The sequence below is a fragment of the Chryseobacterium takakiae genome, assembly GCF_900129385.1.
GTDB classification, from domain to species: Bacteria; Bacteroidota; Bacteroidia; order Flavobacteriales; family Weeksellaceae; genus Chryseobacterium; species Chryseobacterium takakiae.
The window spans coordinates 115344-173014 of the sequence record NZ_FQVO01000009.1 but is presented as its reverse complement, the minus strand read 5'-3'; the positions used below and the strand labels follow the sequence as shown (position 1 = coordinate 173014).

Genomic DNA, 57671 nt, shown 5'->3' with positions numbered 1-57671 from the left:
ATTCCATGATAAAACCTTCTTCTGAAGACGGGCTGAAATTTTACCGCGATATGGGAACTCTGAAAGATGGGTATGAAAAATACTACAAGGATAATTTCTTCATGACCGAAATTATGAACCATACCAATTACGATGAATTCTGGCAGAAAAGAAGTCTTCTTCCTCATCTTAAAAACGTAAACCATGCGGTGATGACTGTTGGCGGATGGTTTGATGCGGAAGATCTTTCCGGTCCGTTAAATATTTACAAAACCATTGAAAAGACAAGTCCTAAAGCCAAAAACACCATTGTAATGGGACCATTTTCCCACGGAGCATGGGCTTATGAACAGGGAAAACATTTTCATAATGACATCTACTTCGGAGACAGCATTGCGACGTATTATCAGAAAAATGCAGAAACAAGATTTTTCAAGCATTATCTGAAAGGAAATACAAAACAGGATGCCGGCTTACCGGAAGCACTGATGTTTGATACCGGAGCCAAACAATGGCGAGAATTTGCAACATATCCTCCGAAAGAAGCGCAGAAAGTAAACTTTTATTTATCAGGTGGCACATTGAAGAACGCGGCCGGACAAGGTTTCTCGGAATATTACAGCGATCCTGACAATCCTGTTTTAAGTTCTGATAAGCTCAAAGATTTTAATGGTTTTACCCCGAAAAATTATATGTCGGAAGATCAGCGTTTTGCTGAGGGCAGGCCGGATGTACTGAATTTCACAACAGATGTATTGACAGAAGACATCACTTTTGCCGGAGAAATCATGGCTAAATTAAATATTGCCTCTACATCTACTGATGCAGATTTTGCCGTAAAACTGATTGATATTTATCCTGAAGATTTCAAACCAGCCGAAAAAAAGGAAGGCGTGATTTATGGAAATTACCATCAGATGGTACGCAGCGAAATCATGCCTGCAAGATTCAGGAATTCGAGAGAAAAAGCAGAAGCACTGGTTCCGAACCAAAAAACTTCGGTGAATTTCAGACTACAGGATGTTGTTCACACCTTTAAAAAGGGACATAAAATTCAGATCCAGATTTCTTCTACCTGGTTCCCGCTTTTTGCAGTCAATCCGCAGAAATTTTTAGACAATCCGAATTTTGCAACAAAAGAAGATTATACCAAAGCATTCATCAAAGTTTTTGATGACAGTGCGATTGAAGTTGAGGTGTTGAAATAAAAATGGAACTGTGGCTTCTAAAGCCTCAGCCATCGATAGTGAGATTGTTATATCTTAAAATGTAAACCTAAAAATGGTGGTTTCGAGAACCTCAACCACCATTTTTTATTCCTCAATCGTCCTGAACGTAAGATTTACCCTTGGGGTTTTCACTTTCGTGGTGGGTGGAAGCCTGTGCAGCCAATGATCCTGCGTTGTTCCTTTCATCACGAGTAAACTTCCGTTTTCCAGGAATATTTCTACTTTTTCTTTGGTTGCTTTATGTTTAAACAAGAACTTTCTTTCCACTCCGAAAGTCAGAGAAGCGATGGCACCATGTTTTTTCAGATCCTTTTCGGCATCACTGTGATAAGCCATACCTTCACTGCCATCGTGATATAAATTTAAAAGGCATGAATTATAGGTTTCCCCCGTAATCTGCTCACATTTGTTTTTTAATTCCAGCAGTTCAGACGTCCATGGTTTTGCATATTTTGTCCTTTTAGAATAGGTGTATTCAAATGGTTTCTCTCCAAACCATGCTACTTTTCTTCTGGTTAAAATTAACTTTCCGAAAATCATGGCTTCATCATTTTCCCATGGAATTTCTTTCAATAAATAATCATAGTAAAATTCTGATTTTTCTCCGGAGAAAATTTTTCCGTAATAGTGAGCGATTCCGTCACCAGGAAGAAGGTTTAACGGATAATCTGATATATCTTCGAAAAGGCTGAGCATGGCAGTTCTGAGTTTAATGTTTTGTGTTTAGGGGTTAATATGGATCATTCCTAGTCATAGAAATCACGATGACAAAATGGTGTTAATTTCAAATAAATTCGGCTAAAGCCAATTGGAAAATTTATTAATATAAAGGTTTAAAGCCCATTCCTATTGATTGTATTATTGACTTTTTAAAGTAGCAAAAGAAATCAATCTGTTTTTATTTGTGAAAAAATGGCGCCATTCGCGTTTAAATATCCTGATAAACTTTACAGCTTTCCCAGCCGATGATCAGTTGCTTTCTTTCGCTTCCCCACATATATCCCCCGATATTTCCGGTAGATTGAATCACACGGTGACAGGGAATTAAAAAGGCTACAGGATTACTTCCGATTGCCGTTCCAACTGCTCTTGAGGCCTTTGGATTTCCTATTTTTCCTGCTAAACTTCCGTAGGTAGAAAGCTTTCCCATAGGAATGGTAAGAAGGCTCTCCCAGACTTTCAGCTGAAAATCTGTGCCTTTTAAATGTAGTTTTACCGTATTAAGCTGAGTCCAGTCTTTATTGAATATGGACAGGGCATTTTTCTGAAATTCGTCATGCCTTTCAAAAAAAGAAGCACTGGGAAATTTATGCTTTAAATCTCCCAATGCTTTATTAATATCATTTTCAAAAGCCATATAGCAGACTCCTTTTTCCGTAGAAGCGGCAATTACTTTTCCAAAAGGGCTTTCTGAAAAACTGTAATTGATGTTCAGGTTTTTCCCTCCATTTTTATATTCTGCAGGAGACATTCCTTCGATTTTCACAAAAAGATCGTGGAGCCTGCTCGTACTGGAGAAACCTGTTTCAAAAGCCGCATCAAATAAACTGGCCTTTTCTTCTTTCAATAAAGATTTGGCATGTTCCAGGCTGATGAACTGTAAAAATTTCTTCGGGCTTGTTCCTGCCCAGTCCGAGAACATTCTCTGGAAATGGGATGGGCTCAAATGGATATTTTCTGCCACTTCATCCAAACTTGGCTGAAGCTTAAAATTGCTGCGGATATATTCTATCGCTTTGGCAATTCTTTCGTAATCTAACTGATTTTGTGTGGACATATCATTTAATTTTACCTCACAAATTTCCGAAGAAGATCCGGCAGAAAAAATCCGATTCCTGCGGAATTTTAGTTGTTTTTATAAAGGTGATAATATGCAAGCATTTTGTAATAGAGCTTTGCAGCAAGGAATGCACTTGGTTTTGCCATCGGAGAATCCATTAATTCTACAATATCAAATGCTACGACATTGCATTTTTCAAATACTTTTCTTAACAGCTCCAAAGTCGGGTACCATTGTAAACCTCCCGGCTCCGGTGTTCCTGTTGATGGTGCGATGGAAGGATCAAAGGCATCAAGATCGATAGTGATATATACATTCCCTGAAACTTTTTCCAAAACATCATTTACCCAGTTTTCGTTATTGGCAATTTCGTGAGCGAAAAACACTCTTCCTTCCGGAAGATATTGCGCTTCCTCAATATCCATGGAGCGGATTCCCACCTGTACCAGGTTGTGTTTCTGGTTGGCTTCAAAAACTGCACATGCATGATTGGAAGTGGAACCATGGAATTCCGGACGTAAATCTGTGTGAGCATCCAGCTGAAGAACCGTTAAATTTTCAAACTTCTCTCCCACGGCGCGGATCGAACCGATAGAAACGGAATGTTCGCCTCCAAAAAGGGTAAACAGCTTATCATCATGACTTAAAAGTTCTTTTGTTTTCTGGTAAACTGCTTCTGTCATTGCTTCCGGAGTAGCATTTTCTGAAACTTCACCGGCTAAATATACTCCTTCGAGATACGGTTCGGTCTGCGTTTCAATATCGTAAAGTTCCATATTTTCTGAAGCGTTCAGGAACAATTCCGGGCCTTTGTCGGCGCCTTTTCCCCAGGTTGACGTTCCATCGTAAGGAACCGTTACCAACACGACTTTCGAGTTTTCCAATGATGCATTTTCTTCAGGAATTCCTGCGTATGTTCTCATGTTTTATCTGAAATTAAATGATTTCGGCAAAGATACAAAGAAGTTTGGAGAAGTGGAGGGAAGCTGGAAGATAGGTGCTGGAAGTTTTACAAAATGAAGAATAATTAACGGGAAATTTTTAAATCCAAATTATCTTAATTCAAATAATAACCTAGTAAAATTTCGCCCTCAATTGTAAACTTCCATCCTCCAACTTCCCCGCTTCCCACCAAAATCCCTACCTTTGCCAAAACAAACTTGTATGTCATTAAAAGCTGTGCTGTTCGATATGGATGGCGTGATTGTGGATACAGAACCCTTGCACAGAAAAGCCTATTTTAAAACATTTAAAGAACTGGGAATTGATGTTTCCGAGGAATTGTACGCTTCATTTACGGGAGCTTCTACAAAAAGAGTCTGTGATACGTTGATTAAAAATTTCAACCTAAAACAAACCTTTGAAGAAATTGCAAAAATCAAAAGGGATTATTTTAAGGATTATTTTTATAATGATGAGGAATTCGACCTGATTTCCGGGGTAAAAGAACTGATTGAGCATTATTACGAAAACGGCATCACCCTGATTCTGGCATCGTCTGCAACAATGACCACCATTGACATGGTTTTTGAGAAATTCGAGCTGGGAAAATATTTCAGCGGCAAAATAAGCGGCGCTGATTTGAAAGAATCCAAACCTCATCCCGAGGTTTTTCTACTGGCTGCGGAAATGGCAGGACAACCCGTTGGAAACTGCATGGTGATTGAAGATTCTACCAACGGAATTCTAGCGGCACACCGGGCGAAAATTTTCTGCGCGGCATACAGAAGTCCGCATTCCAAAAATCAGGATTATACGCTGGCGGATACGGTAGTTTCAGATTATGAAGATCTTCAGATTGATAGAATCTCACAATATTTTTAAACAGAAAAGCTCTCAGTCTAGTTCTGAGAGCTTTTTATTATATTCATTGGTATCATCCTGAATAACGTAGTGGGATAAAGAATCTCTCTATTTTTGAGATTGCTTCGTCGCTTCGCTCCTCGCAATGACAATTAATTATTTATACCCAAGAATTTTCAGAACATCTTCCGGCTCCTGCTTTTCACGGAAAATCTCATACTGCAGTTCCCCGTTTTCGTCTTTCTGGATGAGGACATGTCTTGGCTGCGGCATCAGACAGTGGTGAATTCCACCAAAACCACTGATGGTTTCCTGGTACGCTCCGGTATGGAAAAAACCGATGTATAAGGGTTTTGTATCACTGAAAACCGGCAGGTAAATCGCATTGGTATGCTGTTCAGAATTATAATAATCATCCGAATCACAGGTCAGTCCGCCAAGAAAAACCCTTTCATAGGTATCTTCCCAACGATTCAGCGGAAGCATAATGAAGTGTCTTGAAATGGCCCAGGTATCAGGAAGTGTTGTCATAAAAGAAGAATCGATCATATTCCACTTTTCCCTGTCATTCTGGCGTTTCTGGGAGATGATTTTATAAATGTTCGCTCCGCTTTCTCCTACGGTAAAGCTTCCGAATTCTGTATAAATATTAGGCTCTTCCACCCCTTCCTCTTCACAGAATTTCTTGATCTGGGAAACAATTTCCTCTACCATATACTGATAATCGTAATCGAAATTCAGAGAAGTTTTAATTGGGAAACCACCACCGATATTTAAGGAATCAACTTCCGGTGCTATTTTTTTCAAACGGGCATAAACACGCAGACATTTATAGAGTTCATTCCAGTAATACGCAGTGTCTTTGATCCCGGTATTAATAAAGAAGTGAAGCATTTTGAGCCTTGCATTCGGGTGTTCGGCGATCTTCTGGCTGTAATAAGGAATAATATCTTTATATCCTATTCCCAATCTTGAGGTATAAAATTCGAACTTCGGCTCTTCTTCGGAAGCAATCCTGATCCCGATGTCAAAAGTGGTATCGATGCTTTCCGTAAGTTTATCAAGTTCACGGTAGTTATCAAGAATCGGGGTGATGTTTTCAAAACCGTTATTGATCATATCCGAAATCTTCGCCAGATAATCATCTGTTTTGAAACCGTTGCAGATTACTTCAATATTTTTATCCACTTTCCCGTTCTCGTAGAGAGATTTTACGATGTCCATATCGTAAGCGGAAGAAGTTTCTATGGAAATATCATTTTTAAGCGCTTCTTCCAGTACAAATTTAAAATGACTTGATTTTGTACAGTAGCAATAGGTATAACTTTTTTTATATTCGGTTTTCTCAAAAGCTTCCTTAAACCAGCTTTTCGCCTTCTGGATATTCTGAGAAATTCTTGGCAGGTAGCTAATCTTTAGCGGAGTGCCAAATTTTTCAACAACATCCATCAACGGAATGTCGTGAAACAACAAATTGTTCTCAGATACATTGAATTCTTCTGTTGGAAAATACAATGTCTGATCAATTAGTTCCGAGTATTTTATTTTCATTTCTAAACAAGTGAATTAAGAAATGCAAAATTGCTAAAAAAGTTTGGTTTTTTAGCGTTAAAGTTATTATAAATTTTTATCGTTTCCGGTACTGAAATTTGTCTGAATTATCAATACATAAACTTCCGGATGTATTCGTCCCGCTTATTTTCATTTATTTTTAAAACCTGTTGAACATAAGCATCTGTAGAGCCGTATTTCTTATTAATTCCGTTAAATAAGAATCCAGATTGAGCTTTTTTCAAAACGCTTATATCCGTTTTTGGATTGAGAAATAATGGCAATTAGCTTTGTTTTTTATTTCCCACTGATTTCACGGATTTGCGCAGATTTTTTTATTTCTTTAAATGTACAATGATTAATTGGTGAAAATCTCGCATTATGTTTTGATTAAAAACAAGTTTCTTAAAACATTTGATTTTATGAAACTTTTAAGTAAACGTTGATTTTTTTATTTCCACGGATTTCGCGGATTTGCACAAATTTTTTATAAAGTGAAATGCATTAAACTACAAATAATTTTTTCCAATGAAGATGAGTAAATCTCCCTTTTCATATTCAATGGAAACTTCATCTTCAACGGCAAAATTCCGGGTTCCTATATTGGAAGTAATACTTAAATTTCCATTCGTTAAAGGCCAGTTCAATCCTTTAGTGGTAATATTTTCCACAGATGGAAAGGGATATAATGAAATCATTTTACCCTTTACATTTTTTATGGTATGCTTTTTCGGAATAAAATAATATTCAGAAAATTCATCATAAAACTTTATGCTTTGCTGATCCTTACAACCGAATGCAACCGTGAGATTTCCTAAAAAATGGTCCTGCTCTCCTCCGCTTCCTCCGAAAACATCAATACTGGCAATCCCTTTTTCCGCGATGATTTCCAGCGCTTTCTGAAAATCGGTTTTGTTCTGATCCGGGGTATAAATGAATTTATTCTGGTAAATGTTTTCATCCGAACCCGAATGAGAATCAAAATCCCCGGAAATAAAATCCAGCTTTTCAAGAGGAAAACCCATGTTTTTAAGATAATGAAAAGCACCGTCTGTACAGGCAATGAGATTATATTCATCTGGATTGGGAAGGGCTTTGGGTGCATCGCCGTTGATGAAAAGTAGGGCTTTATCTTTCATTCGGGTTCCAGTATTCTTCCGGTTCGTTGTTGATTTTTGAAATGTATCTTGCCAGAACGAACAGGTAATCTGAAAGCCTATTCAGGTATTTTATAAGCTCCGGTCTTACTTCTTCCGATTCATTCAGGAAAACTAAAGAACGTTCTGCTCTTCGGCAAATTGTTCTTGCGGCGTGTAAAAACGTAGCTGCTTTTCCACCACCGGGAAGGATGAAGTATTGTAACGGTTCTAATTTTTCATCGAAGGCATCCATCCAGTTTTCCAGTTCTTCAATCTCGATATCAGAAATAACCAGTGGCAGTCGGGATTTCCCGTTGGCCAACATGAGCTTGTCAACCGGAGTTGCCGCTTCTGAACCTACCGTAAATAAATCAAACTGAATTTTCTTCAGTTGTTTTAAAACTTCTTCATCCCCGATATGGCTTTTGGCAATTCCGATGAATGAATTCAGCTCGTCTATATTTCCGTAGCTGTCGACTCTCGCACTGGCTTTTGAAACTCTTGTTCCGCCGTACAATGCGGTCTGACCTTTGTCTCCTGTTTTCGTGTAAATTTTCATAGTACTAAATTACTTTTTTATCAAATGGCTCACAACTGTTTTGTCTTGGCCTTTTATATATTTGTTAAATATATTATATTTGTTTTACAGCAAGTATCTAGACTGATGGATAAACCTTTTCAACTCTTTTTATTTTTAATCGCTTTCGCTTTTGTGATGTGTATAAGCTTCTATCCTCTGTTAAGAACAAGAAAAAAATTAGGAAGCAGAAAATTAAGTGATAAAAAGCAAGGCATCAAAGAAGTTAAAAAAATTGCAGATGAACATACGGTGGATTCCGTTGTGAATATCGGCTTTTCCGTTTTTAAGAATTGGTTTTAAATAAACTGACCTTAATTCTAAATCCCAACTCTATTTAAAAATTACATTAAAATGATCGGCCTTAAAAGACCGACCACGCTCAAATTATTATTTACCTAACATTGCATAATACCTAATTGTAACGCAAAACACCTGCAGAATATTTTATGTAATTAAAAAAATTCTATACTGAAATCCCTACTGACAAACTGTTGTCATTAACCGGTTTTATCTTTGTACCAACAATAACAAACAAATTAAAATTATGACAACTACAGCAATTAACACGAAACAATTCATGACTTCTGAACAGCTACTTGAACACTGGCAGGGACACAGAAATCTTACAAGAAGAGTAATCGAATCTTTCCCGGAAAAAGAGCTTTTTGAATTTTCCGTAGGAGGAATGAGACCTTTTGCAAAACTGGTGGTTGAACTCATCAGTATTGGTGGTCCAGCTTTGAAAGGAATCGTAGAGAAAAACATGGAAGGCTACAATGAAGAAGGTTTTAATCCTACCACAAAAGCAGAATTGCTGAATAAGTGGGACGAGGAAACAGAAGTGATCAACCGTTATTTTGGACAAATCTCGGAAGAACGTTTCCAGGAGACTTTCAATTTATTCGGACAGTATGAATTTCCCGTTTACCAGAATATTTTGTACTTCGTAGATAATGAAATCCATCACCGCGGACAAGGCTATGTTTATCTGAGAGCATTAGGAATGGAACCGCCTTTTTTTTGGGAGAGATTTTAAGCTTTCTGATGCCGCTCTACCGATTACGGGTATTGATTAACAATACACATAGAACATCATTTGTTTAAAATCTTATAATTCTATTTAATTAAATTTTTGCATTAACCTCAGCATCACAAATCTGCTGAGGTTTTTTGATGTTTTGCCGAAATATTTTCTATGAGTTCAGCCAGTCTTATTTTAAGAATTTCAGGTTCCAGAATGGTTGCATAATCTGCAAAAGTAATAAGCCACCGCGGAAATCCGTCTGTGATCCATTCGGTTTCAAAGGTAAGTTCCATGCCCTCATCAGTTTCTTTTTCATCAATGAGTCCGTAATATTTTTTGGAGTTGGAAAGATGATTGATGATCTTTTTTTCAACCAGAAGTTTTACGATGGTTTTATTTCCGTTTCCGCTTTGGCGGTAGTCATTGATCTGGCCGTATTCCTGGAGAAAAGGATTCTGGGTTTTAAAAATCTGTAAAATCCTGTCGACCCTGAATTGTCTGAAATCATTCCGCAGCGTACAGAAAGCCATAATATACCAATAGTTAAATTCAAAGAAAACACCCACGGCTTCAATGGTCCTCATGGAAACACTGCCTTCGTTGGTTTTATACTCCATAGTGAGCTGCCTTTTTTCGGCGATACTTTCCAGGATTATCGGAAGAATGTCTTTGATGTGATCTTCTGTTTCGGGATGATAATTAAAGATATCAATCTGTTTTTCAATGTTCTGAATGAGATTTTTATCTGAATATTTTAAAACCGAACGTAGTTTTTCCATTGCTGTCCTGTAATGACTTCCCAGACTCTGATGGGAGAATTTCTGCATGAGTTTTTCAGCCGTGATAAAGCTCAATACTTCTTCTTTGGTAAACATCACGGGCGGAAGCTTGTAGCCGTCCATTAAAGAATAACCGCTTCCGGCTTCTCCAATGATAGGAATCCCGGCATTTTCCAATGTTTTGATATCACGGTAAATCGTTCGCACGCTTACATCGAATTTTTGGGCTAGATCCTGAGCACGGACGAGCGGTTTCGACTGCAATTGGGTGAGGATTGCAGTAACACGGTCAAGCTTTTTGAGATAATGGTCGTTCATTGGTTATTTGAGGTTAAAGGTGAGAGGTGAAAAGTGAAAAGTAAGAAGTAAGAAGTGAGAAGTGAGAGGTGAGAGGTGAAAGGTGAAAGGTGAGAAATGAGAAATGAGAAATGAGAAGCTAATAAAAATACTTTTTACTTCTTACTTCTTACTTCTTACTTCTTACTTATAACTTCTTACTTATAACTTCTTACTTATAACTTCTTACCCATATATTATCTAGTTATCCTTAAAACTATTAACCAGTTTATCCAGATTTAAACTTCTTGCGGAAGCATCGAAAATTTCGCGGTAGGTTCCGTTGATCTGTACAAGCTCATCATGCGTTCCGCTTTCCACTACTTTTCCTTTTTTCATAACATATATTTTATCCGAATCTAAAATCTGTGATAAAGAATGCGAAATGATAATCACCGTTCTGCCTTCTTTTATAGCATCCAGAGAATTTTTAATTTGTTCTGTTGCGATAGCATCCAGACTTGCCGTGGGTTCATCAAGGAAAATAATCGGCGGATCTTTTAAGAATAACCTGGCAATGGCAATTCTTTGCTGCTGCCCTCCGGAAAGCTGGGTGGCATCGTGATTATAACCATTGGGTAAATCCAGGATCTGCTCATGGAGATATGCTTTTTGAGCAGCTTTTTCAATTTCCTGAAATGTTGCATCCATATTTCCGTAACGGATATTATCTTCAATGCTTCCCTGGAAAATATGATTTTTCTGAAGTACCAAACCAAGATCGTTTCTGAGAAAAGTATTATCAAAATTATTTAGATCAACTCCATCCAAAAGAACCTCACCCGAATCCGGAAGATAAAATTTGCATAAAAGGTTGATAATAGTAGATTTTCCGGCTCCGCTGAGGCCCACCAATGCTGTTGTTTTTCCGTTTTCGATCTTCATGGAAACATCATGTAATGCCTGTGTTCCGTTTGGGTAAGTAAAATTGATATTCTTCAGTTCAAAATTTCCTTTGATGTCTTTTTGAACAAAATTTCCATTGGGTTCTTTTTCGTTATCTGCATTTAATATATCGAAATACCCTTCGGCATAAATCATCGCATCATTCATATCGTCATAAATTCTGTGAAGCTGGCGAATGGGTGCCGAAACATTATTAAAAAGCATGATATGCAGCATAATTGCTCCAATGGTCATCTGCTGATCCAGCACTAAGTAAACGGTTAAAAGGATGATCAGAACTACACCAAACTGTTCGATAAAAGTTTTTAACCCATCATAAATAAAATTTGTTTTCCGGGTAAACATCTGGCTTTCCATGAGCTGCATCTGAAGATCATACTGCTTTTTGCCCTCAAATTTTTCCCTTACAAAACTCTTGATTACCATAATGGAATTGATGAGATTCAACAATCCTGAGGTTTTCTGCTCGCGCTGATTCCTTAAGGTTCGTCTGACACCGCTCAGTTTTTTCGCCTGAAGAGAACTGACATAAAAATAAATAGGAACAATAACCGTGGAAACAATTCCAACATACATATTCTGCAAATACATAATGATTAAAGCGATTATTGCGTTTGAAAAAAGAGGCAGCATATCAATGAAAAAATTTTGAACCAGCCTGGTCAAACTTTCAATTCCCCTGTCTATTCTGATCTGCAGCTTTCCCGATTCATGATTTTCATCATTAAAGTAAGCAACACGATAGGTAAGAATCTTGTCTATGGCCGATTGAGCCAACACCGAGCTTACATTAATCCTTATTTTTTCACCATAAAATTTCTGCCCGAAATTGATAAAAATATTCACAAGCTCCTTCCCTAATAAAATTACCGAGATTACTACGAGTATATGAATGCCTTCTGACATCGGATGCGGAAGACGGGTAAGCTTTGTGACTTCATCTACGGTATATTTCAGTACCAAAGGATTTACCTGGGCAGCAAGAGCTCCCAAAAACGTAAGAAACAAGGTCCCGTAAATCATCAGGCGGTATGGTTTTATGAATGGAACCAGCTGCTTATAAATCCCGAATAAGGTCACCGTTCTGTTGAATGGTTTTGCCATACAAATTCTTTTAAATGAAAAACGTACCGTTTTACAGAGAAAAAGGTACGTTTTATTCTATTTTTCAGCAAATATTGCTGTGATTAAATTTAATCTTTCAATACTCCCTCATCATTAATGTACGTAAAGATGTAATCTTTATTAATGATTTTGCCCCCCATTTCTATAAATGGTCCCCAACATGAGAACCAGTCTTCATAATCATTTTCTTTTGGAGTATCCCAATGAATGATTGTTGATGGTCCGTCTATCTGAACAATAACTCCGTATTCTCCATCTAAAAATACTTTAGTTCCTTGTTTAAATTCATCAAAAACATTATTATCCTTCGAAAACATACGTTGTAAGATAGTGCAATTCCTCTCTGCTTGCGGCATTAGATTCTGCTTCTGCCTGTTCCAATGAGTATTGTGAATTGATTTCTTTTTTCTGAAACACAAAAGCATTATTGGCCGTTTTATCCACCACATCATTAAAAATATGCTGAATTTCAGAATTTCCTAATGATGCGAAACTGATATCTTCAAAGCCATACATTAACCTCAGATCATCAAATTGTGCAAAATTCTGATTCACAAATTCCTGTAGTTGCGTTTTAGAATCGAAGTTTCCGGCCCAGATATTATAGGCATAACTTTTCTTTTTGGGCTTATCCAAAATACTTTGGTACACGAAGTTTTCTCCCAGATAGGCTTCCCTTACCTGCGGATCATTGGCAAGATCTTCCGGAAGACCTTCTTTCAGGATTCTTCCTTCAAACATGATGTACGTTTTATTGGTAATGGCAAGCGTCTGCTGTACGTTGTGGTCGGTGATAAGAATTCCGATATTTTTATCTACCAGGCTTCTTACGATCTTCTGAATGTCTTCAACAGCAATTGGATCTACTCCGGCAAATGGTTCATCCAAAAGAATGAAGCTTGGATCCGTGGCAAGGCAGCGTGCGATTTCCGTTCTACGTCTCTCACCTCCCGACAGAAGATCCCCCCTGTTTTTGCGGACATGCTGTAACGAAAATTCTTCAATCAGCTCGTCACATTTGATTTGCTGTTCTCGTTTTGAAAGTTTTGTAAGCTGTAAAACGCCCATAATATTTTCCTCCACGGAAAGCTTACGGAATACAGAAGCTTCCTGAGCAAGATACCCGATACCTTTTTGTGCCCTGCGGTACATCGCATCGGTTGTGATTTCCTGTTTGTCGAGAAAAATTTTTCCTGAAGTAGGCTTAACCAATCCTACAATCATATAAAAAGAAGTCGTTTTTCCGGCTCCGTTCGGACCGAGCAATCCAACAATCTCTCCCTGCTGAACCTGCACAGATACACCTTTTACAACTTTTTTCGGACCGTATTCTTTGATTAAGTTTTCTCCTCGTAAAATCATAAAGGCAAAGATAAAGTTTTTTTGAATTCAATTTTCAGATTGCTGCGGCGGCAAATGAAGTTTTAGCATAATTTTAATAACCTTTTTATAGAGGGTTCAAATTTATAACTGCTGATACAACATCATCAATGAAATCTTTAAGTAATTAAATACATCAAAAGAAAATTTCATATTCTGATTTTTTATCAACAACTTGTGAAAAAAATTTTTAATTTAGAGCTACCAAATTATATTTATTATGAAAAAATTATCCAGAAAAGAATTAATGAATGTGAACGGAGGAAATATAAGACCTCCTGACGCGAACGGAAATTGCCCTGCAGGCTGGTATTTGTGTCCAACAAATATTTGTGTAAATGATAATGGCGGAGCGAATCCCATTGTTCCGGGATCACCATTTTACAAAGCCTGTTTCGGATAAAAAAAACACCTCAGCTGAGGTGTTTTTTAGTAATTATCATTGATGAAATTATCTGTTTAAAATCATTGCCGCTTCTTTCGCAAAATAGGTAAAGATCATATCTGCTCCGGCTCTTTTGAAGCAGGTAAGGCTTTCGATAATGGTTTTATCATTGTCCAGCCAGCCATTTTGAGCTGCTGCCTTTACCATTGCATATTCTCCGCTTACATTATATACCGCAATCGGAAGATCGATCGCTTCACGGACTTTAGAAACAATATCCAGATATGGCAATCCCGGCTTAATCATGATAATATCCGCTCCTTCTTCGATGTCTTTGAAAACCTCATTCAGGGCTTCCCGCGAATTATGAAAATCCATCTGATATGTTTTTTTATCCTTCGGAATTTCCATATTATCTTTCGGGGCACTGTCTAAAGCGCTTCTGAAAGGTCCATAAAAAGAGCTGGCGTATTTTGCCGCATAACTTAAGATCCCGACATCGGTAAATCCGTTTTCTTCCAATGCTTCGCGGATCACCTGAACCCTTCCGTCCATCATATCGCTCGGCGCCACAATATCTGCTCCTGCTTCTGCATGTGAAACAGACATTCTTGCCAAAGCGTCATTAGTTGCGTCATTCACAATTTTACCATTTTCAATGATCCCGTCGTGTCCGTAGATTGAATAAGGATCAAGGGCTACATCGGGCATTACAATCATTTCCGGAACGGCATCTTTTATCGCTCTGATCGTGTTCTGCATTAATCCGTTCTTGTTCCAGGCTTCTTTTCCGGTATTATCCTTAAGATCATCTGAAATTTTCATATACAGATTGACTGCTTTTACACCTAAAGAAAATAATTCCTTACATTCTTTTACTGTCAGATCAATACTTCGTCTGAAAATTCCCGGCATTGCTGCAATTGGCTCTTCTTTATTTTCGCCCTCCATTACGAAGATTGGCATTACGAAATCACTTGTAGTAAGGGAGCATTCTCTTACCAGACTTCTGACAGATTCATTTACTCTCAGCCTTCTATTTCTTGAATGTATCATTTGGAATACTTTTTGAATGAAATTTAATGCAAATTTACTACAACTTAAACAAAAAAGTGTTGCAGGAGATTGTGGAATTGTTTACTTTTGTTTTAATATATTTATAGAAATTATAATTTGATGAAAAAACTTTTACTTTTATTTATCTTTTTAGGCGCTTTTGTTGGATTTTCCAACAATGCAAAGGCACAGATAAAGGAGCCGTCAGCATTTTCACAAAAAGCTGATGATGGTGTCCTCGTAGCCTACCCGAATCCTGCAAAGGACTTTCTGATTGTAAAGGCAAAGGACTCTAATCTTAAAATTAAAAGTGTGACCTTCTATTCTATTTTAGGAACACAGGTTGCCAATTATGCTGTAAATATGAATTCGGGAGAAATTAATATTGAAAAATTGAAACCCGGAAAATATTTGATCCGCTACATATTGAGCGACAACACTATGAAGGTTACACAAATCGTAAAACAATAATTAAATCCTGATAATCATCAGGATTTTTTCTTTTAGATTAATCTGTTTTCAATAATTCCGTAACTTTCGGAACTTTTTCATACTAATCAGTAAAAACAATTTAATGCTAAAAGCTGAACATATCAGAAAGACTTACAATGCGGGCAAAAAAGTAGCATTGGACGATTTCAGCATCCATGTTCCGAAAGGAAGTGTCTATGGTCTTTTAGGACCAAACGGAGCCGGAAAAACCTCATTTATCCGCATCATTAACCAGATTACCCAGGCAGATTCGGGAGATATTATGATCAACGGACAAAAACTTAATCCTGATCATATTAAAGATATCGGCTACATGCCTGAAGAAAGAGGGCTTTACAAGAACATGACCGTAGGAGATCAGCTTCTTTATTTTGGCGAACTTAAGGGAATGAGCAAGAATGATGCTTTAGATGAAGCCAAAAAATGGTTTGACAAACTTCATATCGACCAGTGGTGGAAAAAGAAACTGTCTGAACTTTCCAAAGGCATGGCACAAAAGATACAGTTTGTAGTTACTGTTCTTCACAGACCTAATTTACTGATTCTGGACGAACCTTTTTCCGGTTTCGATCCGGTGAATGCCAATCTTATTAAAGATCAGATTATTGATCTTAAAAACAACGGAACAACCATTATTTTATCAACACACCGTATGGAGAGCGTGGAAGAAATGTGTGATTATGTTGCGCTTATTAACAATTCTAAAAAAATTATTGACGGAAGAGTATTTGATGTAAGGGAAAAATTCAAAAAAAATATTTTTGGCATTACACTTTCAGAAGTACGTGATATTCAGTTTGATAATTTTAAAAGAAAATATGATCTTTTCAATATTGTAAATGAAAACAATCTTGTTTCCTTTGATCTTAAAAACGAAACAAATCAAAATGATATTCTCCTTGAATTGATACATATAGGAAAAGTGCGTTCGTTTGAAGAAAAAATTCCGAGTATGAATGAAGTTTTTATTAATGCAGTAAGCAGCAATATTTAATTATGAATAATATTTTTTTAATTACAAAAAGGGAATTTCTGACGCAGGTTAAGAAAAAATCCTTCATTATATTGACCATTCTTGCTCCTATTCTTCTTGTTGCTTTCGGAGCGGTAATCGGACTTATGTTTAAGGCTAATGAATCCCACAGTGTTATTGAAGTGGTAGACAAAAGCGGATTATTTACCGGTCAGATGAAATCTTCCGAACAACTAAAATACATTTACGTATCTGCCGCAGATGAAAAATCGAAAATCAATAATCTTAAAACCAATGAATCACTGGATGGCATCTTAGTATTACCTGAACTTAAAAATAAGAATTTTGATGACCTTCAGAAAAACACAAGGCTTGTCATTAATAATAAAATAGGTTTTGACACGAAGCAAAAAATTGTTTCAGACATTAACGAGGTTATTAAAAAAGAGAAAATAAAGCAATTAGGTATTGCAGAAACGCAGCTCATTAATCTTGATAAAAGCTTTACCCTGAAAACAATTAATGTTTCCGAAAACAATAAGGAAGATTCTGATCTTGCGTTTGGGGTAAAAAGCGGATTAAGCATTCTTCTGATGTATGTCACGTTCATGTTTATCATTATTTATGGAGTGAGGGTAATGCGAAGCGTGCTGGAAGAAAAAAACAACCGTGTCGTGGAAATTATCATTTCTTCAGTGAAGCCTTTTGAACTGATGATGGGAAAAATTTTAGGAGTTACACTTGTTGCATTAACGCAGTTTGTGGTCTGGATTACCATGTCTGTAATTGGTGCTTTGGTTCTGAATACCGGATTTTCTTCCATTCAGAAAAACATACCGGGAGGAAATGAAGAATTGGCTACCAAGCTTGATGTGACACAGATTGCCACCCAGGTTTCCCACAGTTTACTGGAACTTAATTTTCCGCTGATTATCTTTGTGTTTATCGTATTTTTCCTTTTGGGATATATTTTTTACAGCTCGATATATGCAGCGATTGGATCTGCAGTGGATAATGAAACGGAAACACAGCAATTCACGCTTTTTGCCATTCTTCCTTTAATGCTGGGCATGTATGGCAGTTTTTCTTTAATGAATAATCCGGATGGTCCGCTGGGCTTCTGGCTGTCAATTATCCCTTTCACTTCTCCTGTGGCCATGATTGCAAGAATACCTTTTGGCGTTCCTGCATGGCAGATTGCTTTATCAATCACTTTACTACTGGGAACTACTATTTTTATGATTTTTCTAGCCGGAAAAATATACAGGGTGGGTATCCTGATGTATGGAAATAAGGCAACCCTAAAAGAGCTCTGGAAATGGATTAAAGGGTAATAAATAGAGTTAAATAAAAATCCCGAAGCTTTACTTCGGGATTTTTTATGCTTGAATTACATAATTTTATCTGAAAATATAACTCAGACTTACACTGAGAACCTGCTCAGATTTATTTTTAGTAGTTCCCTGCGGCTCATAATCAAGTCCGGGATATGTATTGGAAAGTCCAAAATCATATCTTGCAGCTATTTCCAGTTGTCTTTTGTAGCTGTACCCTACTCCAAAGCCGATTCCAAAGTTAAAGCTATTCGCTTTTCCATTGACATTAGGCAGAGACGTTAGCGTAACATCCGGGTCATAATAAGGTCTTGAGACAGGAGCGTTTTTCGTTCGCTGATCTATCAAAAAATTAAATCTTGGCCCTATCAATCCGAAAAATTCTGATTCTGCCTCGGAAAAATAAGCCTTAAAACTGATAGGTACACTAAGATAATTATTGGCATAGACCGCATCATAACCGTCTTTACCTTTAAAATCTTTATCTTTTCCTGTCTCTCCCGCACCGAAATATTGTATTTCCGGCTGAAGGAAAAACTGATTCGTGCTGCCAACAGGAATCAAAGCCAGAAATCCGGCCTGTGCCGTAAGTCTTCTTCCTGAGGGATTGTGAGCATTTTTTACTGCCGAAAGGTTGCCTCCCGCAGACACTCCGAATCTTGTACTGCTGAAGTCTATTTGTGCGAAAGACATCACCGACAATAACAAGGCGGAGGGTAATAAAATTTTTTTCATTGTGTATATTTTTAAAATTATGCTAAAACCTTAGCCACGGTAACACCAATATCAGCAGGGGAATCTACTACATTGATACCGTTTTCTCTCATGATCTCCATCTTTGCCTGGGCTGTATCCTCAGCACCGCCAACGATAGCACCTGCGTGTCCCATTGTTCTTCCTTTAGGAGCAGTTTGTCCGGCAATAAAACCTACTACAGGCTTTGTAGAACCGCTGGCTTTGTACCATCTTGCTGCTTCTGCTTCAAGACCACCACCAATTTCTCCAATCATTACCACTGCTTCCGTTTCAGGATCATTGATGAATAATTCCAAAGCTTCTCTTGTAGTTGTCCCGATAATAGGATCTCCACCGATACCAATTGCTGTAGAGATACCGAAACCGGCTCTTACTACCTGATCTGCTGCTTCATAAGTAAGCGTACCTGATTTTGAAACGATACCTACCTTACCTTTTTTGAAAACGAAACCTGGCATAATACCAATTTTAGCTTCTTCAGAAGTAATGATTCCCGGGCAGTTCGGACCGATTAATCTGCAGTCTCTGTCGGCAATGTAAGATTTTACTTTTACCATATCTGCTACAGGAATACCTTCGGTAATACATACAATTACTTTGATTCCTGCTTCAGCAGCTTCCATAATGGCATCAGCTGCAAATGCAGGCGGTACGAAAATGATACTCACGTTTGCTCCGGCTTTTGCCACAGCATCAGCTACAGTATTGAATACCGGCTTTCCAAGGTGCTCGCTTCCTCCTTTTCCCGGAGTAACACCACCTACAACGTTGGTTCCGTATTCGATCATCTGGCTTGCGTGGAAAGTACCTTCATTCCCCGTAAATCCTTGTACAATTACTTTAGAATCTTTGTTTACTAAAATTGACATTTTATTATTTATTTAATTTATTTATTAATTTTTAAATGCACACAAATTTAATTAAATTTCTTTGATTAAAGATAAATCTAAACAATTTGTTTATTTGAGATTTCTCAGTTTAACCTCTTTTTTCAAGTATGTTCTGAAGTCTTCCGCAATAGAACCGAAATAGGTTCCTTTAGACAAATCTCTATTAACTCCGGCTTTCGCTAGTAAAATAGTACCTTTTTCTATTCTGAGACCAGATGCGATCCCGACTTGTCCCCAGATGGTTACTTCATCTTCAATGATACAGCATCCTGCAATTCCCGTCTGGGAAGCAATAAGGCATTTTTTACCGATTACCGTATCATGTCCGATCTGGATCTGGTTATCTAAAACAGATCCTTCACCGATCACCGTAGAGTCTGTAACTCCTCTGTCAATCGTACATCCGTTTCCAATTTCAACGTTGTTTTCAATGACTACATTTCCAACAGAGATTAAACGATCAAAGTTTCCGTCCAGTTTTCTGTAATAGAATGCATCACCACCCAAGACCGTATTCGACTGGATTACCACATTATCTCCAATAACGGTTCTGTCACCGATCACCACATTCGGGAAGATAAGGGTATTTTTTCCGATTTTAACATTGTTTCCGATCACTGCCGAATGATGAATATGCGTTCCTTCACCGATTTCAACATCATGAAGCTCTTCCGTGAAATTATAAATTCTCGTAAAATGGGTGTTAATCTTATTAAAGTCTCTGAATGGATCATCAGAAACCAAAAGTGCCTTTCCTTCAGGACATTCCACTTCTTTATCAATAAGAATAATGGTAGCTGCGGAATTCAGGGCTTTATCATAATATTTAGGATGGTTTACAAAAACAATATCACCTGGTTTTACCATATGAATTTCGTTTGTTCCCAATACTTCAAAATCTTCAGGGCCTATGAATCTGGCACCGATAATATCAGCAATTGTTCTAAGTTTTTGTGGCTGATGAAACTTCATATTGTTTAATGATGTTTAGTTATCAAACATGTCAAGATCGGACTTTATCCGATTCTTTTATAGTCGTCCCTTCGGGACTCTTTAAAACTTTTATAAACAAAAATTCGGTCTGCTTTCACATTCCGAATTTCTGTAGATTGTATTAAAATTATTCTTTAACTCTTTCCAAGTAAGAACCGTCTTCTGTACTTACTTTAATTTTGTCTCCCGGCTCAATAAATAAAGGAACCATTACCCTTGCTCCAGTTTCAACGATGGCGTTTTTAAGAGCGTTGGTTGCAGTATTTCCTTTTACCCCCGGATCCGCTTCCACAACTTCAAGATAAACCGATTGTGGCAATTCAGCAGAAAGAGGTGTTTCATCTGCTTCTTTCAGGATGATAGTAACTTCTTCTCCTGCTTTCATAAGGTTTGAGTTTTCAATCATTTCCTTGTTCAGGTAAAGTTGAGAAAAATCGTCATTATTCATGAAATGGAACCCGTTTTCATCATCATACAAATACTGGTATTTTCTGGTGATTACTTTTACTTCGTCGATTTTGTGACCTGCAGAGAAAGTATTGTCAATTACTTTTCCGTTGGTTACAGATTTTAATTTTGTTCTAACGAAAGCAGGACCTTTTCCCGGTTTTACGTGAAGAAATTCGATAACTTTATAAATATCGTTGCTGTACTCAATGCAAAGCCCTTTTCTGATATCGTTACTTGTTGCCATTAATGTTGTATATAATTATTTTCTTTTGTTAAATTGTATTCCCTCTCCCTGCGGAATCATTCTGTTGAATGTATTGTTATTGAACATATTCACATTATTCTGTAAGCGGTTCACATTCATCTGTACCTCGGAGTTGTACTGGTTTGCCGTACCAAAAATAGAATTTGAGTTATCCTTCTGATTCAGGATAGATTTAAAATTATTCCTGGCGAGACTGTCATTAGGCTTCTCCGGAAGTTTTCTTTCCATGATAGAAGCCTTTGTTGTTTTCTGAGTTTTTAATCCTTCCGTTTGCTGTCCAAACACAGAAGTCACTGAAAGCATGATAAAAAAGATTAAAAATTTCATATTTAATATTTATGATTATTCTTTTCCGGTTCCATATCCTTTTACGATTCCTCTTGGTGAGTTTTGGATGAACTGAAGAATTTCATCTCTCTCTGCCGTGGGAAGCATTTCTTTTTCAATATGTGAAATCGCCTGTGAAACATTCATTTTCATTTGGAAAATAGCTCTGTAAATTTTCTGGATTTCAAATATCTTTTCGTTGGTAAATCCTCTTCTTCTGAGCCCTACCGAATTAATCCCTGCATATGACATTGGTTCTCTCGCAACTTTTACATAAGGCGGAATATCTTTTCTTACAAGTGTACCTCCGGAAATCATTACATGTTTCCCGATTTTACCAAACTGATGCACGGCGGATAATCCTCCCATTACAGTATAGTCACCAATTTCTACATGTCCGGCGATACCGCAACCATTTACAATGATAACGTGATCTCCTATCACACAGTCGTGCGCAATGTGCGAAGTTGCCATGATAAGGCAGTTTTTTCCTATTTTGGTAAATCCTAATGCTTTTGTTCCCCTGTTTACGGTAACACATTCTCTGATGGTGGTTTCGTCACCGATAATAACCTGAGTATCTTCGCCATCGAATTTCAAATCCTGAGGAATTGCCGAAATTACGGTTCCCGGGAAAATTCTGCAGTTTTTACCAATTCTTGCTCCATCCATGATGGTAACGTTGGGACCAATCCATGTTCCTTCTCCTATTTCTACGTCCCCTGCAATGGTAGTGAAAGGTTCTACGATTACATTTTTGCTGATTTTCGCACGCTTATCTACGGCTGCTAATTGATGAATCATTTAATCAACTTTATTTTTTGCAACTTGAGCCATTAATTCTGCTTCTACGGCAACTGCATCCCCTACATATCCGTAGCCCTGCATGTGAACGATTCCTCTTCTGATCGGCTCGATCAATTCAATTTTGAAAATGATAGTATCTCCCGGCACTACTTTTCTTTTGAATTTTACTTTATCAATTTTTATGAAATAGGTAGAGTAATTTTCAGGGTCCGGAACACTTGCCAATACAAGAATACCACCTGTCTGTGCCAATGCTTCCACCTGTAAAACGCCCGGCATTACAGGCTCTTTTGGAAAATGTCCTACAAAGAACGGTTCGTTCATCGTTACATTCTTCAGTCCTACAACGTGAGAATCTGAAAGTTCAAGAATTTTATCAATCAGCAAGAACGGCGGTCTGTGCGGCATAAGCCTCATAATTCCGTTGATATCAAAAACCGGTTCTTTGGTAAGGTCGAAATCCGGAACATTTTTCTTTTTCTGCAGTTTCCATTGGCGGTTAAGTTTTTTCGCAAACTGGGTATTTACATAATGTCCCGGTTTGTTGGCAATAACTTTTCCTTTTATTTTTACTCCTGCCAAGGCCAGATCACCAATCACATCCAGTAATTTGTGTCTTGCCGCTTCATTAGGATAATTTAAATTTAAATTGTCAAGAATTCCGTTTGGTCTTATAGAAACGTTGTCTTTACCGAAAGCTTTTTTAAGTTTTTCTGTGGTTTCCGGCGTAAGATCCTTATCTACATAAACAATAGCGTTTGATATATCGCCCCCTTTGATAAGGCCATGATCCAGCAGCATTTCCAGCTCATGTAAGAAGCTGAACGTTCTTGCTGAGGAAATTTCATCTTTAAACTCTGAAATATTTTTAAGAGTGGCATTTTGCGTTCCCAGAACCTTAGTACCGAAATCTACCATAGTCGTCACTTCGTAGGTATCAGAAGGAATAATGGTTATTTCAGATCCGGTAGCAGGATCACTGTATGTAAGCACTTCTTTTACAACAAGATATTCTCTTGCAATATTCTGCTCAACGACACCAACACTTTCAATTGCTTCAACGAAATATTTTGAAGATCCGTCCAAAATTGGTGGTTCCGAAGCATCCATTTCCAGAATAGCATTATCGATATCACAACCTACCAATGCAGCTAAAAGATGCTCGCAAGTTGTAATTTTCACCCCTAATTTCTCTAATGTTGTTCCTCTTTCCGTAGCTACTACATAATTAACATCTGCTTCTACCTGTGGATGCCCTTCAAGGTCTGTTCTTACAAAAACAAAACCTGTATTTTCTTTGGCAGGTTTCATGGTCAGTTTTACTTCTTTACCAGTATGAAGTCCGATCCCGGAAAGTGTTACTTCTTGCTGAAGCGTTTTTTGCATATCACTCATTAGTTTAATCTTTTGAGTTATTCTCAAGATTTTTTATTCTATTAACAATTTCAGTAAAGTTTCTGAAATGAATATAGTTTCTCAAATAATCATTATAGTTGATTGCCGGTGAGCCGTATAACGTTTCTTTATCATTAACGCTGGAATTCACGCCACTCTGCGCCTGAATTTTCACCTGGCTTCCTATTTTAATATGGCCTACGATACCAACCTGACCGCCAATCTGGTTCCAGTCTCCGATGGTTGTAGATCCTGCAATACCGGCCTGTGCCGCAATTACATTATTTTTACCAATCTTAACATTATGTGCAATCTGAATCAGGTTATCTATTTTTGTACCTTTCCCTATAATAGTTGAACCGATGGTTGCGCGGTCAATACTACAATTTGAACCGATTTCCACATCATCTTCAATGATAACGTTCCCCAACTGCGGAATTTTTTTGAATCCTTCGGGTGTCGGCTGGAAACCGAATCCATCTCCTCCTATTACCGTATTGGAATGAATCACACAATTATCCCCGATGATGCAGTAGTCATAAATTCTGGCACCGCTGTCTATTTTGCAGTTTTTGCCAATCTTTACGCCCTTCCCGATATAAACATGAGGGTAAATCTGAGATCCTTCACCAATTTTTGCTTTCTCTGAAACATAGGTAAAAGCTCCAATGTAAGCCTTATCACCGATCACAGCTGTGTCGTGTATGGAAGAGCCATTTTCAATGCCTTCTTTTCTCCCCTGCATTTCCTGATAGAGGTTCATGAGTATCTGAAAAGAAAGATAGGCATCTTTCACCGATATAATGGTAGAATTATAAGAATCTTTTGTAATTAGACTTTCTGAAACAATGATAACGGAGCATTTTGAGGTATCTAAATAATGCGTAAATCGATCTTGTGCTATAAAAGAAAGATGCCCTGTTTCCCCGCTTTCAATAGGTGAAACACCAGTAATAAGTGCACTTTCGTCACCTATTATTTTTCCGTCAATAAAACTTGCAATTTGCGAAGCTGTAAATTCCATATTCTGCAAAGATAAGAAATTCTGTAATTCGCAAACATTTTTTGGTTTTCGGAAAGTAAAATTTTAATAATATTTAAGAAAATGTATTCTGAATATCCCTTGGATACATGAGAATATAGCGTTGAGTCTTATTTATCATGAGCCCTGATAAAAGCTGATCTTCCGATTCTTCAAGCCTTATTTTTTTCCCACTTTTCTGCAGGAGATATATAGGCTGTTTTTCTGTATCATAAGGAAGAAGTTTTCTTTTAATTACATTCACCAATTCTTCACCATTATCAATTCCGAAAAAATCATTGGTTTTTTTTACTTTTTCTTTAATGAATTCCTGTTCAAAAGGATGTGATGAGATAATTGTTCTGGGAAGGTTTCTTTGAATGATACATTTGCACCAATAAGACAATATATGATCTTCTGCATTCTGCCACAGTTTCATTGCCTGAATAATGTCATTATCGTCCAGCTGAGTAAATCGTTTTACGTCTTCATCAGTCGCTGCGCTTTTTTCACGATAAAGGAAATATTTGAGATTATCACCGGCAGGAAGATCTATTCCCATAGAAACAAGATATTTGGCGCGCTCCAGAATTTTCACCAGTAAAAATTCAGCAAGTGCCGAAGTTTTATGATAATATACCTGCCAGTACATGAACATTCTGGCCGTTAGAAAATTTTCAATCGAATAAACTCCTTTGGCATCAATTACCAATTCTCCCTCTTCACAGACATTCATCATGGAAATGATTCGCTGCGTATTGATGCTGCCTTCCGAGACTCCTGTAAAAAAGCTGTCGCGTTTCAGATAATCAAGTCTGTCTACATCCAGCTGTGAAGAGATCAGCTGATTGAAAAATTTCCGGTGATATCTTCCCTGGAACATTTCAATAGCGCAGGAAAGCGCTCCGTCAAACTCAACATTCAGACGGTTCATTAATAATAAAGAAAGAGTTTCATGATGCCAGTCATCCATCAGCATACTTTCCAGTGCGTGAGAAAACGGACCATGACCAATATCGTGCATTAAAATTGCCAACATGGCTCCCTTTTCCTCATTTTCCGAAATTTTCACTCCTTTCTGCTTTAACGTTTCAAGGGCGGTAAACATAAGATGCATCGCTCCCAGTGCATGATGAAATCTTGTATGCGTTGCTCCGGGAAAAATAAGATTCAGAAGGCCTGTTTGCCCGATTCTCCTTAATCGCTGAAAATAAGGATGCTCAATAATATCAAATAAGATTTCGTGTGGTATTCTGATAAAACCGTGAACCGGATCATTGATGATTTTGAGTTTATTCTGCATGGAAAACGTCTGAATTTATAAACAAATTTAAGGATTTTAAAATTGAACCTGATTTAAAATATTATTAAAAAATCGGGCCGAAATTTATAAAGAATTATTATGTAGAAATATTGCAGTTTTCATTAACTTATATTTAACTTTACGCATGTTCATTTTGGCAGATTTTAATGTTAGTTGGTCGGCAATTTGATACAATAACCATGTAAAAAAATAAATTTATGTCGGAAAAGATATTATGGATAGATGATGAAATTGACCTCCTTAAACCTCACATTGTATTCCTTGAAAAAAAGGGCTACCAGGTAACTCCTGTAAACAATGTTAACGAGGCTTTGGAGCTGATGGATTCTGAAAAATTCGCATTAACACTAATTGATGAAAATATGCCGGGAATCTCCGGACTTGAAGCTATTCCTATGATTAAGGATAAAGATAATTCCTTAAAAATAGTAATGGTGACTAAAAGCGAAGAAGAGCATATTATGGAAGAGGCCATCGGATCACAAATCGCAGATTATATTCTGAAACCGGTGAACCCCAACCAGATTTTACTTTCATTAAAGAAAAACCTTCAACAGGACAATCTGGTTGAGCAGAAAACTATTCTTCAGTACCAGCAGGAATTCAGAAACCTTTCCATGGAACTTTCTTATTTAAGATCGTACCAGGATTGGGCAGAATATTATAAGAAAATCCTGAACTGGGAAATTAAATTTGATAAAGTAACAGATAATGAGTTTGCAGATCTTCTTCAGTCACAGAAGGAAGAGGCGAACATCCAGTTTGCGAAATTTATCGAAAATAATTACGAAGACTGGCTCCATGATTCTGAGAAACCAATTATGAGCCACACCCTTTTTAAAGAAAAAATAAAACCCGAAGTAGAAAAGGAAAAAGTTCTGTTGCTGATGGTGGATAACCTCCGTTATGACCAGTGGAAAGTAATTGAACCTTTATTTACTAAATATTATAACAAGATTTCTGAGGATTATTATTACAGTATTCTTCCTACGGCAACGCAGTATGCAAGAAATTCTTTTTTTGCAGGACTTATGCCTTCTGAAATTGAAAAGCGTTTCCCGGATAAATGGTTCAATGATAATGAAGAGGGGAACAAAAATGAATATGAACGTGATTTCCTGGAAGACCAGATGAAAAGGATCGGGCTTGGCTCCAAGTCCATGAAATACCTTAAAGTCCTGAATGCCGATTTTGAGCGAAAGATTTATGATGACTTTAACCAGCACAAAAACAACGACCTGTTAGTGATCGTATACAATTTCATTGATATTCTTTCTCATGCGAAAACGGACAACCATATTGTTGATCAATTGATTCGTGATGATAAAACTTTCAGATCGCTCACTTTAAACTGGTTTGAAAATTCTTCATTGATGAAGATCATTAAAGTTGCAGCTGAAAACGGATTCAAACTTGTGATCACCACGGACCATGGGACCGTTTATGTTAAAAAGCCAAGTAAGGTGGTGGGAGACAGGGAAACTTCAACCAACATCCGTTATAAGACAGGAAAAAGCTTAACATATGACGACAGTGATGTATGGGCCATTACGAATCCTGAAAAATTATTTTTACCTAAAGGAAATTTAAGCTCAAAGTATATTTTCGCCAAGAATAATATTTTCCTGGCTTATCCTAAGAATTACAATCATTTTGTGAACTACTACAAGGAGACTTATCAGCACGGCGGAATTTCACTGGAAGAGTGCATCATTCCGATCAGCATTCTGGAACCTAAATAGCAGATAGTATTGCCAGTTTGCTAATAGCTGTTTATTAATATCATGTTTCGGGCGGAAAAATCTTCGATTTTTCCGCCCGAAACTATTTTAAGACCTGATAAGCAAGTTTCATTTTGTATTTTTGGAAAAATTAAAATTTTGAGATTAATAACTTACAACGTTAACGGAATAAGAGCTGCTTTTACCAAGGATTTTTTAGGATGGCTGAAATCTGCCGATCCGGACATCATCTGTATCCAGGAAAGCAAAGCCGGAAACGACCAGATTGATATCGAAAGCCTCGAAAAACTGGGTTATCACAGTTACTGGCATTCGGCTGTTAAAAAAGGCTACAGCGGTGTAGGAATCGCTTCTAAAATAAAGCCTGTACATGTGGAATATGGCTGTGGTATTGAAAGCTATGACAATGAAGGAAGGATTATCCGTGCTGACTTTGACGGCTTTTCTGCCATTTCAGTATATGTTCCTTCTGCTTCTAATATTGAAAGGCTGGATTTTAAGATGCAGTTTTGCTATGATTTTTTAGAATACATTAAAACTTTAAAAAAGGAAATTCCCAATCTTATTATTTCAGGCGATTTTAATATCTGCCATGAAGCTATTGATATTCATAATCCGATCGGATTAAAAAATGTTTCCGGCTTCTTACCGATGGAAAGAGAATGGATGACGAATTTCATTAATGAATGCGAGCTTATTGACAGTTTCCGTTTTTTTAACAATGAACCTGATCATTATACATGGTGGAGCTACCGGCAAAACTCAAGAGAGCGGAATAAAGGCTGGAGACTGGATTATAATTTCACTTCCTACGCTTTAAAAGATAAGCTTACCAGAGCGGTTATATTAAAGGAAGCAGTGCATTCCGATCATTGTCCTGCACTTGTAGAGATCAGCTTATAATCATCATACTATAAAAAGCAAAAAAGCCAACTGCGAAAGTTGGCTTTTTTTAATTTAAATCATAAAATTAATCGACAATTTCATATTCCACCGGAATCGTACCGCGGTCGGTATCTCCGATTTCATCGAACGCAGCTTTAGACATATCTAAAGCTCTTGACGAATGGTAAGGTCCTCTATCATTAATTTTCACAATTACCTCTTTACCATTGTTCAGGTTGGTCACCTTAATGTTTGTTCCGAAAGGAAGCGTTCTGTTGGCTGCAGTAAACTTTGCATTATCGAAAATCTCTCCGCTGGCCGTTTTTCTACCGTTAAATTTATCGTGGTAGTACGATGCATAACTTGTTTTTTTCGCATCTATGGCATTCATTTTGAAAGAATAAACACCAAGGGTTGAAATCATCATTATGATTACGAGAATTAATCTTTTCATCATTTTGAACTTTTATTTGTTTGACGAGGCAAATGTATCAGGAATCTTTTAACGAGCCTATTTTATATGTTAACAGATGTTAATAAAAACTAAAATAAATGTTAATTAAAATTATAAAATACTGATTATCAACAATTAAAACCATATTGTTAAAAAACGTTAAAAAAACAGTTAAAAAGTTAACAAATTTAACGAAAAGACTGCGGAAATATAAAATTTAAAATCACAAAATACTAATTATCAATAGTTTAAATATTTGTACTTCATGTAAATTTCTTTACTTTTTATATTATGGATTTTATGTTGAGCCTATACTAATTCTCCGTAAAGATCAAATTCTTCAGCCGAAGTGATTTTTACATCCGCAAATTCACCAATGGAAATATAAGTGTCTTCTGCAGATACCAAAACGGTATTGTCCACATCCGGCGAATCGTATTCCGTTCTTCCTATAAAATAGTTTCCTTCCTTACGGTCAAAAATACATTTGTATACATTCCCGATTTTTTCCTGATTCTTTTCCCAAGAAATCTGGGATTGAATTTCCATGATCTCCTCTACTCTGGCTTCTTTAACTTCCTGTGGAATATCATCTTCCAATACATAAGCACCAGTGTTTTCTTCATGAGAATAGGTGAAGCATCCGAGCCTGTCGAATTTTTGTTCTCTCACCCAATCTTTTAATTCCTGGAAAATTTCTTCCGTTTCTCCGGGATATCCAACGATAAGGGTTGTACGGATGGCCATATCCGGAACTTTCTCTCGGAATTTTGCTAAAAGTGCATCTGTCTTTTCATGGGTAGTCCCTCTTTTCATAGATTTCAGCAGCTCGGAGTTGATGTGCTGAAGCGGAATATCGATATAGTTGCAGACTTTCGGTTCTTCTCTTATAATATCAAGAACATCTTCCGGGAAACCGCTTGGAAAAGCATAATGAAGACGAATCCATTCAATTCCATCTACCTTTACCAATTCTTTTAATAAATCACCAAGAGCACGTCTTTTATAAATATCCAGTCCGTAATAGGTAAGATCCTGCGCAATAAGAATCAGTTCTTTGGTACCCTTTTTAGCAAGCTTTTGAGCTTCTGAAACCAGCTTCTCGATTGGCGTGGAAATGTGGCCTCCCCTCATCAGAGGAATCGCACAGAAGGAACATGGCCTGTCGCAGCCTTCGGAAATTTTAAGATAGGCATAATGTTTTGGAGTAGTCGTTAAACGCTCTCCTACAAGCTCATGTTTGTAATCCGCACCCAGATGTTTAAGCAAAATCGGAAGATCTCTCGTTCCGAAATACTGGTCTACATCAGGAATCTCTCTTACAAGATCCGGCTTGTATCTTTCGGAAAGACATCCTGTGACAAATACTTTTTCTACTTCGCCCCTGTTCTTCGCTTCAACATAATCAAGAATAGTATTGATGGATTCTTCTTTGGCATTGTCTATAAATCCGCAGGTATTGATAACTACAATATCTCCTTTGTCTTCATGAACAACTTCTTTTCCGTTGGCTTTCAGCTGGCTCATCAAAACTTCAGAGTCATAAACATTCTTGGAACATCCAAGCGTTACTACATTGATTTTCTTCTTCCCTACAGATTTTGTACGCATCTTTTTGATTTTGAGTTGGCAAAGATACAAAATATTGAAGAGTCCTGAATAAAAAATAAAAACCACCCGAAAGAGTGGTTGTGTGATATCATTTAAAATTCTATTCGTGATTAAAAGCGGGTAACATCTGATCTTTTTCGGATAAAACTGCGTCTTGTGAAGGAATGATCCAATCGATGTTCAAATGGGAATCATTGTACACAACCCCTGCTTCTGATTCTTTATTATAAAAATCATCACATTTATATGCAAAAACGGCTGTTTCACTTAATACCGAAAAACCGTGTCCAAAGCCTCTGGGTACATACAACTGGGTTTTATTTTCTGCAGTAAGTTCAATTCCGAACCATTTTCCGAATGTAGGAGAATCTTTTCTCATATCTACGGCAACATCCCAAACCCGGCCTTCAAGACAGGAAACCAATTTCGCCTGCGCATGTTCTCCTTTCTGCAAATGAATTCCGCGGATGACTCCATATGAAGATTTGGATACGTTATCCTGAACAAAATGACCGTTCATTCCGGTAAGTTCCTCAAATCTTTTTTCATTATACTTTTCAAAAAAATATCCTCTTTCATCTTCAAAAATTGTAGGCTCAATTATATAGCAATCTTTTAGAGGAGTTTCTTTTATTTTCATATTATTTAATTGCGGTTGATTGTATTTTCTTTTTCAGCTTTAATTTAAGGAACAGATAAATGCTTCCAAACGGAACAAATATAATTAAAATAACAGCATAACCGGGCAGCTTCGAGTATATTAAAAATATATTTACTGCCAATTGGGCAAGGGCATAGATTATACTTATAACAAGATGAGACATTTTTTTCTCATTAGCCAGGAGCTGATACAAATGCCTCCTATGCGCTTCAAAAATATTTTCTTTCAGGAGTAATCTTTCTATAATTGTTAATACGACCTCTATCCCATATACTGAAAACAGGAGTATATATTTGTAATCCTGTGTCTTCATGATCAATAAAGTAATAAGTGCAATCAGCCAGAAGCCGATTCCCATACTTCCGACATCTCCGGCGAAACATCTGGCTTTTTTTCTGAAATTAAAAAACAGGAAAACCAGAGATGCCAATATTGCATACATTATAAAATTTTCCTGCGTAAATGGGATAATATCACGATTGATGTAAAAGAGAGTCAACAATGTTACCAATGTATAAGCTCCTGTCATGCCATTAATTCCATCCATAAAATTGTAGGCATTGAGCGTTCCTATAACTATGATAAAGAAAATCGGCCAAGCCCAGACTGGCATCATACTGAACATCTCTGCAAAATTCAGTAAAAGCGCTACCGATAAAAAGTGGACCGTAATCCTTATTTTTCCGGATAAGGTTTTGACATCATCAATAAAACTGACAAGACATATTGCCAGTAACCCGAGCCCGAAAGACCAGTACATTTCTGTCACTTCTTTATAATTGAATATACAGAAAATGATAAAGGCAATCGGAAAAATGATTCCGCCTCCTCTGAGGGTAATTTGCGAGTGGGCACTGCGATGATTAGGCTTATCGATAATATTATACTTATCCGCTACTGCGAAATATGCCTGAATTAAAATGAATAAGGTTATGAAAACCAGTAGATATTCTATCATTTGTGTTGAAAGCTTTTTATAGTTTTTATTAATCCTTCTTTTGTGGAAACGGGAAGTTGCCTTATATCTAAAGCTGATTTTATTTTATGATTGGAAACTTTATAATTTTCGGTCAGCTTTTTTAATCTTTCCGAGTTTAAAGGAAGTTTTATTTTATCACCTACTTTTGAAAAAATATTTATAATATCCGGATACACATTCAATTGCTTTGTTCTTTTACCAAGTGCTTCATCAATAATCTTTATCAATTCATTAGTTGATAAAAATTCGTCATCCGCAACATTATAAATTCCAGATGTAATTTTTTTATTTTCAAGTAATTGTAATACCAAAAAGTTAACATTATCAATACTTAAAAATGATCTTTTGTTATCAAATGCACCTAATGGCCATGGCATGCCCATTTTGACCATTTTATACAGAAGATTAAGATTGCCTTTATTTCCGGGACCATGAATCATACAAGGGCGAATAACAAAAAGCCTTTTTGTGCCGGGAAGTGCCTGGGAAAGTAAATATTCTTCCGCAAGCAATTTAGATTTCCCATAAGGAGTTTTAGGTTCTGCCATGTGGTCTTCATGTAAAATATCCACAACGCAGTCCGCTACAGCCTTTACGCTGCTAAAATAAATAAAATCTTTGATATTTGACTTCAAAAACTCGTCAAAAACTTTTTTTGTAAGTTCCGTATTAATTTTGAAATAATCTTCAGCCTCCGAACTGTTTTCAATATCATGTGCTTTCCCGGCCAAATGGATCAGGGCATCGGCATTGATGTCAAGGGTCCATTCAGAACGTAATGACACAGCATCTATATCATGTTCTTTATTTTTTAGGAATTGTGAAAGATTTTTTCCTACAAATCCTGAAGCTCCTGTAATAATTATTTTCATTTTTGGGAAATTAATTTTTCAAGATTTGAAATGCACTGCTCCATTTTATAGTTTAATTCATAAAACTGTTTTCCATTTCTTCCTAAAATTGCCAAATCTTCTTTTTTCATTTGTGATATTCTTTCAATTGTAGCGGCTAATGCTTCACTATTGCCTGCCGGAACGGAAAATCCGCAATCTGCTTCAGCGATATTTTCTGCACCTTCACCATTGAGCATAGCAAGAATCGGCTTTCCGGAACTCATATAAGCCTGGACTTTTGCAGGAACGGTAAGGTTGAATATAGGGTCATCTTTAAGACTTACCAATAATAGATCTGCAGCATTAAAAAAAGTAGCCATTGCTTCAACAGGAAAACGTCCTAAGGTATACACTGTTTTCTCAAGATGATATTCTGAGATAAAATCCTGTACAAAAGGCATTTTTCTGCCATCTCCCAGTAAAATAAATTTAATTTCTTTATTTTCTTTAAGCATTAAAGCTGCCTTCATAATATTGTCCATATCCTGAGCTTCCCCTATATTTCCGGCAAATATGATCCTGAATCCGTCGGGAAGTTCGGGAATTGGGAATTCTTTATTTCCTGAGGATATGGTGTCTTCTGCCCAATTGGGAAAATAGTGAATTTTATTTTCAAAATCACCTTTTTCCAGAATAGATTTTTTAAAACCTTTGGAGGTGATCAATATCTTTTCTGATTCTTTATAAAAGTTCCGCACCATCCTGGTGAAAAAGTTGAGTATGAATTTATTTTTAATGCCTCCGGCGATTTCAAGGCTTTCGGGCCATAAATCCATTACCCAAAAATAGACAGGCGTCTTCTGTAGTTTTTTTAAAACCAGCGCAGGATAAAACTGGGTAATGGGTGAAGGTTCATGAACTATAATTGCATCATATTTTTTTGAGGATAGCTGCAATGCTTTTAAAGAGGCAAAAAATGCCCAGCTAAAATAATTGAGAAATAATCTCAACCCGCCACCGCTTCCTCTCGGCAACAATAACGCTCTTATAACCTTCACATTGTTGATATACTGCGTTCTTTTTTTAAAATATCCATATCCTTCATATATTTTACCTTCAGGGTAGTTGGGAATTCCGGTGAGTACAGTAACGTCGTGTCCTCTCTTCTTTAATTCGAAAGCGAGGTCATTACTTTTAAAATTTTCCGGATAAAAATACTGCGTTACAATAAGAATTTTCATTAGCTTTTACTCCAGACAACTCTGTTAATATAATCGGTATAGCTCAGAATAATTCTTACCATCTTTTCGGAAACATTGGGCATAGAATAGTCTGCAACGGGTCTGAAATTCCTTTCATTTCCTATTTTCTGCTGCTGAAGCTGGGCAAGTCCCTGCATGATTCTTTCAGGAGAAAGCCCTACCATCATGACCGATGCTTCTTCCATGGCTTCCGGACGTTCATGAGCCTCACGGATGTTTAATGCCCTGAAATTAAGAATGGAAGATTCTTCAGAAATTGTTCCTGAATCTGATAAAACCGCAAAGCTTCTCATCTGCAATGCATTATAATCATGAAATCCTAAAGGTTTTAAAAACTGAATTTCCGGTCTTACCTCAACGTTCATTTTATCAATCATGTTTCTGGTTCTGGGATGAGTGGAAACAATAATGGGTAATTTAAACTTTTCGGCAATTGTATTTAGGCTTTGTATTAATCCTTTAAAATTTTTCTCTGAATTAATATTTTCTTCCCGGTGAGAAGATACAACAAAATACTTTCCTTCTTCAATATTCAAACGAGTGAGCACATCGGATTTTTCAATCTGTGGGAGATAATGATGCAGGACTTCGAACATCGGAGATCCTGTTTTGATAATTCTGTCGGCAGGAAGTCCTTCACGCAAAAGATATTCTCTTGCAATATCTGAGTAGGTTAGGTTAATATCTGCTGTATGGTCTACGATTTTTCTGTTGGTTTCCTCAGGAACTCTCTGGTCGAAACATCTGTTTCCGGCTTCCATGTGGAAAATAGGTATTTGTCTTTTCTTTGCGGGAATCGCACAAAGACACGAGTTGGTATCTCCCAAAACAAGGAAGGCATCCGGCTTCAGTTCTTCCAGAAGAGGATCTATTTTAATCAGAATATTTCCAACGGTTTCTGTGGCCGTTTTACCGGCTGCTTCAAGGAAATAATCCGGCCTGCGAAGACCCAGATCTTCAAAGAAAATCTGGTTCAGTTCGTAATCATAGTTTTGTCCCGTATGGACGATGATATGTTCAATAGCTTCAGAAGCGTCCAAAGCAGATAATACTCTTGATAATCTGATGATTTCAGGCCGTGTTCCCACGACGGTTAATACTTTTAATTTCTTCATTTGTACAATTTATATATCCTAATCCGATAACGGCTGCTCCAAAATACCACAACTCAAATGATAAATAAAGGCTTCCTGAGGTCTGAGCCAAAATTAAATACTGCAGGAAAAAGAAAATCAAGATCCCGCTTTCCTTATATTGATAAATATTCTTCAGAACTTTAAAAAAGCTTCTGATTACAAATTTAAAATAAATTATAAAGAGCGCCATACCTAATAATCCTGTTGACATTAATATATCTATAAATATATTATGTGAATAGGCTCCGTCGCTTAATAAAGCATTCCCTCCAATGAAAGGATGTTCCCTGAATATCTCTACACCGCTGTTTAAGTAAAAAGCTCTTCCTGAAGCATTATTTTCAAAAATTGCCGCATTTAATCTTTTAAAAAAAATAAAATCTTCAGCTATTTTACTTTGATATATCCAAAATAATGCAATAAAAGACAATACAATAAGGCTAAAGAAAGAGATCCAGTATTTTCTTTTATTCAATAACATTAAAAATACAAAAAGAATGATTATCAATGCCAGTACCGGACTTCTTGCTGCGGCAACATACATTGGAAAAAGTCCGAGAAAAATCGCAATGATATAGTGAAGGCCTTTAATCTTCAAAATTAAAAAACTATACAATGCCATAATAACCAAGCTTAACCCATAATGTCCGACTGTGATATAATATAACCTGAATATACCGCTTCTTCCATTACTTGAATAGGTATCAAAAATAAACTGCGTATGAATAAAATTGATAGCTAGAAGAATAAAATAAAGCCAGAATATGATCCGGAAAAACTTTTTAAAATCAATTTTTTCGTAGTCCAGGCTTACCAGAGCGATAACGGGCACCGGTATTATGATAAAACCAAAATAATAAATAGAATATTTCAGTTTTTGCAATGCATCTGCCGGTAAATCAATATCCGGGATCGTATGATACAGTTTGAACAGGTAAAAAGAGAAAAAAGTAACAAATGCTGCTACCAATACTTTTCTTTTTTTAACTATTGAGATATTTTTACCTATGAAATATATTGATGCCACAAACAAGACACCTCTTATGAATGCATTGATATAGTGAGGATATCCACTGGAATTATAAGGATCTATGTAGCCCAAAATATAGCCGAATAAAGCAAATATCAGGAAATACATTTCCTGATTTATTATTATCGAATACTTAAGACTTTTTGTTTTTTCCATCTACTACACTTCCAGAAAATAGGTATCTGCATCTTCGGGATTAAAAGGCTCATTAATCCAAAAAATAGTATATAGCTCTTCTTCTCCTATATTTTTAATATTGTGCGTGTACCAGATCGGCATATCTACGTATGCAGGCTCGGTTCCATCCAAGAAAAAATCCAGCACTTCATCGGTATCTATTTTCCGAAGCTGTATCAGCGCTTTCCCTTTGATAACAGCAAATCTCTCTATTTTCCGTGTATGGAAATGGTTTCCTCTAGTAATTCCCGGAACGGTAGTTGAAAACGAACATTGCCCACCTATGCCCAGTCTTATCACCTCAACAAACGCTCCTCTCGGATCCGTATGCTGCGTAAATTTTACGGGGTAATGATTTTTTATATCAAAATAGCATCGGAAAGTATTGAAAAGATTTAAATCAAAAGCAGTTTCTAAAGCAGGAATTTCTCCGTTTTCAAAATATAACTTTTTATAATTTTCTAATTTTCCGAGTACTTCCGAAACCTTATTAACGGAGGTATGCGGAACTTCATAGAGATCCCTGTTTTTTCCTTCTTCAATCTGAGTGATGATTTCCTTTACAAGTTCTCCTATATAGATCAATTTAACCTCTCCGTCCTGATCAATAAATGGCGTTTCCCCATGGGTAAGTTTATGACAAAAGGTTGCAATAAAAGAATTGTAATTGGGTTTCCCAAAAGGACCGAAAACATTGGGAATAACCATGCCCGTAAATTTTCCGCCCGATTTTTCCGCCCATTCTGCCAAAAGCTGACGCCCTTCTTTTTTGGATTTCCCGTAAAGGTTGTCTTTTTCTTCCTGAGAGGAGGATGAGAAGAGAACATGTGCTTTGGATTTTGTTTTTTCTAAAGAAGCTGTTAATTTTTTTACAAGCTCCATATTATTGGTGTAAATAACTTCCGGATCAGTATGTCTGTTCATTGCTGCAAGATGTACGATCACATCACACTGCGCTACAAACTTATCCAGTTTTTCATCGTTTTCGAAAAAATCCCTTTCAAAATGAATTCTTTCAAATTGATCCGGTGATAAGCCAAGCGTATTGTAGAGATGTGAACCGACAAAGCCATTCTGGCCGGTAATTCCGATTTTTTTCATTATTTTAAATTTTCGAAATAGTTTATAGGAAAACGATAATCATCAGTAATTTCGCCGAGGGCATAATCTGCCATTACCAGCAATCTTGAATTTTCATGATGAGACTGAATAGCACTAGCATATCCGGAGGGAACATGCAGAATATCTAAATTTTCTGAATTTAATTCAAATTTTAAAACCTGCAGATTTTCAGAGGGTTTTTCCCAGTTGTCGATTTTAATCAGGTTTATGGTAAAACTTCCCTGTGCGGCAGAAAACCATCTTTGTTCCCTTTGATGACCAGTCCAACCTCTTATAAACCGAGTATCTCTGTTTTCTATAAAGTAGATTCTTTTGATCTGAGATGCATCGAAATCATTATTAAAAAAAAGACTTCCTCTGTCATCTGCAAAGCTTTTCCCCTGAATAAGCATTGGTTTTTCCATAACTCAATAGTTTTAATCGGGATATTGCATTATATTATCTTCTCCCAAGACTTCTTTCCTTATGAGCGGCAGTTTCATGAGGAGCTTTTTCATACCTTCTACATCCTGCTGCTGTGTATTATGAGAATGATAATCTTCAATTTTGGAAATATCTTCTGTCCCTTCTGAAAAATATTGGGCATAATTAAGATCCCTGTTATCAGCCGGAATTCTGTAAAAATTCCCCATATCTTCAGCTTTAATCATTTCTTCACGGGTACAAAGTGTCTCATACAATTTTTCGCCGTGTCTCGTTCCGATAATTTTTACAGGATTATCGGCTTTGAACATTTCTTTTAAGGCCTGTGCCAAATCGCCGATTGTTCCGGCCGGTGCTTTATTCACGAATAAGTCTCCGGGATTTCCATGTTCAAACGCAAATAAAACAAGATCTACCGCCTCTTCCAGCGACATCAGAAACCTGGTCATGTTGGGGTCTGTAATAGTAATAGGATCTCCGTTTTTAATCTGCTTTACAAATAAAGGGATTACGGATCCTCTGGAAGCCATTACATTACCATATCTTGTAAGACAAACCACTGTATCATTAACATTTCGGGAGGCAGCGATGGCTACTTTTTCCATCATTGCCTTCGAAATACCCATTGCATTAATGGGATATGCTGCTTTGTCCGTACTTAGACAGATTACTTTTTTCACATAATTCTGAACGGCAGCATCAATTACATTCTGCGTGCCTTCAACATTTGTTTTCACGGCCTGCATAGGAAAAAATTCGCATGATGGTACCTGCTTAAGGGCAGCAGCATGAAAAATATAATCCACTCCTCTCGTTGCAGGCTCAACACTCTTATAGTCTCTTACATCACCGATATAAAATTTCAGTTTATCATTTTTAAACTGATTTCTCATATCATCCTGCTTTTTCTCATCACGGGAAAAGATACGTATTTCCTTAAAATGGTCTGTATTAATAAATTTTCTAAGAACAGCTGTCCCGAAAGAGCCTGTCCCTCCCGTAATCAAAAGTGTTTTATCTTTAATCTGCATTGTTTTTCGGTTTATAGTTTCATGTCGAATATTTTTTCCCAGATTGCAATATTATATAATTTCCACTGCATTTCTCTGTTTTTGATTTTTTTAATTTTTTTGGAATAAAGTTTCTGCAATATTTCTGACTGGTTAATTTTTTCCAAAATTTCTTCAGAATAGGGCCACCACTTATCTGCAGGAGCATCAAATCCTATTTTTCTTTTCCGCCACGTTACTTCATCCGGTAAGTTACCAGACATGTTTTTTCTTAATAGATATTTAGACCATTTATCATAGATCTTAAAGTTGCTATTAATTGACAGACATGTTTCTACAAATTTGTAATCTAAGAATGGAAGTCTTGTTTCCACTCCAAAGGCCATAGAATTTTTTTCTTCAAATTTCAGGAGCTCCGGAATCTGCGTCCAGAAAATCTCAATTCTCTGCATTTTAAAAATATCGGAATATGAATTGGTAAGATTTTTCATCAGCGTAAAATCAATTTTTTTTCTATATCCGGATTTTATATTTCTTGCCCGGAATAATATCCTAAGCTTTCTAACAAAGAAAACACTAAAATATAAATAATATAGGATCCCTTTATATATTGAAATATCATAATGTCCAGGTACACTGAGCAGGAACTTTAGATTTTTTATGAAAGAATGGTTTCTGAGATATGCCGCAGTATATCTGCTGTAACCGAGCAAAATTTCATCCGCTCCTTGTCCGTCCAGCAATACTTTGATATTTAACTTATTGGTTTCTTCCATAAGGAAGTTCTGCATGTAAATGGACAATCCGGGAAATGGTTCTTCTTGGGAAATAATAACATCATTGATTTTTTTCCTGAATTCTTCCTGGCTGGGATATATGAGGTCCTGATTTAGGCCAAGATGTTCCGAAACCAATTTAGAATAATAGCTTTCATCATTTTTGGGATCCCTTGACCCTACCGAAATCACATTAAATTTCTCTTTTTTTTGTTCTTTATATATTTTGGATGCTTTGGATGCCATATACGAACTGTCTAAACCACCACTTAAAGCAGATCCTATTTTTACGTCACATCTTAATCTCATTTTTATGGAACGTTCAAGCTCTTTATCAAAAAGGCTGGCTGCATCTTCTAAAGAAAGCTTTGAAATTTCTTCATTAAAATGGATATCGTAATACCTGTAGATCTCATAGGTATTATTTACGAGATCATACACTAAATTATGTGAGCCGGGGAGTTTGCTGATACCCTGAAAAAAAGTTTCGCTGGTTTGTTCCGTGAGATTAACAGCAATAAACTGAACAAGCACCTGCACATTTACCTGCGTGATTTTCTCAATCTCAAGTATCGGTTTGATTTCTGAAGCGAAAATAAATTTGTTATTATCTGTAAAATAATAAAAAGGTTTAATCCCAAAACGATCACGTGAACAGAATACTTTATTATTTTTCACATCAAATATGGCAAAAGCCCACATGCCGTTGAATTTTTTCACGCAATCTTCTTTCCAGCAATCATAAGAGGTAATCAGAACTTCTGTATCTGAATCTGTTTTAAACTGGTACCCTTTTTTTTCAAGCTCTTCTCTGAGTTCTATATAATTATAGATAGCTCCGTTGAAGATCAAAACATATTGATCACCGAAATAAAAAGGCTGGTTTGCAGATTCACTTGTATCAATAATCGACAATCTTCGGTGTCCGAATCCTACATTATCTTTAATAAAAAAGCCTTCTGCGTCGGGCCCTCTGTGCGACATTCTGTCGGTCATTCTTTTGAGAGCTTCCTCTTTTACCTGTGTCTGATCTTTATATATTATTCCGGCTATTCCGCACATATTTATTTTTGTCTTAGGCCTTCTTTTTCCTCGAAAGATGGGTAGTTTATTAAAACGGCTTTGTAAACACCTTTAAATACAAACAAACTACCTGCTGCAACTCCAATAATTCCGTGCTTGTCTATTACCTGTTTAATATCATTTAAAGAGCCTGCCCCTCCTAAAACGGTAAGGGGAAGTGATATTTTTTCTCTTACTTTATCGATTAATGAAATATCAAAGCCTTTCATAACACCATCCTGATCTATAGAATTGATGATTATTTCTCCGGCACCCAGTTTCTGGGCTTCTTCCACAAATTTAAACGGATTGATTCCTGTGGATTTTTTTCCGTTGTGGGTGTATACCTCATATCCTCCAAACAGCTTTTTCTTAACATCCAGCACTACAATTACGCTTTGAGAACCTACTCTTTCCGCAATTTCGGTAATGAGGCGGGGATTTTGAAGAACCGCTGATGAAAGTGCTATTTTTTCAATTCCAAGTCCAAAAATCCTTTGAGCTTGTTCAACAGTTTTTACACCGCCTCCGTAGCAGAGTGGCATTCTGGACTGATTGGCAATTCTTTCAATAAGGCTATAATTAGGTTCTAATCCTTTTACGGTAGCATCTATATCGAAGATCGCGAGTTCGTCTACCTCTTTTTCATTAAATATTCTTACCGCATTGATAGGATCTCCCACATATTTCGGATTTTTGAAGTTTACGGTCTTTACAAGTCCGTTATCCTGTATCAGAAGACTGGGTATAATTCTGGGTCTTAACATTTGTGCTGATAATGGTTAAAGTTTTGCAAAATTATGTAATAAAATTTCGCCATAGTGGTGACTTTTTTCAGGATGAAACTGTATTCCATATTTATTTTCGTGATGTGCCGCTGAAGCAAATTCGTCACCATATTGTGTAACAGCCATGATATCTTCACTGTTGTGGCAATGAAAATAATAAGTATGAAGAAAATAAAAAATGGAGTCTTTTTCCAATCCTTTAAACAATTCCATATCTTTCACGGGTTTTACATCATTCCATCCCATATGAGGCAGCCGCGTTATCTGATTAATTTTTGTTTCATCAAATTTTTTAACAGTGGCATCAATCCATTTCAATCCTTCTAATTTTCCTTCATCACTGCTGTTCGCCATCATTTGCATTCCTACACATATTCCGATCACCGGTATTTCTTTACCAAGTACCAGCTCATCAAGTGTATCCCGCATACCGGAATTATTAAGTTGTGTCATCGCATGATCAAAATGCCCCACCCCGGGAAGGATTAGTTTTTGTGCATCTTCGAGATCTTCCTTCGTTTTTGCAATTTTTACGGGAACATCTACTCTTTTGTAAACATTTACAAATGCATTGATATTTCCCACCCCGTAATCAATAATCGTTATCATCTGAATAATCTTTTTTCTAACCCCAGTTTTTGCATGGCCTGGGCACCGAGTTTTATGATTCCCATTTTATTTTTATAATCTTTGTATGATTTATTTTCTCCTTCAAAGATCTGCTGAAGTTCTTCTTTCGTGAGATCCAGTTTATTGGCAACATATTCAAATTCTCTTTGTAGGAATTCTTCCGGCAATTCCGGTCTGGAAACTCTGTCTAAAGCTTCTTCTCTTGTCATTTGTCCGGTAAGGATAAGGGAAGAAAAGTGTGCTTTTCTTTTTTGGTATCCAAATTTTCTCGGCAGCCAGTAATCTTCATAAAAACGGGTAAATCTGGATTCGTGGTGTTTGTGCTGAAAAGGCTCCCATCCGAATTTTTCCGTTAAAAGATTTTCTGCATCTTTTTTGATATATGGAACGAGGTTCAATGGTTTAAAAACTTCCATCCCGTATACATATTTGTAGTATATTTTATAGGAAAGAATATCAACCAGCGGAAAAGTTTTCAGCGGTCTTTTACCGAATTTGGAATGAATATCTTTTACCAATGTAGTATCAATCCCCGGAAATCCTCCCCATTCTTCGGGTTCCCTGCAGCATTCGGTTGAGAAATTTCCTCCCGTGAGAACGTAGTTTATCTTATGTTTTTTCGCAAACTTGTAAAGTGCGGAGAAAAAAGCATAATCCTGGGGTAAATCCTGATCCGAAATCTGTGATTTCAAAAATGCAAGCTGAAGATCTTTCATTTCTTCCCAGTTGATAACTTCCGTAAATAAGTCCAGCCCCAATCCATTGATAAGCTTTTCGATATTTCCCACTGCTTTATCTGTGTTCCATCCTGCATCAACATGGAAAATAAGAGGTCTTATTCCCATGATTTCTTTTGCGACGTAAGCAGCATACGAGCTGTCTAATCCTCCACTTAGTCCGATAATACAATCAAAATCTTTATTTTTTGAAGTTTTTTTGATTTTATCGGCAATTTTCATTAGTTCGTCATACCCTCTTTCATCTGTATGCCAGTTGGGTTCTATGTTTTCTTTGAAATTGGTATAGTAATCACTTTCTCCTTTTTCATTGAATATTATATGAGGGTCTGTAGTATCCATTATGGTTTTGGTACAGATCTGATAGGGCCTGTTATTGATCATTATTTCTTGCTTGTTATGACATTGAGAACTATATTAGCTTTCTTTATAAGCAAAGGATCGTTATAGCTCATAAATTCAGCTTGAGTTCCGACAAAGTTTTTCCTGATATTTTTTCCTTCTGGTCTATTGTAAAAATAGGTATCTGCACCCCACCAAACAATGCCTTGTGCATATTTTCCGTTATAATTAATTGATAATACCGACTGGATATATCTTTTCCAGAATTTATCATCCATCTCAGCCCATTGTAGTCTTGGATTGTCTGAATGGAATCTATGAAGAACAAAGGGTATTACAGGCTTGTTGTATTTTTTTCCAATTTTTAAGGATAATGACAAATTATCATATAAATATTCATAATTTTTTGAAAACGGAACTTCTTTATCATCCTTAAATAAATAAAGTGATGGAAATAATACGTCTACTGTTTTATATATTTCTTCAATTTTATCATTTTTTACCAGAAAATCTTTATCATCCCATCTTGTAAAAGGAACTCCATAATGCCCCCATTTTACATTTGGACGCATCTTCTTTCCAAATTTTATGGCATCAATATACATATCTAAGACCTCTTTAAATTCTTTAGAATTTATTCCTGCATTGTGTAGGGACGAAAGATATGGATCTTCAATATCCATAAAACACATACCTGTATCCTGAGGGCTTGGATATAATCTCTCTATATTCTTGCTTAGCTTTGTATAATCTACATTGTAACCATTCCCGATAATCATTCCTTCATCCAGGACTTTTACTACTCCTATATTGTTTTTTTGTATAAAAGAGTTGAACACACTACCAGGATTCACCAATGCTACATAAAGTTTCTGATTTAATTGGGCCGGTTTTCCTGCAACCTGTCCTTCAATGAATTTATCATCAAATTTCAAGTCACTACTTTTAAAACAGGACAAAGAAAATATACATACCAAAATTGTGGCTAATCTCATAATATTGTGATTAAAAGGCAAAAATAAGAATTTCTCTGTTGACAGGTATAAATAAACTGACAACTGAAAAGAAATTAACAAACCCAATGTATTTTATTATTTTATAATGCTTCATTTTGTAGTAATTCTTTGTATAAATCTATATAATATTTAAAAGCATTTCTTTTATCAAATAATCTTAAAACCCTGTTCCTGCAGTGCCCGGAATAAAACAATTTTGTATTTCTTTTAACTTCCTCAATTGCATTTACCAATTCCTCTGTATTTCCTTTTTCAACAACAATGCCTGTTGAAGAGTCAATTGCTTCAGGTGATCCTCCCGTTTTAAAAGTAATCACCGGAGTTCCGCAGGATTGCGCTTCCAGATTAGTAGTGGGAAAGGTGTCTTCCAGTGTAGGATTTACAAAAACATCCGCAGCCGAATACAGTTCCGCAAGTTCATTAACATTTTTAGTTCTTTCTAAACCAATAATTTTATCAGGTAAATTTTTTATCTGGTTTTTACTGAGACCTACCAATACTATTTTGCAGTCATCAGAAATTTTTTCAGAAATTTCCACAAAATAGGTAAGCCCTTTTCTTTTGTCCCATGGGCTTGCCACGCCGAGTATTAAAAATTTCTCGTCAATATTGAACTTTTGCTTAATATTATTCTCCTTGTAAGCAAACTGGTTAACATCAATACCGTTATGGATTGTCTTGATATTATATTTTTTCAGGAAAGATTTTCTTACTTCTCCTTCAAGCCAATTGGAAACGGGAACAATTGTCATTTGATCTACTGAAGTAAACAGCTCTCGTTTATGAGTATAATTTTTTTTGGAATTATCTGTAAATATTGATTTGGGATATTCCTTTAACTGAGGACATTCATAACATTGTGTTTTCCATTTATCACAATTTACCAGTTCGTAATATGCACAGTGCCCTGTAAATGACCAACAATCGTGAAACGTCCAGACAATTTTGGCTTTTGTTGTTCTTAAAAAATTAAATAAGAGGTCTATATTGACAAAATAACCGTGTAAATGCTGAAGGTGAATGATATCCGGATTTATGTCTTTTATTGTATTAATGAGTTTTTTCGTTGCATTTTCAGAACCAAACCCATGTCTATCTGTGAGCCTGGTTAAAAGCACGTGATAAATAAAATCAAATGTATTGCCTATTTTGAAGATTGAAGATTTACTTGGCAAATGTTCTCTGCCGAATGCAATATAACTTTCCCATCCTTCGTTTAAAATATTTTCACCAATTTGCTCTGCAATTCTGCCGACAGATCCAATATTTACTTCACTGCTTATTTGTAATACCTTCATAATCACATTGTCATCTGCAACTTATTTATTTTTAGCTTTATATATGCAAGAATAATTTAGTTAAATCTTTATAAATGATAATTCTTCCATTCCATCTGAAATCCCAAATAACTTGTATCCTTTCTTATCTAAAGTATCAAGCAGTATTTTTGTTTTTTCTTTGCCATCAGAAAAAAATCTTTCATGAATTTCGATTAAAATTTGGTCTATCTGTACGGGAGCAGACAATATACTGTCTAAAATTTTATATTCTGAACCTTCTATATCAATTTTCAGGATATCAATATGAGAATGTCCCAGTTCCCGGACGATATCTGTAAGGCATTTCATGGGTGCTTTCACCTTTTTATTATCATCAACATTCTCCTGATGAATGACACTGCCGGAAACATGGCTGTCATTTTTAGGCAGTAAGAACTCTACAATTCCCGTTTTATCATCTATGCCATAAGGATAGAAAGTAAATTCCTGGGGAGTATTATATTCCTTCACCCATTTTATGGATTTTGGAGTAGGATCAAATGCGAAAACATGACATCCAAACTCTTTTATCAGAGATTCATCAAAAGAAATGTCTTCACCTACTCCGAAAGAATATATTACGGATTGTTTATTAATTTTTTCCGGACAAACATAAAAACCGCCATAATCATTACCATACCAAACATGAGGAATTTTTATATTTCTTTTCAGGTATGTAATTTTGCCAGTGATGGCTTTAACTGTGGTTTTTACTCTTGTAATCAGGCTCATGGTTTATTTTTTTAAATTATATCTTTTATATTCTTTTATCATTACCTCTGTAAACTGTTGTGCAATAGGGACAAAGTTATAATGATCCACTATATTCTTTCTTGCATTTCTTTTGTAAACATCAAATTCTTCCGAGGGCATATTTCCAAATTTTTCAATAGCACCTCTGAACTCCTCTACAGAGTTTTCTGAGAAGATTAATCCTTTTTTATTTTCTGCTCTTGAAACATTAATTTCGTTTTCCTCAAGAACAACAGGAAGTTCACAAGCCTGTACTTCATAATAGCTCATACTGCATTGTCTTGGAAATATAGCAACATCTGCTGTCTGATAAAATTTAGCCAGATCAAAATAGGTCTGGGTGGGGTATCTTATAATATTATTTTCAGATTGGGAAAATATTTGGTTCACTTCCTCACCATATTCATCTTTGGGGGTATTTCCGACAATGATAAATCTAATATTTTTATTTTGTAATTTAATCTTTTTTCTTAAGGATTCTGCAAGAAATTTTCCTCCTTTGGCAGGATCCATTTTTCCGGCATAAATTACAACAAAATCTGTATCATCAATTCCTAATTCTTTTCGGAATTGTTTTTTTGCTACCGGATCCGGTTTGTAGAATTCTGTATCTGTTCCAAAAGACAACAATTCTGTTTTCGAAAGAGGTATATGATAATGCTTTTCTACAAAATCTGTATCCACGACTCTTATAAGCGGTATATTATTTTTTAAAATAACCGGTGTAACAAACTTTCTGTAAAAAGATCTGAAATATTCTCTGAATTTATTTTCAGAGGCCATTTCCAGCATGTGGCAGTCTAAAACATAGGGTACATTCATTTTTTTATAATCCCAAAGCAGTTTTATACCGGTCACAGTATCTTCATTATGAATAAAAAGGACATCCGGATTTAAAGATTTTATGAGTTTATGCAAGCCCGGTTTAAAAATGGCCCTGCCACTGTAATAAGCATATAATGGATGCCTTATAATCTTCACCCCTGTCGCTTCTTCAAATCTTTTATCTTTTTCTATTATATTATCTTTTCCAAAAAAAGAGGTCAGAAATGTAGGAATTTTATCTAGTTCTCCGGCAACAATAATCACCTCATGGCCTTGTAAAGCCTGCAGCCTGGTAAGTAAATTTATCTGGTATCCTGCATTAGGATGTACGAAATCTTCAACGTGTACAAATCTCATCTTACTGTTTTTTTTAGTTGCTGAAGAATAAAATCTCCAGATTTTCCATCTCCATATAATTCTTTATCAAATGTTTCTCTATGATCAAAAATTTTAAATGCATTATTTAAAATATCATTTTCGTTGATCTCTGAAAGAATATTATATCCATTATCAACCAGCTCTCGCCATTCTGTTTCATTGCGGAGAGTAAGGCACATCTTTTTAAAGAAATAGGCTTCCTTCTGAAGACCTCCGCTGTCTGTAATGACAAATCTGCAGTTATTAAGGCACCAAATCATCTCCAAATAGCCGAGTGGTTCCAGAAAAACAATATTGGGATATTCTGCTTTATAATCTGAAGTAATATTTTCTAATTTTGATTTTGTTCTTGGGTGTAATGGCAAAACAACTTTGGTTTTGTTTCCTACTTTATTCAATGATTTAAAAATAGTACGTAATTTTTCAGCACTATCTGTATTTTCAGCTCTGTGAACTGTACATAAGATAAAATCATTCGGTACTTCTTTGTTAAAGCTGATCTGTTTTTTAGAATAGAACATGGAGGCATCCAGCATGATGTCACCTGTTCTTACGATTTTTTTATCCTTAAAATTTTCAAATCCTTCTTTTTTTAAATTTTCTATAGCATAGTCTGTTGGGCAAAAAAGGATATCGCTTAATCTATCGGTAATAATTCTATTGATCTCCTCTGGCATTTTATTATTAAAAGATCGTAAACCTGCTTCTACATGAGCTAATTTAATATGCAGTTTTGCTGCGACCAAAGCTCCTGCCATAGTAGAATTTGTATCTCCGTATACTAAAATCCAATCCGGTTTTTCTTTTAGTGCTACCTGCTCTATTTCAGCCATCATCTTGCCAGTCATCTCTCCATGGAGTTTGCTCTGGATATTTAAATTGTATTGCGGCTTAGGAATATCCATCTCTTCAAAAAAAATTTCAGACATATTTTCATCATAATGTTGTCCTGTATGAACAAGAATTTCTTCAGTTTCAGGATCGTTCATTATTAATCTGCTTAAAACAGCTGCTTTTATGAATTGAGGTCTAGCTCCGATTATCGTTAATATTTTCATTTGTATTGTGAGTCGTTTTTAATTGTATTTAGATCTATGGAAGAAATAACAGCCAATGATGATATATATACCCACCAATATGTAAATCCTAGTGAATCACTATTGATAACACCAATTATAGGGATTACGATTACACTTGCATAAAAAATTCTCTTCAGGGATGAATTAATGTAGGCATTATTATAAATCTTGCGCATAATCAAAAAAAGCCAAATCATAAAGAGAAAAAATATAAAAATTCCGTATTGTGAAACGATTTCCAAAAAAAAGTTATGCGGATTTATGATTCCCTGATGACGCGGTGCTTTAGCCATATGAGTTTCAAAAGCTCCTGCTCCCACTCCAAATCCGTTAGTTTCAAATAGGAAATCAATCCCTGACAAGAAGACCCCTTTCCTGATATTGGCGGAAGTATCTTCGTTATAATCAACATTTACCCTGTTATCAAATAAAATCTCAATATTATCTGTAATATTATTAGGCAGAAACTTGTAAGAAACGAGAAATAGTGCGGTTAAACCAAGAACGGCAAATATATTCCTGGCTTTCAGTCTTAGCAATGATAAAAAATAAATGGCAACAACTACCATAGAGGTTCTGTTAGTATTAATAAAAATAATAAGAATGGAAACCCCAAGTAAGATCATATATAAAATTTTCCTTACTTTATTTTTATCATCCATCAGTGCCCAAAAGATCATTGGCAGGCATAAACATATGTACACACAGTAATTATTATAATTACCAAAAAAAACAGCAGCAAAGGGAGCATATATTCCTATTCCTCCAATAAGCCTGTCTTCTTCAGAGTATGCAAAGTGGGTCATGGTAACGATCTCATAAATAGCAAACGGAATTGTAAAACACAGGCCTAAGATCCAACCATTTCTAATAATAAGTAGGCTTTTTTTATCATTTTTTAGTAAAAGAGGAAAAAATAAAAGGCTAAGCATACCTATTGCCATAACAATTAATTCTGAATTGAGTCCCACTACGGGATCCGCACTCCAGAAAAGAGAGATAACTCCATAGACTAACCAGATAAAATAAGTCTTTAGCCCGAATTGAATTGTTTTGTTATAGCTTAAATGTGTTTTATTAATAAATACGTTCAAAAACAATGGTATTACTAATATTAATAATCGTGAAGGCTGGAAAGATCCGCCCAATCCTCCAAGACATAATAAGAATATTATAAAAAAAACAAAATACATTAATGGTTTGCTTTTAAAATCATTTTTAAATCATCTAATTTGGGTACAAGATAAGAAATAATACGGGTATCCGTCATTTTACAATATACCACTAAGCTTGTAATAAATAAAGTACCAAATGAGATTGAAGTTGCAAGTGCCGCCCCCTGGAGACCTAATCTGGGAATGAATATTACATTGGTAACAATAGTAATAATCAGAGCCATTACATTAAGATATATATTCATTTTTGGCTTTCCTTGCGCGGTATAATCAGCACTGATGATTTTAGCACCTCCAAGGAGTATGACTCCGGGGGCAAGAATCAAAATAAGATTTTTGATCAGTAAAAATTTTTCTCCAAATAATAATGGGATAAGATAATCACTTAATATATAAAATGCAAATGTGGCGATTGTTGTGAAAAGGAGTATCGTTCTGGTAATAATAGGAATAAGCTTTTTCCTAAGATGTTTAATACTAGGATTTGAAAATAATGGATAGGTTATGGATGACATAGTGCTTGAAAGAAGCCATATGAAGTCTATAATTACAAGACAGGTTGAATAAAAACCAACATCTTTTGAACCTAAAAAATAACCTATTATGAATATATTAATTCTATAATTAAGAAAGGTCACAATATTAGAGAGATACGACTGAAAACCATATCGGAATATATACCGTGATATTTCTGAACTAAAAAAACGAAGGTTATTAAAGATATTATATCGAACTGATAAGAATATAATTAAAGATAGTGAAGATATAATATAACCCAGCATAAAAAACAATGCTGTTTTTTCTAACGTAAGATTGAAAAATTTAATTGATATTGCCAGTGAAGTTGCCAATGTAAGATTAGGAAGGATGGTAAATATCGAATAATTTTTAAAATCCATACTTCCCATCAAAATTGAAAAAAGAATATTGGAAAACAGCATACCCACACTGCTAATTACCATATACATTTTTATGTTATGCGGTATCATATTAAAGTCTGAAAGGTGCAGATTATAAAAAATCAGACTGAAAATAAGAAATGATACCACCGATAAGATTGCACCAAGACAAAAAGTATTAATCAGCGCATTTTCCGGTTTATATTTTTTATTTTGCAATACATATCCTGTCGCTGCGTCTACGCCCAGAGTAGCAAAAGTAGAAGAAAGACTGATGATGTTTAAAAAAATAGAATAAATACCATAATCTTCAACAGTAAGATTTTTAACAATCATCGTTGTTCCAAGAATTGAGATCAAAGCACCCAGCCCTCTTCTGATCATTAAAATGATTATATTCTTAGCCATTTAAAACTTCTCTATATACATTAATAATCTTCTCACTTACCACATCTTCTGAATAATTATCCCTGCAATAATCAATTATTTTTTTACTGTCATAATTATTTTCATTTGTCAATATTAATTTCATTGCCGAGTATAATTCATCTGAAGAGCCTCTTTCTACAATAATTCCCACCTCATCATTAATAATATGCTCTGGGCCTCCGCATCGTGTTGCAATTGTTGGTAATCCCATTGCAAGTGCTTCAATAATCACAACACCAAAGGTCTCCTGTAAACTTGGCGAAATATAAAAATCCGCTTTCTTTAGATTCTCCAATACATTTTCGCGGTCCAGTTTTCCCAATAAAAAAACACGGTCCTCCATTTGAAGTTCTTTAATCTTGTGTTCAATATTTTTCCTTTCACTACCATCTCCTCCTATCCATAATTCTGCATTTGCATTTTCTTTACACAACATAGAAAAAGCTTGTATTAAAATATCAAGACCTTTTACCGGAATAAGATTAGATAGTGTAAAAAATATTTTTTTTTGTTTATCTCTTGGAAATGAGAGCCTTTTATTTCCTTCCTCAAAAAAAACATTTTGAATAGTATTAGGAATCACATTCCAGGTACTTCCCAGCTTTTGTGAAAGAGTCTGTGCCAAACTTTCGCTCACCGCAATATTATAAGCACAATAATCAATGTTTGATTTAAAAATTTTTAAATCCTTTTTATTATACCCATTCATTGCAAAGCCCGTAGAGTGCTCTGTAATAACAAAAGGAACATTATACTTTTTGTTGATATATTTAATAATATCCCTTGCAATGGTTATAGAATGTACATGGATAATATCTGGTAACCCGTTATCAGATATATATTTTTCAAAAAGATGCTTACAGGTGGTAAGCCATCTTTTATTATTCAACGATTCTAATAACGGATAATGCCATATTTCCCGTGTATACGTTATTACTCCATTAACATTTCCAAAATGATTTTGATTTCCCGAAACATCAAAATCTTTAAAACTTCTGAATAATGGTGATACAACACCTACCTTATCAATTTTTTTTGATAAAATCTCAGCCTGTTCCTTAAAAAAAACCCCTACGATAGGTCTGTGCCTTGAAGGATACCATGAAGGGATTATAAGTAAATGTTCCATATTATTTTAAAGAATAAATCCTTTCAATAATGTCTACTACTTTAAGACCTTCCAAAGCATTTGTTGTAATGGTGTTTCTTCCTTTTAAAACATCTACTACATTTTCGATGATATAATGATGATTTGCGGCAGAACCTTTGTAAGCACCGTAATCATTTCCGGGATTAGTAGGGGGCAATTCCGGCATTATATAATCCTTAATATTACAAATTTCCACCTTGTCCATATACTGTCCGCCAATTTTTACGGAACCGTTTTCTGCAATGATGGTCATAGAGCTTTCAAGATTTTGGTTCCACACAGATGTGGAATAATTCAGAGATCCCATGCCGCCGTCAACAAAATCAAAGTTTACAAAGCCCGAATCTTCAAAATCGGTGAGGTCTTTATGGTTGAAATCTGCGAATTTGCCCTGAATATTGGTAATATCACCAAACAGCCAATACATGATGTCTATAAAATGGGAAAACTGGGTAAACAGCGTCCCGCCGTCAAGCTCTATTTTACCATGCCAAGACTCCGGTTTATAGTATCTGTTGTCCCGGTTCCAATAGCAATTGAGCTGAACCATGTAAATCTGTCCCAATTTGCCGCTTTCTATCATTTCCTTGATCCATGCAGAAGGTGGTGAATACCGGTTTTGCATGACGGCAAAAATCTGTTTATGTTTATGCAAAGCCTGGAAAATAAGTTTTTCGGCATGCTGTTTTCTTAGCGCCATCGGTTTTTCCACCACGACATGCTTGCCTGCAGAAATTGCGACGTAAGCCTGTTCAAAATGAAACCCATTGGGTGACGCAATATTGATAACATCTGTTTCAATTCCGGAATTTAAAAAGTCGTCTAATGATTTAAAAAACGGCACATTATAGCTTTCAATTCCTAACTCCGACTGATTTTTTACATCTATTAAGGCTACCAGTTCACATTCAGGATTTCTGGAAACCATTTCTGCATGTCTTTTTCCGATATGGCCACAGCCGACAACTGCAAATTTTATTTTTTCAGACATTTTGTATTTTAAATTTTCGAAACTTTATTATTTTCCAATTTGTACTTTTCACCGCTTTCTTCACACAAGGCAAATCCTTCAGCATCGAAATTCAGACGGTGCCCGAATTCACTCATCCATCCCATTTGTCTAGCTGGATTTCCCACCACCAATGCATAATCCGGAACTTCTTTTGTAACCACCGCACCAGCTCCTATAAAAGCATATTTTCCGATATTGTGTCCGCAAACAATGGTGGCATTAGCCCCTATTGATGCACCTTGCCCAACGTGGGTTTTAAGGTATTCATTCTTCCTGTTCACGGCACTTCTGGGGTTAATGACATTGGTAAAAACCATTGAAGGCCCTAGAAATACATCATCATCGCATGTTACGCCTTCATATATTGATACATTATTCTGAACCTTTACATTCTTTCCTAAAATTACTTTAGGAGATATCACTACATTCTGACCGATGTTGCATTTTTCTCCCAAAACACAATTAGGCATGATATGAGAAAAGTGCCAAATTTTGGTTCCTGCTCCTATTTCACAACCTTCATCAATAACTGCTGTTTCGTGTGCAAAAAAATCCGACATGTTATCTTTATTTTTAATTATTAGTTTTAAAAAAGTTTTTAATCTCAGAAATTATATAATCTGAAACCTGTTGATTAAATTCTGTATGAACAGGAAGAGAAATCACTTCAGAACATAATTTCTCCGTAACCGGCAGACTAAAGCCTTCTTCCACATATTGTTCAAAAGCTTCCTGCCTGTACAATGGAAGCGGGTAATAGATCATGCTTGGAATATCCTTCCCTGCCAGATATTGCTGAAGTTCATCTCTCTTTCCATTTTTCACTTTCAGCGTGTACTGATGAAAAACATGGGTTGCATTTTTTACCCTCTCAGGAATCTGGATCTCAGGAACTTCTTTAAGGTTTTCATCATAATAAGCGGCCATTTGATTTCTCGAGACCGAATATTGATCAAGCTGTTTTAACTTAACCTTTAAAATAGCTGCCTGAATGGTATCCAGTCTTGAGTTGCATCCCAATACTTTATGATAGTATTTCTTTTGCTGCCCATGATTGGCAATCATTCTGATTCTCGCCGCCAGATCATCATCATTGGTCATTAATGCTCCTCCGTCTCCATAGCATCCCAGATTTTTGGACGGAAAAAAAGAGGTACATCCAATATGGCCTATTGTTCCCGTTTTCATGGTAGTTCCATCTGGAAATATATAATCTGAGCCTATCGCCTGAGCATTGTCTTCAATTACAAATAGATTGTGTTTTTCAGCAAAATCAAGAATTTTTTTCATCTCTGCGCTTTGCCCATATAAGTGAACGGGTACAATAGCTTTTGTTTTCGGAGTAATATAATTTTCCAATCCTTCAAGAGCAATATTGAATGTATTTTCATCAACATCCACCATAATAGGTTTTAGCCCTAAAAGCCCAATTACTTCAGCAGTGGCTACATAAGTAAAAGCAGGACAGATTACTTCATCTCCCGGTTTTAAATCCAAAGCCATCATTGCGATCTGTAAAGCATCTGTTCCGTTGGCACATGGAATTACATGCTTTACGTTAAGGTATTTTTCAAATTCCTGTTGAAATTCTTTTACTGCTGGTCCGTTAATAAACGCGGTATTATCGATGCATTCCTGAATTCCTGCATTGATTTCGTCCTTTATTTTTTCGTATTGACTTTTTAAGTCAACCATCTGAATTTTCATACAATTTGTTTTATCTGAGTATTTAAATTAGTTTTCTACTAATTTACTGATTTTCTTTCCAATGGAAAGGCAGGAAGTTGCCGCCGGTGAAGGTGCATTTCTAACATGAATAATGTTTCCGTTTTTTACGATATCGAAATCATCAATTAAATTTCCGTTCCTGTCGCAAGCCTGTGCGCGGACACCTGCTCCTCCGGGAACAAGATCGTTTTCCTGGATTTCGGGAAGCAGTTTTTGGAGTGCTTTGGTAAATGCAGCCTTTGATAAAGAGCGGTGCATCTCTCCCAGCCCCGTTTTGCCATATTTGGCAACAATCTTTCTAAATCCGGGCCATAACAAGGTTTGCATGGTTTCATTAAAATCAAAATCAAAAAAACGATATCCTTCTTTTCTAAAGGCCAGAACAGCATTGGGTCCTGCTTCAATATTTCCATCAATCATTCTGGTGAAATGAACTCCAAGGAAAGGGAAATTAGGATCCGGAATAGGATAAATAAGATGTCTTACCAAATGTTTTTTCTCATCCTTAATTTTGTAGTATTCTCCCCGAAAAGGAATAATAATGACATCATTCTTATTGTTGGTCATTGTAGTGACCTTGTCTGAATATAATCCTGCACAGGAGATCAGCTTTTTTGTTCTGAATTCTGAGGCGGCTGTTGTAACAATGATTTCATCATTGTTATCAATAATATTTTTAACTTCATTGTTAAACCTTATTTCACCGCCCAATTCTTCAAAATGCTCTTTAATTTTATCTGCGATTCCCGGATAATCGATAATTCCCGTCTGTGGAACTTTTATTGCCTTTACCCCTTCACAATGAGGTTCAATTTCGCGAAATTCTTCTCTTGAGAGGTATTTGAGATTCTGAAGGCCGTTATCTATACCTCTTTTGTAAATATTATCCAGAAGCGGTAATTCTTCCTGTGAGGTTGCAACAATAATTTTTCCGCAGAGATCATAATTGATTCCGTATTCTTTGGCAAAATTAATGATGGAATTATATCCTTCAATACAGTTTTTTGCTTTTAAGCTTCCAGGTTTGTAATAGATTCCGCTATGAATTACTCCACTATTGTGTCCCGACTGGTGTGCAGCCACATTATTTTCTTTTTCTAAAATTAAGATCTTAGAGGCGGGATTTTTAAGTTTTGTCTGATATGCCGTGGCTAATCCTACTAAACCTGCACCAACAATAATGATATCGTAGTTCATGTTTATTATTTTATAATCTTGCGTCTACTAAATTCCGGTCAAAACAGGCTTTTGTATCAAAAACTACGGCATTATCCTTTTTCAGTTGATTAAGATCCAGCTGAATAAAATCATTATGGGAAACTGCTACGATGATTGAATCATATTTTTTCCCTTCAATTAAGGCATCCAAAATATTTATCCCGTATTCATGTCTTATTTCATCTTTATCGGCCCAGGGATCATAAATGTCTATATTTACTCCGTAATCTTTAAGTTCTGTATAAATATCAATTACTTTGGTATTTCTTATATCCGGACAATTTTCCTTAAAGGTAACACCTAAAATAAGAGCTTCTGAATTTTTGATAATGCCACCTTTCGCAATGAGAAGTTTTACCACTTTAGAAGCAATAAATTTGGCGATAGAATCATTCACACGACGTCCGGATAGGATTACATCAGGATGATATCCTAACTGTTCTGCTTTATGGGCAAGATAATACGGATCTACGGAGATGCAATGTCCGCCCACTAAGCCCGGTTTGTATTTAAGGAAATTATATTTTGTACCGGCAGCTTCTAAAACATCATGGGTATCGATTCCTAATCTATCAAAAATTAAGGCCAATTCGTTGACGAAAGAAATATTTACATCACGCTGTGCATTTTCTATTGCTTTTGAAGCTTCTGCAACTTTAAGGCTTGGCGCTTTATGTGTCCCTGCCGTAATAATTTTTTTGTAAAGATGATCTACTTCTTCAGCTGTTTTTTCTGTAGATCCGGATGTGACCTTTTTAACATTCGTAAGGGTATTTACTTTATCTCCCGGGTTAATTCTTTCGGGAGAATATCCTACAAAGAAATCTTCATTGTACTTTAATCCGGAATGTTTTTCCAGTACCGGCACACATTCTTCCTCGGTGCAGCCGGGAAAAACAGTAGATTCGTAAATCACAATATCATCTTTTTTGATGATGCTGCCCAACATTT

56 protein-coding genes and 1 pseudogene (2 of these 57 cut by a window edge) are annotated in these 57671 nt (G+C 36.1%); 9 read left to right on the top strand and 48 right to left on the bottom strand.

The window, feature by feature from the left end:
* Positions 1-1187 carry the 3' portion of a CocE/NonD family hydrolase gene (locus BUA76_RS12910; RefSeq protein ID WP_072885210.1) on the top strand. It extends 673 nt beyond the left edge of the window, so 1187 of the gene's 1860 nt are visible here — the last part of the coding sequence; its start codon lies beyond the left edge, outside the window; it ends in the stop codon at positions 1185-1187.
* Between the two features lie 105 nt (positions 1188-1292).
* Here BUA76_RS12910 and BUA76_RS12905 read toward each other — a convergent pair whose 3' ends face one another.
* The 3 genes from BUA76_RS12905 to speB all read right to left on the bottom strand — a co-directional run bounded on the left by BUA76_RS12905 (position 1293) and on the right by speB (position 3911).
* On the bottom strand, positions 1293-1904 hold the full coding sequence (locus BUA76_RS12905; protein WP_072885209.1) for an alpha-ketoglutarate-dependent dioxygenase AlkB family protein: 612 nt from the start codon (positions 1902-1904) through the stop codon (positions 1293-1295).
* Positions 1905-2136: 232 nt separating this feature from the next.
* Positions 2137-2985 (bottom strand): bifunctional helix-turn-helix domain-containing protein/methylated-DNA--[protein]-cysteine S-methyltransferase, encoded by an 849-nt coding sequence (locus BUA76_RS12900; RefSeq protein WP_072885208.1) that lies wholly within the window; start codon positions 2983-2985, stop codon positions 2137-2139.
* Positions 2986-3053: 68 nt separating this feature from the next.
* Positions 3054-3911 carry an agmatinase gene (speB, locus tag BUA76_RS12895; protein WP_072885207.1) on the bottom strand — a complete coding sequence of 286 codons (858 nt, stop codon included), beginning with the start codon at positions 3909-3911 and terminating at the stop codon, positions 3054-3056.
* Between the two features lie 241 nt (positions 3912-4152).
* On the opposite strand from speB, the gene BUA76_RS12890 reads away from it, so the two are divergent.
* Positions 4153-4812 carry an HAD family hydrolase gene (locus BUA76_RS12890; protein WP_072885206.1) on the top strand — a complete coding sequence of 220 codons (660 nt, stop codon included), beginning with the start codon at positions 4153-4155 and terminating at the stop codon, positions 4810-4812.
* A 135-nt stretch (positions 4813-4947) separates the two neighbouring features.
* Here BUA76_RS12890 and BUA76_RS12885 read toward each other — a convergent pair whose 3' ends face one another.
* From BUA76_RS12885 to BUA76_RS12875, 3 genes are all read right to left on the bottom strand, one after another.
* Positions 4948-6342 (bottom strand): type III PLP-dependent enzyme domain-containing protein, encoded by a 1395-nt coding sequence (locus tag BUA76_RS12885; protein WP_072885205.1) that lies wholly within the window; start codon positions 6340-6342, stop codon positions 4948-4950.
* A gap of 509 nt (positions 6343-6851) precedes the next feature.
* A complete protein-coding gene (locus tag BUA76_RS12880) occupies positions 6852-7481 on the bottom strand; it encodes a thiamine diphosphokinase (protein WP_072885204.1) in 630 nt (209 codons plus the stop codon).
* Positions 7471-8040, bottom strand: a complete 570-nt coding sequence (locus tag BUA76_RS12875; RefSeq protein ID WP_072885203.1) for a cob(I)yrinic acid a,c-diamide adenosyltransferase — start codon at positions 8038-8040, stop codon at positions 7471-7473. The genes BUA76_RS12880 and BUA76_RS12875 overlap by 11 nt, the downstream gene beginning before the upstream one ends.
* Before the next feature lie 565 nt (positions 8041-8605).
* Here BUA76_RS12875 and BUA76_RS12865 point away from each other — a divergent pair.
* The gene (locus BUA76_RS12865) at positions 8606-9097 is read left to right on the top strand and encodes a DinB family protein (protein ID WP_072885201.1); all 492 of its coding nucleotides are present in this window, start codon (positions 8606-8608) and stop codon (positions 9095-9097) included.
* Positions 9098-9210: 113 nt separating this feature from the next.
* Here the strand turns inward: BUA76_RS12865 and BUA76_RS12860 are convergent, their stop codons facing one another.
* The 4 genes and pseudogenes from BUA76_RS12860 to lptB form a co-directional block, all read right to left on the bottom strand.
* Positions 9211-10182 carry a helix-turn-helix transcriptional regulator gene (locus BUA76_RS12860; RefSeq protein ID WP_072885200.1) on the bottom strand — a complete coding sequence of 324 codons (972 nt, stop codon included), beginning with the start codon at positions 10180-10182 and terminating at the stop codon, positions 9211-9213.
* A gap of 219 nt (positions 10183-10401) precedes the next feature.
* Positions 10402-12129, bottom strand: a complete 1728-nt coding sequence (locus tag BUA76_RS12855; protein ID WP_083573235.1) for an ABC transporter ATP-binding protein — start codon at positions 12127-12129, stop codon at positions 10402-10404.
* Positions 12130-12299: 170 nt separating this feature from the next.
* On the bottom strand, positions 12300-12548 hold the full coding sequence (locus tag BUA76_RS12850) for a hypothetical protein (protein ID WP_072885199.1): 249 nt from the start codon (positions 12546-12548) through the stop codon (positions 12300-12302).
* Between the two features lie 319 nt (positions 12549-12867).
* A pseudogene (gene lptB, locus BUA76_RS12845) lies at positions 12868-13593 on the bottom strand (LPS export ABC transporter ATP-binding protein); the annotation flags it as partial.
* Between the two features lie 238 nt (positions 13594-13831).
* Between lptB and BUA76_RS12840 the strand changes: the two are divergent.
* Entirely contained in the window at positions 13832-14014 is a 183-nt protein-coding gene (locus BUA76_RS12840; protein WP_072885197.1) for a hypothetical protein, read from the top strand.
* Between the two features lie 48 nt (positions 14015-14062).
* Here BUA76_RS12840 and hemB read toward each other — a convergent pair whose 3' ends face one another.
* Positions 14063-15052, bottom strand: a complete 990-nt coding sequence (gene hemB / locus BUA76_RS12835; RefSeq protein WP_072885196.1) for a porphobilinogen synthase — start codon at positions 15050-15052, stop codon at positions 14063-14065.
* 120 nt (positions 15053-15172) lie between these two features.
* Between hemB and BUA76_RS12830 the strand changes: the two genes are divergently transcribed.
* From BUA76_RS12830 to BUA76_RS12820, 3 genes are all read left to right on the top strand, one after another.
* On the top strand, positions 15173-15523 hold the full coding sequence (locus BUA76_RS12830; RefSeq protein WP_072885195.1) for a T9SS type A sorting domain-containing protein: 351 nt from the start codon (positions 15173-15175) through the stop codon (positions 15521-15523).
* 103 nt (positions 15524-15626) lie between these two features.
* The gene (locus tag BUA76_RS12825) at positions 15627-16538 is read left to right on the top strand and encodes an ABC transporter ATP-binding protein (RefSeq protein WP_072885194.1); all 912 of its coding nucleotides are present in this window, start codon (positions 15627-15629) and stop codon (positions 16536-16538) included.
* A gap of 2 nt (positions 16539-16540) precedes the next feature.
* Positions 16541-17851, top strand: a complete 1311-nt coding sequence (locus BUA76_RS12820; protein ID WP_072885193.1) for an ABC transporter permease — start codon at positions 16541-16543, stop codon at positions 17849-17851.
* 66 nt (positions 17852-17917) lie between these two features.
* Here the strand turns inward: BUA76_RS12820 and BUA76_RS12815 are convergent, their stop codons facing one another.
* The 9 genes from BUA76_RS12815 to BUA76_RS12775 form a co-directional block, all read right to left on the bottom strand.
* Entirely contained in the window at positions 17918-18586 is a 669-nt protein-coding gene (locus tag BUA76_RS12815) for a porin family protein (RefSeq protein ID WP_072885192.1), read from the bottom strand.
* A gap of 17 nt (positions 18587-18603) precedes the next feature.
* Positions 18604-19476, bottom strand: a complete 873-nt coding sequence (sucD, locus tag BUA76_RS12810; RefSeq protein ID WP_029294782.1) for a succinate--CoA ligase subunit alpha — start codon at positions 19474-19476, stop codon at positions 18604-18606.
* Between the two features lie 90 nt (positions 19477-19566).
* The gene (locus tag BUA76_RS12805) at positions 19567-20469 is read right to left on the bottom strand and encodes a UDP-3-O-(3-hydroxymyristoyl)glucosamine N-acyltransferase (RefSeq protein WP_072885191.1); all 903 of its coding nucleotides are present in this window, start codon (positions 20467-20469) and stop codon (positions 19567-19569) included.
* Between the two features lie 148 nt (positions 20470-20617).
* A complete protein-coding gene (efp, locus tag BUA76_RS12800; protein ID WP_027379799.1) occupies positions 20618-21184 on the bottom strand; it encodes an elongation factor P in 567 nt (188 codons plus the stop codon).
* 15 nt (positions 21185-21199) lie between these two features.
* Positions 21200-21532: a hypothetical protein gene (locus tag BUA76_RS12795; protein WP_228408489.1), complete on the bottom strand. Its 333-nt coding sequence runs from the start codon at positions 21530-21532 to the stop codon at positions 21200-21202.
* A 15-nt stretch (positions 21533-21547) separates the two neighbouring features.
* A complete protein-coding gene (lpxA, locus tag BUA76_RS12790) occupies positions 21548-22336 on the bottom strand; it encodes an acyl-ACP--UDP-N-acetylglucosamine O-acyltransferase (RefSeq protein ID WP_066439196.1) in 789 nt (262 codons plus the stop codon).
* Positions 22337-23734 (bottom strand): bifunctional UDP-3-O-[3-hydroxymyristoyl] N-acetylglucosamine deacetylase/3-hydroxyacyl-ACP dehydratase, encoded by a 1398-nt coding sequence (locus BUA76_RS12785; RefSeq protein WP_072885190.1) that lies wholly within the window; start codon positions 23732-23734, stop codon positions 22337-22339. It abuts the gene before it with no gap.
* Positions 23735-23738: 4 nt separating this feature from the next.
* Positions 23739-24758, bottom strand: a complete 1020-nt coding sequence (gene lpxD, locus BUA76_RS12780; RefSeq protein ID WP_072885189.1) for a UDP-3-O-(3-hydroxymyristoyl)glucosamine N-acyltransferase — start codon at positions 24756-24758, stop codon at positions 23739-23741.
* A 73-nt stretch (positions 24759-24831) separates the two neighbouring features.
* The gene (locus BUA76_RS12775) at positions 24832-26058 is read right to left on the bottom strand and encodes an HD domain-containing protein (protein ID WP_072885188.1); all 1227 of its coding nucleotides are present in this window, start codon (positions 26056-26058) and stop codon (positions 24832-24834) included.
* A 218-nt stretch (positions 26059-26276) separates the two neighbouring features.
* Here BUA76_RS12775 and porX point away from each other — a divergent pair, with 218 nt between their 5' ends.
* Both porX and BUA76_RS12765 read left to right on the top strand, forming a co-directional pair.
* Complete coding sequence (gene porX, locus BUA76_RS12770; RefSeq protein ID WP_072885187.1) at positions 26277-27821, top strand: T9SS response regulator signal transducer PorX; 1545 nt, start codon at positions 26277-26279, stop codon at positions 27819-27821.
* A gap of 138 nt (positions 27822-27959) precedes the next feature.
* A complete protein-coding gene (locus tag BUA76_RS12765; RefSeq protein WP_072885235.1) occupies positions 27960-28724 on the top strand; it encodes an exodeoxyribonuclease III in 765 nt (254 codons plus the stop codon).
* Positions 28725-28791: 67 nt separating this feature from the next.
* Here the strand turns inward: BUA76_RS12765 and BUA76_RS12760 are convergent, their stop codons facing one another.
* The 28 genes from BUA76_RS12760 to BUA76_RS12625 form a co-directional block, all read right to left on the bottom strand.
* A complete protein-coding gene (locus BUA76_RS12760) occupies positions 28792-29163 on the bottom strand; it encodes a septal ring lytic transglycosylase RlpA family protein (protein ID WP_072885186.1) in 372 nt (123 codons plus the stop codon).
* 306 nt (positions 29164-29469) lie between these two features.
* A complete protein-coding gene (gene rimO, locus BUA76_RS12755; protein WP_072885185.1) occupies positions 29470-30771 on the bottom strand; it encodes a 30S ribosomal protein S12 methylthiotransferase RimO in 1302 nt (433 codons plus the stop codon).
* A 100-nt stretch (positions 30772-30871) separates the two neighbouring features.
* Positions 30872-31411 carry a dTDP-4-dehydrorhamnose 3,5-epimerase gene (rfbC, locus tag BUA76_RS12750; protein ID WP_072885184.1) on the bottom strand — a complete coding sequence of 180 codons (540 nt, stop codon included), beginning with the start codon at positions 31409-31411 and terminating at the stop codon, positions 30872-30874.
* Position 31412: 1 nt separating this feature from the next.
* Complete coding sequence (locus BUA76_RS12745; protein ID WP_083573231.1) at positions 31413-32390, bottom strand: MraY family glycosyltransferase; 978 nt, start codon at positions 32388-32390, stop codon at positions 31413-31415.
* On the bottom strand, positions 32387-33283 hold the full coding sequence (locus tag BUA76_RS12740) for an NAD-dependent epimerase/dehydratase family protein (RefSeq protein ID WP_072885183.1): 897 nt from the start codon (positions 33281-33283) through the stop codon (positions 32387-32389). The genes BUA76_RS12745 and BUA76_RS12740 overlap by 4 nt, the downstream gene beginning before the upstream one ends.
* Complete coding sequence (locus BUA76_RS12735; protein WP_072885182.1) at positions 33280-34485, bottom strand: glycosyltransferase family 4 protein; 1206 nt, start codon at positions 34483-34485, stop codon at positions 33280-33282. The genes BUA76_RS12740 and BUA76_RS12735 overlap by 4 nt, the downstream gene beginning before the upstream one ends.
* The gene (wecB, locus tag BUA76_RS12730; RefSeq protein WP_072885181.1) at positions 34485-35621 is read right to left on the bottom strand and encodes a non-hydrolyzing UDP-N-acetylglucosamine 2-epimerase; all 1137 of its coding nucleotides are present in this window, start codon (positions 35619-35621) and stop codon (positions 34485-34487) included. Before wecB (BUA76_RS12730) ends, BUA76_RS12735 begins: the two co-directional genes overlap by 1 nt.
* Positions 35578-36780, bottom strand: coding sequence for an O-antigen ligase family protein (locus BUA76_RS12725; RefSeq protein ID WP_178337337.1), 1203 nt, complete (start codon positions 36778-36780; stop codon positions 35578-35580). Before BUA76_RS12725 ends, wecB (BUA76_RS12730) begins: the two co-directional genes overlap by 44 nt.
* 51 nt (positions 36781-36831) lie before the next feature.
* Positions 36832-37950 carry a polysaccharide biosynthesis C-terminal domain-containing protein gene (locus tag BUA76_RS12720; protein WP_072885179.1) on the bottom strand — a complete coding sequence of 373 codons (1119 nt, stop codon included), beginning with the start codon at positions 37948-37950 and terminating at the stop codon, positions 36832-36834.
* Positions 37950-38375, bottom strand: a complete 426-nt coding sequence (locus tag BUA76_RS12715; protein ID WP_072885178.1) for a WxcM-like domain-containing protein — start codon at positions 38373-38375, stop codon at positions 37950-37952. Before BUA76_RS12715 ends, BUA76_RS12720 begins: the two co-directional genes overlap by 1 nt.
* 12 nt (positions 38376-38387) lie before the next feature.
* Positions 38388-39425, bottom strand: a complete 1038-nt coding sequence (locus BUA76_RS12710) for a polysaccharide biosynthesis protein (RefSeq protein WP_072885177.1) — start codon at positions 39423-39425, stop codon at positions 38388-38390.
* 11 nt (positions 39426-39436) lie between these two features.
* Positions 39437-41242 carry an asparagine synthase (glutamine-hydrolyzing) gene (gene asnB, locus BUA76_RS12705; protein ID WP_072885176.1) on the bottom strand — a complete coding sequence of 602 codons (1806 nt, stop codon included), beginning with the start codon at positions 41240-41242 and terminating at the stop codon, positions 39437-39439.
* A gap of 2 nt (positions 41243-41244) precedes the next feature.
* A complete protein-coding gene (locus tag BUA76_RS12700; RefSeq protein ID WP_072885175.1) occupies positions 41245-42009 on the bottom strand; it encodes an AglZ/HisF2 family acetamidino modification protein in 765 nt (254 codons plus the stop codon).
* Between the two features lie 15 nt (positions 42010-42024).
* Complete coding sequence (gene hisH, locus BUA76_RS12695; protein WP_072885174.1) at positions 42025-42639, bottom strand: imidazole glycerol phosphate synthase subunit HisH; 615 nt, start codon at positions 42637-42639, stop codon at positions 42025-42027.
* Positions 42636-43781 (bottom strand): N-acetyl sugar amidotransferase, encoded by a 1146-nt coding sequence (locus BUA76_RS12690; protein WP_072885173.1) that lies wholly within the window; start codon positions 43779-43781, stop codon positions 42636-42638. The genes hisH and BUA76_RS12690 overlap by 4 nt, the downstream gene beginning before the upstream one ends.
* Positions 43781-44734 (bottom strand): hypothetical protein, encoded by a 954-nt coding sequence (locus BUA76_RS12685; RefSeq protein WP_072885172.1) that lies wholly within the window; start codon positions 44732-44734, stop codon positions 43781-43783. The genes BUA76_RS12690 and BUA76_RS12685 overlap by 1 nt, the downstream gene beginning before the upstream one ends.
* A 101-nt stretch (positions 44735-44835) precedes the next feature.
* The gene (locus tag BUA76_RS12680) at positions 44836-46053 is read right to left on the bottom strand and encodes a glycosyltransferase (protein ID WP_072885171.1); all 1218 of its coding nucleotides are present in this window, start codon (positions 46051-46053) and stop codon (positions 44836-44838) included.
* Positions 46054-46113: 60 nt separating this feature from the next.
* Entirely contained in the window at positions 46114-46806 is a 693-nt protein-coding gene (locus BUA76_RS12675) for an FkbM family methyltransferase (protein ID WP_072885170.1), read from the bottom strand.
* A 3-nt stretch (positions 46807-46809) separates the two neighbouring features.
* The gene (locus tag BUA76_RS12670; protein ID WP_072885169.1) at positions 46810-48009 is read right to left on the bottom strand and encodes a glycosyltransferase family 4 protein; all 1200 of its coding nucleotides are present in this window, start codon (positions 48007-48009) and stop codon (positions 46810-46812) included.
* Positions 48006-49088, bottom strand: a complete 1083-nt coding sequence (wecB, locus tag BUA76_RS12665) for a non-hydrolyzing UDP-N-acetylglucosamine 2-epimerase (RefSeq protein ID WP_072885168.1) — start codon at positions 49086-49088, stop codon at positions 48006-48008. Before wecB (BUA76_RS12665) ends, BUA76_RS12670 begins: the two co-directional genes overlap by 4 nt.
* Complete coding sequence (locus BUA76_RS12660; RefSeq protein WP_072885167.1) at positions 49085-50302, bottom strand: O-antigen ligase family protein; 1218 nt, start codon at positions 50300-50302, stop codon at positions 49085-49087. Before BUA76_RS12660 ends, wecB (BUA76_RS12665) begins: the two co-directional genes overlap by 4 nt.
* The gene (locus BUA76_RS12655; protein WP_072885166.1) at positions 50302-51591 is read right to left on the bottom strand and encodes an oligosaccharide flippase family protein; all 1290 of its coding nucleotides are present in this window, start codon (positions 51589-51591) and stop codon (positions 50302-50304) included. Before BUA76_RS12655 ends, BUA76_RS12660 begins: the two co-directional genes overlap by 1 nt.
* Positions 51584-52741, bottom strand: coding sequence for a glycosyltransferase (locus tag BUA76_RS12650; RefSeq protein ID WP_072885165.1), 1158 nt, complete (start codon positions 52739-52741; stop codon positions 51584-51586). Before BUA76_RS12650 ends, BUA76_RS12655 begins: the two co-directional genes overlap by 8 nt.
* A gap of 1 nt (position 52742) precedes the next feature.
* Positions 52743-53753, bottom strand: coding sequence for a Gfo/Idh/MocA family protein (locus BUA76_RS12645; protein WP_072885164.1), 1011 nt, complete (start codon positions 53751-53753; stop codon positions 52743-52745).
* Between the two features lie 8 nt (positions 53754-53761).
* The gene (locus tag BUA76_RS12640) at positions 53762-54334 is read right to left on the bottom strand and encodes an acyltransferase (RefSeq protein WP_072885163.1); all 573 of its coding nucleotides are present in this window, start codon (positions 54332-54334) and stop codon (positions 53762-53764) included.
* Between the two features lie 13 nt (positions 54335-54347).
* Positions 54348-55481, bottom strand: coding sequence for a DegT/DnrJ/EryC1/StrS family aminotransferase (locus BUA76_RS12635; protein ID WP_072885162.1), 1134 nt, complete (start codon positions 55479-55481; stop codon positions 54348-54350).
* A gap of 27 nt (positions 55482-55508) precedes the next feature.
* A complete protein-coding gene (gene lhgO, locus BUA76_RS12630) occupies positions 55509-56699 on the bottom strand; it encodes an L-2-hydroxyglutarate oxidase (protein WP_072885161.1) in 1191 nt (396 codons plus the stop codon).
* Between the two features lie 10 nt (positions 56700-56709).
* Positions 56710-57671: the 3' portion of a nucleotide sugar dehydrogenase gene (locus BUA76_RS12625; RefSeq protein ID WP_072885160.1), read on the bottom strand. The gene runs 331 nt beyond the window's last position; the window shows 962 of its 1293 coding nt (coding positions 332-1293); the start codon falls outside the window, past its right edge; it ends in the stop codon at positions 56710-56712.

Bases quoted from the DNA above. Each gene is read 5' to 3' on its own strand.
- rfbC (WP_072885184.1), bottom strand. From the start codon at position 31,411: ATGAAAATAAAAGAAACTCCTCTAAAAGATTGCTATATAATTGAGCCT.
- rimO (WP_072885185.1), bottom strand. From the start codon at position 30,771: ATGCGTACAAAATCTGTAGGGAAGAAGAAAATCAATGTAGTAACGCTT.
- hisH (WP_072885174.1), bottom strand. From the start codon at position 42,639: ATGATAACGATTATTGATTACGGGGTGGGAAATATCAATGCATTTGTA.
- BUA76_RS12830 (WP_072885195.1), top strand. From the start codon at position 15,173: ATGAAAAAACTTTTACTTTTATTTATCTTTTTAGGCGCTTTTGTTGGA.
- BUA76_RS12890 (WP_072885206.1), top strand. From the start codon at position 4,153: ATGTCATTAAAAGCTGTGCTGTTCGATATGGATGGCGTGATTGTGGAT.
- BUA76_RS12855 (WP_083573235.1), bottom strand. From the start codon at position 12,129: ATGATTTACGGGACCTTGTTTCTTACGTTTTTGGGAGCTCTTGCTGCC.
- wecB (WP_072885168.1), bottom strand. From the start codon at position 49,088: ATGAAAATATTAACGATAATCGGAGCTAGACCTCAATTCATAAAAGCA.
- porX (WP_072885187.1), top strand. From the start codon at position 26,277: ATGTCGGAAAAGATATTATGGATAGATGATGAAATTGACCTCCTTAAA.
- BUA76_RS12860 (WP_072885200.1), bottom strand. From the start codon at position 10,182: ATGAACGACCATTATCTCAAAAAGCTTGACCGTGTTACTGCAATCCTC.
- sucD (WP_029294782.1), bottom strand. From the start codon at position 19,476: ATGTCAATTTTAGTAAACAAAGATTCTAAAGTAATTGTACAAGGATTT.
- BUA76_RS12740 (WP_072885183.1), bottom strand. From the start codon at position 33,283: ATGAAAATAATTATTACAGGAGCTTCAGGATTTGTAGGAAAAAATCTT.
- BUA76_RS12905 (WP_072885209.1), bottom strand. From the start codon at position 1,904: ATGCTCAGCCTTTTCGAAGATATATCAGATTATCCGTTAAACCTTCTT.
- lhgO (WP_072885161.1), bottom strand. From the start codon at position 56,699: ATGAACTACGATATCATTATTGTTGGTGCAGGTTTAGTAGGATTAGCC.
- hemB (WP_072885196.1), bottom strand. From the start codon at position 15,052: ATGATACATTCAAGAAATAGAAGGCTGAGAGTAAATGAATCTGTCAGA.
- BUA76_RS12655 (WP_072885166.1), bottom strand. From the start codon at position 51,591: ATGGCTAAGAATATAATCATTTTAATGATCAGAAGAGGGCTGGGTGCT.
- BUA76_RS12685 (WP_072885172.1), bottom strand. From the start codon at position 44,734: ATGAGATTAGCCACAATTTTGGTATGTATATTTTCTTTGTCCTGTTTT.
- BUA76_RS12700 (WP_072885175.1), bottom strand. From the start codon at position 42,009: ATGTTAAGACCCAGAATTATACCCAGTCTTCTGATACAGGATAACGGA.
- BUA76_RS12710 (WP_072885177.1), bottom strand. From the start codon at position 39,425: ATGCAGATTAAAGATAAAACACTTTTGATTACGGGAGGGACAGGCTCT.
- BUA76_RS12880 (WP_072885204.1), bottom strand. From the start codon at position 7,481: ATGAAAGATAAAGCCCTACTTTTCATCAACGGCGATGCACCCAAAGCC.
- BUA76_RS12660 (WP_072885167.1), bottom strand. From the start codon at position 50,302: ATGTATTTTGTTTTTTTTATAATATTCTTATTATGTCTTGGAGGATTG.
- BUA76_RS12820 (WP_072885193.1), top strand. From the start codon at position 16,541: ATGAATAATATTTTTTTAATTACAAAAAGGGAATTTCTGACGCAGGTT.
- BUA76_RS12720 (WP_072885179.1), bottom strand. From the start codon at position 37,950: ATGAAAAAAATCGGAATTACCGGCCAGAATGGCTTTGTCGGTTCACAT.
- lpxD (WP_072885189.1), bottom strand. From the start codon at position 24,758: ATGGAATTTACAGCTTCGCAAATTGCAAGTTTTATTGACGGAAAAATA.
- lpxA (WP_066439196.1), bottom strand. From the start codon at position 22,336: ATGATTCATCAATTAGCAGCCGTAGATAAGCGTGCGAAAATCAGCAAA.
- BUA76_RS12635 (WP_072885162.1), bottom strand. From the start codon at position 55,481: ATGAAAATTCAGATGGTTGACTTAAAAAGTCAATACGAAAAAATAAAG.
- BUA76_RS12670 (WP_072885169.1), bottom strand. From the start codon at position 48,009: ATGAGATTTGTACACGTTGAAGATTTCGTACATCCTAATGCAGGATAC.
- BUA76_RS12865 (WP_072885201.1), top strand. From the start codon at position 8,606: ATGACAACTACAGCAATTAACACGAAACAATTCATGACTTCTGAACAG.
- wecB (WP_072885181.1), bottom strand. From the start codon at position 35,621: ATGAAGAAATTAAAAGTATTAACCGTCGTGGGAACACGGCCTGAAATC.
- BUA76_RS12775 (WP_072885188.1), bottom strand. From the start codon at position 26,058: ATGCAGAATAAACTCAAAATCATCAATGATCCGGTTCACGGTTTTATC.
- BUA76_RS12795 (WP_228408489.1), bottom strand. From the start codon at position 21,532: ATGAAATTTTTAATCTTTTTTATCATGCTTTCAGTGACTTCTGTGTTT.
- BUA76_RS12640 (WP_072885163.1), bottom strand. From the start codon at position 54,334: ATGTCGGATTTTTTTGCACACGAAACAGCAGTTATTGATGAAGGTTGT.
- speB (WP_072885207.1), bottom strand. From the start codon at position 3,911: ATGAGAACATACGCAGGAATTCCTGAAGAAAATGCATCATTGGAAAAC.
- BUA76_RS12745 (WP_083573231.1), bottom strand. From the start codon at position 32,390: ATGATAGAATATCTACTGGTTTTCATAACCTTATTCATTTTAATTCAG.
- asnB (WP_072885176.1), bottom strand. From the start codon at position 41,242: ATGTGCGGAATAGCCGGAATAATATATAAAGATCAGACACAGGTAAAA.
- BUA76_RS12650 (WP_072885165.1), bottom strand. From the start codon at position 52,741: ATGGAACATTTACTTATAATCCCTTCATGGTATCCTTCAAGGCACAGA.
- BUA76_RS12735 (WP_072885182.1), bottom strand. From the start codon at position 34,485: ATGAAAATTCTTATTGTAACGCAGTATTTTTATCCGGAAAATTTTAAA.
- BUA76_RS12645 (WP_072885164.1), bottom strand. From the start codon at position 53,753: ATGTCTGAAAAAATAAAATTTGCAGTTGTCGGCTGTGGCCATATCGGA.
- BUA76_RS12885 (WP_072885205.1), bottom strand. From the start codon at position 6,342: ATGAAAATAAAATACTCGGAACTAATTGATCAGACATTGTATTTTCCA.
- BUA76_RS12850 (WP_072885199.1), bottom strand. From the start codon at position 12,548: ATGTTTTCGAAGGATAATAATGTTTTTGATGAATTTAAACAAGGAACT.
- efp (WP_027379799.1), bottom strand. From the start codon at position 21,184: ATGGCAACAAGTAACGATATCAGAAAAGGGCTTTGCATTGAGTACAGC.
- BUA76_RS12785 (WP_072885190.1), bottom strand. From the start codon at position 23,734: ATGAGTGATATGCAAAAAACGCTTCAGCAAGAAGTAACACTTTCCGGG.
- BUA76_RS12825 (WP_072885194.1), top strand. From the start codon at position 15,627: ATGCTAAAAGCTGAACATATCAGAAAGACTTACAATGCGGGCAAAAAA.
- BUA76_RS12680 (WP_072885171.1), bottom strand. From the start codon at position 46,053: ATGAAGGTATTACAAATAAGCAGTGAAGTAAATATTGGATCTGTCGGC.
- BUA76_RS12900 (WP_072885208.1), bottom strand. From the start codon at position 2,985: ATGTCCACACAAAATCAGTTAGATTACGAAAGAATTGCCAAAGCGATA.
- BUA76_RS12805 (WP_072885191.1), bottom strand. From the start codon at position 20,469: ATGAAGTTTCATCAGCCACAAAAACTTAGAACAATTGCTGATATTATC.
- BUA76_RS12675 (WP_072885170.1), bottom strand. From the start codon at position 46,806: ATGAGCCTGATTACAAGAGTAAAAACCACAGTTAAAGCCATCACTGGC.
- BUA76_RS12760 (WP_072885186.1), bottom strand. From the start codon at position 29,163: ATGATGAAAAGATTAATTCTCGTAATCATAATGATGATTTCAACCCTT.
- BUA76_RS12715 (WP_072885178.1), bottom strand. From the start codon at position 38,375: ATGGAAAAACCAATGCTTATTCAGGGGAAAAGCTTTGCAGATGACAGA.
- BUA76_RS12725 (WP_178337337.1), bottom strand. From the start codon at position 36,780: ATGTATTTCCTGATATTTGCTTTATTCGGCTATATTTTGGGCTACATA.
- BUA76_RS12840 (WP_072885197.1), top strand. From the start codon at position 13,832: ATGAAAAAATTATCCAGAAAAGAATTAATGAATGTGAACGGAGGAAAT.
- BUA76_RS12875 (WP_072885203.1), bottom strand. From the start codon at position 8,040: ATGAAAATTTACACGAAAACAGGAGACAAAGGTCAGACCGCATTGTAC.
- BUA76_RS12690 (WP_072885173.1), bottom strand. From the start codon at position 43,781: ATGATCAATAACAGGCCCTATCAGATCTGTACCAAAACCATAATGGAT.
- BUA76_RS12815 (WP_072885192.1), bottom strand. From the start codon at position 18,586: ATGAAAAAAATTTTATTACCCTCCGCCTTGTTATTGTCGGTGATGTCT.